The sequence below is a fragment of the Deinococcus betulae genome (genome assembly GCF_020166395.1).
GTDB lineage: Bacteria > Deinococcota > Deinococci > Deinococcales > Deinococcaceae > Deinococcus > Deinococcus betulae.
The window spans coordinates 1-56,581 of sequence record NZ_JAIQXU010000022.1 but is presented as its reverse complement, the minus strand read 5'-3'; the positions used below and the strand labels follow the sequence as shown (position 1 = coordinate 56,581).

Annotated in this window: 49 protein-coding genes, 1 tRNA gene and 1 pseudogene (1 of these 51 cut by a window edge); 33 read left to right on the top strand and 18 right to left on the bottom strand. The window is 66.0% G+C overall.

The genetic code is table 11. The annotated features are described in order from the left end of the window. From K7W42_RS15990 to K7W42_RS15975, 4 genes are all read left to right on the top strand, one after another. Positions 1–205, top strand: the 3' portion of a protein-coding gene (locus tag K7W42_RS15990; RefSeq protein ID WP_224575848.1) for an aminopeptidase. Its footprint begins 887 nt before the window's first position; only the last 205 of its 1,092 coding nucleotides appear in the window; its start codon lies beyond the left edge, outside the window; its stop codon occupies positions 203–205. Positions 206–538: 333 nt separating this feature from the next. After that, positions 539–709, top strand: coding sequence for a hypothetical protein (locus tag K7W42_RS15985; protein WP_224575847.1), 171 nt, complete (start codon positions 539–541; stop codon positions 707–709). Between the two features lie 64 nt (positions 710–773). Next, entirely contained in the window at positions 774–1,322 is a 549-nt protein-coding gene (locus K7W42_RS15980) for an AAA family ATPase (RefSeq protein WP_224575846.1), read from the top strand. After that, complete coding sequence (locus tag K7W42_RS15975; protein WP_224575845.1) at positions 1,319–1,777, top strand: hypothetical protein; 459 nt, start codon at positions 1,319–1,321, stop codon at positions 1,775–1,777. The genes K7W42_RS15980 and K7W42_RS15975 overlap by 4 nt, the downstream gene beginning before the upstream one ends. A 38-nt stretch (positions 1,778–1,815) precedes the next feature. Here the strand turns inward: K7W42_RS15975 and K7W42_RS15970 are convergent, their stop codons facing one another. After that, positions 1,816–4,932, bottom strand: coding sequence for an NAD(P)-binding protein (locus K7W42_RS15970; protein ID WP_224575844.1), 3,117 nt, complete (start codon positions 4,930–4,932; stop codon positions 1,816–1,818). Between the two features lie 269 nt (positions 4,933–5,201). Here K7W42_RS15970 and K7W42_RS15965 point away from each other — a divergent pair, with 269 nt between their 5' ends. Beyond that, positions 5,202–6,848 carry a GGDEF domain-containing protein gene (locus K7W42_RS15965; RefSeq protein WP_224575843.1) on the top strand — a complete coding sequence of 549 codons (1,647 nt, stop codon included), beginning with the start codon at positions 5,202–5,204 and terminating at the stop codon, positions 6,846–6,848. Between the two features lie 584 nt (positions 6,849–7,432). On the opposite strand, the gene K7W42_RS15960 is transcribed toward K7W42_RS15965, so the two are convergent. Both K7W42_RS15960 and K7W42_RS15955 read right to left on the bottom strand, forming a co-directional pair. Beyond that, positions 7,433–9,103, bottom strand: a complete 1,671-nt coding sequence (locus tag K7W42_RS15960; protein WP_224575842.1) for a cation:proton antiporter domain-containing protein — start codon at positions 9,101–9,103, stop codon at positions 7,433–7,435. A gap of 9 nt (positions 9,104–9,112) precedes the next feature. Next, on the bottom strand, positions 9,113–9,445 hold the full coding sequence (locus tag K7W42_RS15955; protein ID WP_224575840.1) for a hypothetical protein: 333 nt from the start codon (positions 9,443–9,445) through the stop codon (positions 9,113–9,115). A 195-nt stretch (positions 9,446–9,640) separates the two neighbouring features. On the opposite strand from K7W42_RS15955, the gene rsgA reads away from it, so the two are divergent. After that, positions 9,641–10,630: a ribosome small subunit-dependent GTPase A gene (gene rsgA, locus K7W42_RS15950; RefSeq protein WP_224575839.1), complete on the top strand. Its 990-nt coding sequence runs from the start codon at positions 9,641–9,643 to the stop codon at positions 10,628–10,630. A 435-nt stretch (positions 10,631–11,065) separates the two neighbouring features. Next, positions 11,066–11,533, top strand: a complete 468-nt coding sequence (locus K7W42_RS15945; protein ID WP_224575837.1) for an Rrf2 family transcriptional regulator — start codon at positions 11,066–11,068, stop codon at positions 11,531–11,533. A 445-nt stretch (positions 11,534–11,978) separates the two neighbouring features. Here K7W42_RS15945 and K7W42_RS15940 read toward each other — a convergent pair whose 3' ends face one another. Next, positions 11,979–13,955 carry a carbohydrate binding domain-containing protein gene (locus tag K7W42_RS15940; RefSeq protein ID WP_224575835.1) on the bottom strand — a complete coding sequence of 659 codons (1,977 nt, stop codon included), beginning with the start codon at positions 13,953–13,955 and terminating at the stop codon, positions 11,979–11,981. A 351-nt stretch (positions 13,956–14,306) separates the two neighbouring features. On the opposite strand from K7W42_RS15940, the gene K7W42_RS23310 reads away from it, so the two are divergent. The 5 genes from K7W42_RS23310 (at position 14,307) to K7W42_RS15915 (ending at position 18,117) form a co-directional block, all read left to right on the top strand. Further along, complete coding sequence (locus K7W42_RS23310) at positions 14,307–14,495, top strand: DUF2256 domain-containing protein (RefSeq protein WP_224575833.1); 189 nt, start codon at positions 14,307–14,309, stop codon at positions 14,493–14,495. Then, a complete protein-coding gene (uvsE, locus tag K7W42_RS15930; RefSeq protein ID WP_224575831.1) occupies positions 14,492–15,403 on the top strand; it encodes a UV DNA damage repair endonuclease UvsE in 912 nt (303 codons plus the stop codon). The genes K7W42_RS23310 and uvsE overlap by 4 nt, the downstream gene beginning before the upstream one ends. 36 nt (positions 15,404–15,439) lie before the next feature. Then, complete coding sequence (locus K7W42_RS15925; protein WP_224575829.1) at positions 15,440–15,928, top strand: gluconokinase; 489 nt, start codon at positions 15,440–15,442, stop codon at positions 15,926–15,928. 362 nt (positions 15,929–16,290) lie between these two features. Next, positions 16,291–17,211 (top strand): hypothetical protein, encoded by a 921-nt coding sequence (locus K7W42_RS15920; RefSeq protein WP_224575827.1) that lies wholly within the window; start codon positions 16,291–16,293, stop codon positions 17,209–17,211. Positions 17,212–17,574: 363 nt separating this feature from the next. Next, the gene (locus tag K7W42_RS15915) at positions 17,575–18,117 is read left to right on the top strand and encodes a 3'-5' exonuclease (protein WP_224575826.1); all 543 of its coding nucleotides are present in this window, start codon (positions 17,575–17,577) and stop codon (positions 18,115–18,117) included. A gap of 122 nt (positions 18,118–18,239) precedes the next feature. Here the strand turns inward: K7W42_RS15915 and K7W42_RS15910 are convergent, their stop codons facing one another. Then, positions 18,240–20,258: a phosphodiester glycosidase family protein gene (locus tag K7W42_RS15910; protein WP_224575824.1), complete on the bottom strand. Its 2,019-nt coding sequence runs from the start codon at positions 20,256–20,258 to the stop codon at positions 18,240–18,242. 63 nt (positions 20,259–20,321) lie between these two features. On the opposite strand from K7W42_RS15910, the gene mglB reads away from it, so the two are divergent. Together mglB and mglA are read left to right on the top strand one after the other, a co-directional pair. Continuing rightward, a complete protein-coding gene (gene mglB / locus K7W42_RS15905; RefSeq protein ID WP_157459493.1) occupies positions 20,322–20,807 on the top strand; it encodes a GTPase-activating protein MglB in 486 nt (161 codons plus the stop codon). Positions 20,808–20,837: 30 nt separating this feature from the next. Next, the gene (gene mglA, locus K7W42_RS15900; protein WP_157459494.1) at positions 20,838–21,428 is read left to right on the top strand and encodes a GTPase MglA; all 591 of its coding nucleotides are present in this window, start codon (positions 20,838–20,840) and stop codon (positions 21,426–21,428) included. 228 nt (positions 21,429–21,656) lie between these two features. On the opposite strand, the gene glgP is transcribed toward mglA, so the two are convergent. Next, the gene (gene glgP, locus K7W42_RS15895; RefSeq protein ID WP_224575823.1) at positions 21,657–24,173 is read right to left on the bottom strand and encodes an alpha-glucan family phosphorylase; all 2,517 of its coding nucleotides are present in this window, start codon (positions 24,171–24,173) and stop codon (positions 21,657–21,659) included. Between the two features lie 92 nt (positions 24,174–24,265). Between glgP and K7W42_RS15890 the strand changes: the two genes are divergently transcribed. The 4 genes from K7W42_RS15890 (at position 24,266) to K7W42_RS15875 (ending at position 27,391) form a co-directional block, all read left to right on the top strand. Continuing rightward, entirely contained in the window at positions 24,266–25,444 is a 1,179-nt protein-coding gene (locus tag K7W42_RS15890) for an alanyl-tRNA editing protein (protein WP_224575822.1), read from the top strand. Between the two features lie 40 nt (positions 25,445–25,484). Next, entirely contained in the window at positions 25,485–26,192 is a 708-nt protein-coding gene (gene deoD, locus K7W42_RS15885; RefSeq protein WP_224575821.1) for a purine-nucleoside phosphorylase, read from the top strand. A gap of 57 nt (positions 26,193–26,249) precedes the next feature. Further along, a complete protein-coding gene (locus K7W42_RS15880) occupies positions 26,250–26,678 on the top strand; it encodes a hypothetical protein (RefSeq protein ID WP_224575820.1) in 429 nt (142 codons plus the stop codon). 374 nt (positions 26,679–27,052) lie between these two features. After that, positions 27,053–27,391, top strand: a complete 339-nt coding sequence (locus K7W42_RS15875; protein WP_224575819.1) for a hypothetical protein — start codon at positions 27,053–27,055, stop codon at positions 27,389–27,391. Here the strand turns inward: K7W42_RS15875 and K7W42_RS15870 are convergent. Further along, entirely contained in the window at positions 27,388–28,662 is a 1,275-nt protein-coding gene (locus K7W42_RS15870) for an RsmB/NOP family class I SAM-dependent RNA methyltransferase (protein WP_224575818.1), read from the bottom strand. The two genes, K7W42_RS15875 and K7W42_RS15870, sit on opposite strands and share 4 nt — an antisense overlap. A gap of 413 nt (positions 28,663–29,075) precedes the next feature. Between K7W42_RS15870 and K7W42_RS15865 the strand changes: the two genes are divergently transcribed. The 3 genes from K7W42_RS15865 to K7W42_RS15855 all read left to right on the top strand — a co-directional run bounded on the left by K7W42_RS15865 (position 29,076) and on the right by K7W42_RS15855 (position 33,386). Continuing rightward, positions 29,076–30,257 (top strand): sugar ABC transporter substrate-binding protein, encoded by a 1,182-nt coding sequence (locus K7W42_RS15865; protein ID WP_157459500.1) that lies wholly within the window; start codon positions 29,076–29,078, stop codon positions 30,255–30,257. A 340-nt stretch (positions 30,258–30,597) separates the two neighbouring features. Further along, positions 30,598–32,007: an ABC transporter permease subunit gene (locus K7W42_RS15860; protein ID WP_157459502.1), complete on the top strand. Its 1,410-nt coding sequence runs from the start codon at positions 30,598–30,600 to the stop codon at positions 32,005–32,007. Beyond that, the gene (locus K7W42_RS15855) at positions 32,004–33,386 is read left to right on the top strand and encodes a sugar ABC transporter permease (RefSeq protein ID WP_224575817.1); all 1,383 of its coding nucleotides are present in this window, start codon (positions 32,004–32,006) and stop codon (positions 33,384–33,386) included. Before K7W42_RS15860 ends, K7W42_RS15855 begins: the two co-directional genes overlap by 4 nt. A gap of 247 nt (positions 33,387–33,633) precedes the next feature. On the opposite strand, the gene pckA is transcribed toward K7W42_RS15855, so the two are convergent. Together pckA and K7W42_RS15845 are read right to left on the bottom strand one after the other, a co-directional pair. Further along, complete coding sequence (gene pckA / locus K7W42_RS15850; protein ID WP_224575816.1) at positions 33,634–35,220, bottom strand: phosphoenolpyruvate carboxykinase (ATP); 1,587 nt, start codon at positions 35,218–35,220, stop codon at positions 33,634–33,636. 338 nt (positions 35,221–35,558) lie between these two features. After that, positions 35,559–36,722: an alginate biosynthesis protein AlgP gene (locus K7W42_RS15845; protein ID WP_224575815.1), complete on the bottom strand. Its 1,164-nt coding sequence runs from the start codon at positions 36,720–36,722 to the stop codon at positions 35,559–35,561. Between the two features lie 313 nt (positions 36,723–37,035). On the opposite strand from K7W42_RS15845, the gene K7W42_RS15840 reads away from it, so the two are divergent. Continuing rightward, positions 37,036–38,709: a DNA repair protein RecN gene (locus tag K7W42_RS15840; protein WP_224575813.1), complete on the top strand. Its 1,674-nt coding sequence runs from the start codon at positions 37,036–37,038 to the stop codon at positions 38,707–38,709. A 402-nt stretch (positions 38,710–39,111) separates the two neighbouring features. Here the strand turns inward: K7W42_RS15840 and K7W42_RS15835 are convergent, their stop codons facing one another. Continuing rightward, on the bottom strand, positions 39,112–40,101 hold the full coding sequence (locus K7W42_RS15835) for a phosphotransferase family protein (protein ID WP_224575812.1): 990 nt from the start codon (positions 40,099–40,101) through the stop codon (positions 39,112–39,114). Between the two features lie 3 nt (positions 40,102–40,104). Continuing rightward, entirely contained in the window at positions 40,105–40,320 is a 216-nt protein-coding gene (locus K7W42_RS15830) for a hypothetical protein (RefSeq protein ID WP_224575811.1), read from the bottom strand. A 105-nt stretch (positions 40,321–40,425) separates the two neighbouring features. On the opposite strand from K7W42_RS15830, the gene glmM reads away from it, so the two are divergent. The 3 genes from glmM (at position 40,426) to K7W42_RS23030 (ending at position 42,638) form a co-directional block, all read left to right on the top strand. Next, positions 40,426–41,757: a phosphoglucosamine mutase gene (gene glmM, locus K7W42_RS15825; RefSeq protein ID WP_224575810.1), complete on the top strand. Its 1,332-nt coding sequence runs from the start codon at positions 40,426–40,428 to the stop codon at positions 41,755–41,757. A 165-nt stretch (positions 41,758–41,922) separates the two neighbouring features. Continuing rightward, on the top strand, positions 41,923–42,423 hold the full coding sequence (locus K7W42_RS15820; RefSeq protein WP_224575809.1) for a hypothetical protein: 501 nt from the start codon (positions 41,923–41,925) through the stop codon (positions 42,421–42,423). 80 nt (positions 42,424–42,503) lie between these two features. Further along, positions 42,504–42,638: a hypothetical protein gene (locus tag K7W42_RS23030; RefSeq protein ID WP_255639431.1), complete on the top strand. Its 135-nt coding sequence runs from the start codon at positions 42,504–42,506 to the stop codon at positions 42,636–42,638. Here K7W42_RS23030 and rpsT read toward each other — a convergent pair. Further along, positions 42,635–42,913: a 30S ribosomal protein S20 gene (gene rpsT, locus K7W42_RS15815; RefSeq protein ID WP_224575808.1), complete on the bottom strand. Its 279-nt coding sequence runs from the start codon at positions 42,911–42,913 to the stop codon at positions 42,635–42,637. The two genes, K7W42_RS23030 and rpsT, sit on opposite strands and share 4 nt — an antisense overlap. A gap of 179 nt (positions 42,914–43,092) precedes the next feature. On the opposite strand from rpsT, the gene K7W42_RS15810 reads away from it, so the two are divergent. From K7W42_RS15810 to K7W42_RS15795, 4 genes are all read left to right on the top strand, one after another. Beyond that, positions 43,093–43,653, top strand: a complete 561-nt coding sequence (locus tag K7W42_RS15810) for a RecX family transcriptional regulator (RefSeq protein ID WP_224575807.1) — start codon at positions 43,093–43,095, stop codon at positions 43,651–43,653. Between the two features lie 86 nt (positions 43,654–43,739). Beyond that, positions 43,740–43,816, top strand: a tRNA-Pro gene (locus K7W42_RS15805). A gap of 66 nt (positions 43,817–43,882) precedes the next feature. Beyond that, complete coding sequence (locus K7W42_RS15800) at positions 43,883–44,620, top strand: metallophosphoesterase (RefSeq protein ID WP_224575806.1); 738 nt, start codon at positions 43,883–43,885, stop codon at positions 44,618–44,620. 649 nt (positions 44,621–45,269) lie between these two features. Beyond that, positions 45,270–47,696: an EAL domain-containing protein gene (locus K7W42_RS15795; RefSeq protein ID WP_224575805.1), complete on the top strand. Its 2,427-nt coding sequence runs from the start codon at positions 45,270–45,272 to the stop codon at positions 47,694–47,696. Positions 47,697–48,282: 586 nt separating this feature from the next. Here the strand turns inward: K7W42_RS15795 and K7W42_RS15790 are convergent. Continuing rightward, positions 48,283–48,858, bottom strand: a complete 576-nt coding sequence (locus tag K7W42_RS15790) for a response regulator transcription factor (RefSeq protein WP_224575804.1) — start codon at positions 48,856–48,858, stop codon at positions 48,283–48,285. A gap of 139 nt (positions 48,859–48,997) precedes the next feature. Continuing rightward, positions 48,998–49,930 carry a S1C family serine protease gene (locus tag K7W42_RS15785; RefSeq protein ID WP_224575803.1) on the bottom strand — a complete coding sequence of 311 codons (933 nt, stop codon included), beginning with the start codon at positions 49,928–49,930 and terminating at the stop codon, positions 48,998–49,000. A gap of 100 nt (positions 49,931–50,030) precedes the next feature. Between K7W42_RS15785 and K7W42_RS15780 the strand changes: the two genes are divergently transcribed. Then, on the top strand, positions 50,031–50,414 hold the full coding sequence (locus tag K7W42_RS15780; protein WP_224575802.1) for an ACT domain-containing protein: 384 nt from the start codon (positions 50,031–50,033) through the stop codon (positions 50,412–50,414). Here the strand turns inward: K7W42_RS15780 and K7W42_RS15775 are convergent. From K7W42_RS15775 to K7W42_RS15765, 3 genes are all read right to left on the bottom strand, one after another. Next, positions 50,401–50,973, bottom strand: a complete 573-nt coding sequence (locus K7W42_RS15775) for a GNAT family N-acetyltransferase (RefSeq protein WP_224575801.1) — start codon at positions 50,971–50,973, stop codon at positions 50,401–50,403. The two genes, K7W42_RS15780 and K7W42_RS15775, sit on opposite strands and share 14 nt — an antisense overlap. A gap of 175 nt (positions 50,974–51,148) precedes the next feature. After that, a complete protein-coding gene (locus tag K7W42_RS15770) occupies positions 51,149–52,033 on the bottom strand; it encodes a TAXI family TRAP transporter solute-binding subunit (protein ID WP_224575800.1) in 885 nt (294 codons plus the stop codon). Positions 52,034–52,202: 169 nt separating this feature from the next. Continuing rightward, a complete protein-coding gene (locus K7W42_RS15765) occupies positions 52,203–52,973 on the bottom strand; it encodes an SIMPL domain-containing protein (protein WP_224575799.1) in 771 nt (256 codons plus the stop codon). A 179-nt stretch (positions 52,974–53,152) separates the two neighbouring features. Between K7W42_RS15765 and K7W42_RS15760 the strand changes: the two genes are divergently transcribed. The 3 genes and pseudogenes from K7W42_RS15760 to K7W42_RS15750 all read left to right on the top strand — a co-directional run bounded on the left by K7W42_RS15760 (position 53,153) and on the right by K7W42_RS15750 (position 56,271). Next, on the top strand, positions 53,153–54,751 hold the full coding sequence (locus tag K7W42_RS15760; RefSeq protein ID WP_224575798.1) for a peptide chain release factor 3: 1,599 nt from the start codon (positions 53,153–53,155) through the stop codon (positions 54,749–54,751). Positions 54,752–54,819: 68 nt separating this feature from the next. Beyond that, complete coding sequence (locus K7W42_RS15755) at positions 54,820–55,374, top strand: C39 family peptidase (RefSeq protein WP_224575797.1); 555 nt, start codon at positions 54,820–54,822, stop codon at positions 55,372–55,374. 96 nt (positions 55,375–55,470) lie between these two features. After that, positions 55,471–56,271: pseudogene (locus tag K7W42_RS15750) on the top strand (IS5 family transposase). A 66-nt stretch (positions 56,272–56,337) separates the two neighbouring features. On the opposite strand, the gene K7W42_RS15745 reads toward K7W42_RS15750, so the two are convergent. After that, on the bottom strand, positions 56,338–56,581 hold a 244-nt coding region (locus tag K7W42_RS15745; RefSeq protein ID WP_224575796.1), incomplete at its 5' end, for a hypothetical protein.

Genomic DNA, 56,581 nt, shown 5'->3' with positions numbered 1-56,581 from the left:
CGGTATTCAGGTGCCCACCGGCAACATCCTGTTTGACGAGAAAATCGGTGGCACCGTTCACCTGGCCATTGGCAAGAGCTACCCCGAAACCGGCGGCGTCAACGCCAGCGCCGTTCACTGGGACCTGATTACCGACCTCCGCACAGGCGGGCGCCTGAGCCTGGACGGCGAGGTCGTGCAGGAGAATGGACAGTTTTTGATCTGACAGCGGCAGCCTCTGTTGTTGACTCACATTGTTCGCCCCAGAGCGGTTGAGGTGGCCCTTCACTCCACTACTCTGGAGTCCATGTGAAGCAACAGCAGGCGAGCTGGCGCTGCCCGTGACAATGTGGACGCTCTCCAGCTTGAGCCAGCCACGCGGCGGTCTGCCACCACCCTGCTGCACACGCTGGTACCACTGGCGCTGGGTCAGCAGCAGGTTCAACTGGACTGAACCAGAGCCGCTTGCTGCTGACCTTCAGGGCTGGGCGACTGAGGGTCGATCTTCGCTGTCTGAGGTTGTGGCTGGGCTGAGCAGCCTGGTCAGCACGCCGCTGCCATGACCCTGGGGCCGCTCGTCTCACTGACGCTGTGTGTCCTGAGCGTGGGGCTGATGACCAGCGCGACAGGATTCCGGCAACCCGCCGGGCAGGTGCTGGCCGTCTTCGCAGGTCTCCAGACTGTACTGATCATGTGGCCTGTGCCGTCCCCAACCCAGCTGTACGGCTAGCCTCAAGAGAGCGATGGCACGCAAGCAGCGCGCGACCTGGCCTCTGCCCGCTAGCATTCCTGACATGACCCCTTCTCCTGGCCCCATCTGGGTGCTCAGCGGCAGCCCTGGTGCGGGCAAGACCAGCGTGTCGCGGGCGCTGCTGGCCCGCTTTCCGCTCGGCCTGCACCTGCCTATTGATGACCTGCGCGAACTGGTGGTGTCGGGCCTGGCCCACCCCAGCCTAGACCACCCCCCCGAGGCGGTACGGCAGTTTGCCCTGGCCCGCACGGCCGCCGCCCATCACGCCCGCCTGTACGCCGAGGCCGGGTTCACGGTGGCGGTCGACGACGTGCTGTGGCCCGCCGACCTGGCCCCCATGAGCGCCCACTGGGCTGGGCTGGATGTACGCCCGGTGCGGCTGTTGACCACCCTGGAGGTCGCCCACCACCGCAACCGAACGCGCACGAACAAGACCTACGACACCAGTCGCCTCGCACCTCTCATTGACGGCCTGTACCCGCAAATGCCGCCCGAACTGTATGCCGAAGCAGGCTGGGCCGTGGTGGACAGCAGCCACCTGACGCTGGACGACACCGTGGACGCCCTGCTGGCCCTGGAGTGGCCGCAGTGACACCCGGCAGTCCTGCTGTGCTCAGCGGCACCTGGTTTGTCGTGCAGACCAGCCTGCCGCTGTGGCACACGCGGCAAAACCCGAGCGTCACCTACGCGCCGCTGCCAGACGGGCGCGTGGTGGACACGGTGCGCTTTACGCGGCGGGGGCAGCCGAGCCTGATTGTCGGCCTGGACCAGCCGCTGCCGGGGGGCGGCTGGGAATGGCGCGGGGTCAGCCTTCTCACCCGGTTCACGCCCAGCCGGTGGCAGGTGGCCCACGCGGCAGATGGCTGGGCCATCACCGTGTTTGCGCGCACCCCCTTCACGCCGGCCGGGCTGGATGTGTACGCCCGCACGCCGAGCCTGACGGCGGCGCAACAGACCGAGGTGGAGGCCGTCCTGGCCACCTTGCCCATAGCCCAGCCGTACCTCCGCCACCTGTTCTCCCCTGTTCACGACGAACAAAAAAGCTGAGCAGGGAGGAGTCCCCTGCCCAGCATCCTTCCCCTGCTCTATGCGTCGCGCTCGCCCGGAATGGGCGCCCTCACGCCCGTAACCGCCTGAGCGGCCTGCATCCCGGCCATCACCGCCGCCTCCACACAGCCCGCGTTCAGCCCTGTTTTCAGCCAGTCGCCGGTCAGGATGAGGTTGTGGTAGCCCGATTCATCGGCCCTGAGGCGGTGCTGCGTGCTGCCCACCACGCTCATGACATAGCGCTCAGAGGGATCCACGTTCGCACGCCAATACTGGGCGTCAAATCGCGCCTCGCCCTGCGCCGCGTCGGGGGCACTCAGGAGGGCCCAGTTGAACTCGCCCGCCGGGCCAACTGCGGGGAGCAGGGCCGTCAGCTGCTGGGTCACCTGATGCAGTGCCCCAGCTTTGGCCTGGTCCGCGCAGCGGCCTGGGAAAGCGGTCTCGCTGCTGGGCGGCAGACCCTCATCAGGAAAGACCGAGCAGAAATACGACACGTTGCGCGGCGCGCCTGGGGTGTCTGGCCAGTCTTCACGCCGCAGCAGTTGGTCCATCGGCGCCCAGGTGTCGTACGGCTCGGTAAAGCCGCTGAGCACCGGCTCCTGCCCATCAGGCTGCGCGGTCCAGCCCAGCTGTGCCAGGTCGTCTCTGAACCACAGCTGATAGGCCTGGGTCGGAATGCTTTTGACAAAGGTGGTCGTGTTCCTGAGCGCCTCGCTGCCCGCCACCAGGTCAGGGGCCACCAGCGGCACCGAGGCCACCGACAGGCCCAGAATAACCCGGTCAAAGTCCACGCCACGCCTTAGGGTCAGCTCGGGCAGCGGCTGGCCCGTCGCCTGGGCGTAGACCTCTGGCCAGTCGCTCCAGTGGCTTTCCAGGTTCGCGCCGCTCTGGCGCAGCAGCTCGGCTTCCTCAGGCAGCAGCTGGTCAAGGTTCGGCGTGCTGGGCCAGCAGGCCAGCCCCTTGACGTACACAAAGGGGTCGTAGTGGTCGGCCCCGCTGGTCGGCGTGGCCTGCTGGGTCAGGCGGATGGTGCCCACCTCGCCCCCGTCGGGCGTCAGTTCTTCGACCTTATGGAAGAACCGGAACTTCACCCCACGGGCTTTCAGGACCTGATAGGCCGGCGAGAAGATGGTGTCGCCCATCCCGGCCTGCATCTTGTACATGATGCTGCCCTTGTAGGCCAGCCCAATTTTCATCATGGCGCGCAGCAGCGTGCCGGCTTCGGCGTTGGGGCGGTCATAGTCGCCGCCGTCGTAGGCAAAAATCAGATCGTAAAAGCCACGAATAACCGCGCTGTTCACGCTGTAGCGCTCGTTGGCCCCGTGCTTGAGCAGCCAGTCGCGCAGGTCAATGTCGTTGATCACGTCAAAGCCGCCGGTCAGCACCCCGTCGCGCAGGAGGCCCAGCAGGGTGGTCACGCCCAGATCCAGGCAGATATACAGGCGGCGCAGCTTGTCGTCGCGGTCCAGCAGGTCGCAGAGCATGTGGTTCAGCCACTCGCGCAGGCCTTCCAGGGTGCGGGCCAGCAGCCCGCCGCCGTTCTCATCCTCGCGCAGGTGTGCGGGCAGCGCCGCGAGCCACTGACAGGCCCCTTCCAGCGTGTGCAGGGCGCTGGTCGCCAGATATTCCACGTCCGCGCAGATGGTGCTCGCCAGGTGACGCAGCCAGCCGGGATGCTCACCAGTCTCGGTTTTGGGCACCGGCACCGGGGCAGGCAGGTGGGTGTGGCAGACCTCAGCCAGCCAGCCTTTGACGTGGCCCAGCAGGGTCTCGGCGGCTTCCCAGAGGGTCGGGTGGGCATCCCCGTCGCCGGGCGTGCTGGCCTTGTGCGGGAACATCAGCGGCCAGGGGCGCCAGGTCTCACCGATATGTTCACTCAGGACGATGTAGTCATGAGGCTTGAAGGCGTCCTGCCAGGTCGCCAGCGGCGCGGCGGGGGGCCGGTTCAGCTCGCCGTAGACCCCCTGAATCATGCGAAAGGCGTTCTCGTAGAAGCCAAACCAGAGGTGCAGGCCGTGTTCCTCGATGCGCTGCCCAGCGGCGGCATTGCGTCCGCTGGCCCCCTTGCCTCCCAGGCGCCAGCCCATCTGGTACAGGGTGATGTCGTATTTCTCCTGCCAGCCGGGCTCCTGGGTCAGGTGGTACGCCGCGCTGATGGCGCCCACGCCGCCGCCCAGAATCACGATCTTCTCTGGGGGCGTGCGGGCCGGCGGGGCCACCTCCTGCGCCTCTGTCACCGTGAAGTCAAATTGCAGCTCGAAGGGCAGGTGGGCGTCCTGCGCGCCGGGCGCCCAGCCCAGCGTCTGCGCCAGCGGAAAACTGGCGACCTCGTGCAGGGTGCAGGTGGCGCGGCCCCCCACCAGGCGCCCCCCATGCACCTTCTCCACCACGGCAGGCGCCGCCACCACGGCCTGATACACGGCCCTGTCGCCGGCGCCATCTGGAAACTGCTTGAGAAACAGCTGGTCGGTGCGGGGGTTGGTCAGCAGCGAGAGCAAGTCCTCCCAGCCGGCCAGGTCCGGCACCAGAAAGTCAGGCAGGTGACGCAGTTCGGCGTAGGCGCCCGTGACCAGTTCGGCCAACGACTCAACCGGATGCCCGCGCCCGTGGAGCAGCCCTGAATCTGGGGTCACATCCAGCAGTGGGTGCCAGGCAATCTGCGTGTCCGGGGCAAATGGCTCGAAGCCCTTGACGCTCAGGTGAAAGTCGCCGGCCTGCCCTGCGGCGGGCATCTCGTACTGGCAGTCGTATTTGGGGTAGCCGTACAGTTCGCGGCCGTTGATCAGGGCCATCGTGTCGTCCACCCAGATGTGCGCCGGGTAGAAATACAGGTGCTGCAAGCGGCCCCGTGCGTCCAGTTGCCCTACCGGAATCCAGGTGATGATGTCGGTCTCGGTAATCCAGCCCTTGGCCTCGTCGCTGGGGTGCGTGGAATTGGCGTGGCCCACCCGCGTAAAGGTCAGCATGACGTAGGGCGACAGCACCCGGAAGGTGGCGCAGCCCTGTGCAGCGCGGTTCAGGCCCGCGTCCACGGTGGCCTGAAGCCGCGTCAGGTCGCCCTTGACAAAAAAGCCGCGCATGTCGGCCTGTTTGAGGGCCAGCGGCGCGTGCATATTGACGGAACCAGGCAGGTAAATGTATTCGGGTCTGGACATCGTTCACCTTGAGTCAGAGAGGCGGAAAGGTGATGGAGGCCTCAGGGACCCCCAGTGGGTGGGTCTTGGCGGCATGTCCTGCCACGTGGCCTCTGCCTGGCGACTGAGCCACGCGGCAGGACGCAGGCGAGGAACACAGAGCAGGCAGCAGACCACCGGCACAGCGCCCCAGCAGCACGCAGGGCAGCCTGTCCGTCAGACTGTCCTCAATGTGACCTGAGAGGCAGTTCTCTTTATACTGTGTTTATTCTTGAACAAGGGAGTGCGCGATGAATCACCCTATCCTGAACCGTCTGGTCTGGCCGCTGGCCGCCCTGCTGCTGGCTCTATGGGGCCTGCTGACCGGGGCAGGCGTTCACGCGCAGACCCCCGAGACCCGCCTGACGGTGCGCTCTGGGCTCTACCACGCGGCTGACCAGGCCTTCCCGGCTTCCGGCCCCGAGGTCTCCGGCTGGGCCGCCACCCTGACGGCCACCCCGCGCGTCAGGTTCACTGGCGACGAGTCGTGGCTGGTCATGGAGCTGACCAACCGCAGCGCCAACGCCGACTGGGTGTTTAGTCCTCACGGCAGCCTGATCGAGCGGGTGGACGCCCGGCTGTACCGCGAGGGCCAGCCTCCACAGACCTTTCAGACCGGCTATCAGGCCGAACACGCCTACATGCTGCACTACGGCGTGGACATTACAGTGCCGCCCGGTGAACGCGCGTGGCTGGTGGCACGGCTCAGCAGCCCTTTCTATGCCTCGCAGCCCGAGTTCTCGGTGCCCAGCCGGGCCGACTACCGCCGCACGGTGTCGTTTGAAAACTTCCTGATTCTGATGGCGTTGGGCGCGCTGGTCACGCTGTCGTTTTACAACCTGTTTATCTACGCGGGCACGCACAACCGCTCGTTTCTGTTCTACGCGGCCTACATGCTGACCTACTGCGCCGGCTGGGCCTTTACCTTTCACCTGCCCGCTGACGTATTTGGGCTGCGCAACCTGCGGCTGCATTACCTGTGGTTTTTCCTGCTGCCGGTCCTGAACACGCTGTTTTACCTGCATTTTTTGCAGCTGGAGAGCAGGGTGCCGCTGCTGGCCCGCCTGAGCCGGTGGGTGGTCTGGCTGGCGCTGGCGCTGCTGCCCACCTCATTTTTCCTGCTGGCCTACGCGCACGTGCTGGCCACCGCCGTGATCTCTTTGTGGCTGGTGCTGGCGCTGGTGTCGGGGGTGGTCAGCTGGCGCCAGGGCTTTGCCCCCGCCCGCTTCTTCGTGCTGGGCCTGCTGGCCCTGCTGATCCCGGCGGCCGTGATCCTGCCGGGCAACGTGGGCCTGTCCCCCGACGTGCCTTTTAACTCGGAACTGTTCACGCTGCTGGGCGGCACGCTGGACGGCCTGCTGCTGGCCTTTGCCCTGGCCGACATGATCCGGCTGCTCAGCCGCCAGAACCAGGCGTCCATTGTTCAGTTGCAGCGTGCCCTGCACCTGGCCCGCACCGACAACCTGACAGGCCTGCACAACCGCTACGCCTTCGAGCAGGTCTTTAATGCCGAGGACAGCGCGCGCCTGCTCATCGTGATGGACCTGGACGGTCTGAAAGGCGTCAACGATCAGCAGGGGCACACCAGTGGCGACGAACTGCTGCGCACCTTCTCGCAGCACCTCCGGGACCTGGAGCGTGAGGGCGTAACCGCCTACCGCCTGGGCGGCGACGAATTTGCCCTCCTGGCCCCGCTGGAAGCCGAGGCCGAATTGACCGGTCGCCTGCAGGACATCGAGCGTGCCATGCAGACCAACCACCCGTCGTCGGGGGTCAGCTTCGGGGTGGCGCACACCAGCGCCGCACCAAAAGTCAGCACCTTTGACGAGGCCGACCAGCGGATGTATCACCACAAGCAGGCAAAAAAAAGAAATGTGCGCGCCTCCTTGCTGACGTGAGGCCTCCGAAAGACATGAAGCTCTGTCCAGAGGAATGTGCAGAACAAGGTGCTCTTCTGGACGTGACGTGAGATGGACGCCGACCCCACCATGTGCATCAAAGCGCCGTGGGATGAGGTCGGTCTGGATGAGAGCGGGCAGCAGGATCGGAGGTTCCGAGCGTAGCTGGGCCAACTGGTGCTGTGCTGGTGTAGGAGCGCCAGAGACGAAGTTCGCCTGAGCGGCACGCGCCTTGTGATATGCCAGCGGTGGTGCGCAGCCCTTTGAGGAAGCCTGCTCACCCCGTCCTGCCATGCAGAACCGCCGTGCATACCAGCGAGTTGCTCCGCCCCGCGCCTATCGGAATCCCCTGATACGAATTCCGCTTAATTGCAGCACAGCCGGACAGGCACCGTCTGCGCTTCCATATCGCGAAATCCGTATATGTTCCTTCTCGCTCCGCTCGGATTTCATCAAGCATTCTGCTCGATTCAATCGGAGTCCGTATGAAGACCGCTCCGAGAAATGTGGCTCAGGAAAGACTGCTCAAGAAAAGAGGCACAGCCACGTCACCTGGGCTGTGCCTCTTTTCGTCTGGCCTGCAGCTAGCTTCGGGCCGCCATCATCTCCACGGCCTGCACGCCGATGGCTTGCCCCAGTTCCTGCTCGGCAAACAGCACCTCGGTGGCGCCCAGTTCCTGAAGGGCCAGCTGGGTGTGCTCGTCGTGGGCGCGGGCAATCAGCGGAACGCCGGGGTTCACACGCCGGACGTGCTCGGTCATCAGCTGGGCCTGAATGGCGTCTGGCACGGCAATCACCACCAGCGCGGCCTCGGGCAGCCCGGCCTGGCGCAGCACCTGGGTGCGGGCGGCGTCGCCCAGGATGACCTGATGGCCCTGGGTACGCAGGTCGTCGGCCAGAGCGTCATCCTGCTCGACCACCACAAAGGGCTGTCCCTGCGCGGTCAGGGCCTCGCCCACCAGCCGGCCCACGCGGCCGTAGCCCACCAGTACGGCGTGATCGCGCAGCACCGTCGGGGTCTGCTCTGGGACGGTGGCGCTGGCCACGGCCTTCCCGCGCCCGCCCAGGGCACGCTGCAGCGGCTCGATCAGCCGGAACAGGAAGGGGTTCAGAGAAATCGAGATGATGGCCCCTGCCAGAATCAGGTTCTGGCCCTGGGCGCTCAGGAGGTTCAGGTCGCGGCCCAGGGTAGCCAGAATGAACGAGAACTCGCCGATCTGCGCCAGTGACACGCCCACCGCCAGCGCCGTGCCCACCGGGTAGCCGCGCCACAGCACCAGCACAAAGGTCAGCAGGGCCTTGCCCAGCATGATCAGCAGAGCTGTGGCCAGCACAAGCAGCGGCGCACTGAGCAGAATGGACGGGTCAAACAGCATGCCCACCGACACGAAGAACAGCACCGCAAAGGCGTCCTGAAATGGCAGCGCGTCCTCGGCCGCCTGCTGGCTAAACTTGCTCTCGCTTACCACCACGCCGGCAAAGAAGGCCCCCAGCGCAAACGACACGTCAAACAGGATGCCAGCCCCGTAGGCGATGCCCAGCGCCGTACCCAGCACCGCTAACGTAAACAGTTCGCGCGACCCCAGCCGGGCCACGCGGGCCAGCATCCACGGAATCACCCGGCGGCCCCCCACCATCATCAGCGCCACGAACACCACGACCTTGCCCACGGTCAGGGCCAGGGTGGTCAGCAGCGTGCCCACGTTCAGGCCGCCCTCGGTCTGACCCGTCAGCAGCGGCGCAAAGGCAGGCAGCAGCACCAGCGCCAGCACCATCACCAGGTCCTCGACAATCAGCCACCCCACCGCAATCTTGCCCTTCTCGGTGTTCAGGGTGCCGCGTTCCTCCAGGGCGCGCAGCAGCACCACCGTGCTGGCCACCGCCAGCGCCAGGCCGAAAATCAGGCCCTCCCCCACCGACCAGCCCCACAGCTGCGTCATGCCAATGCCTAGCAGCGTCACCGCCAGCATGCGCAGCAGCGCGCCCGGCACAGCAATGCGGCGCACCGCCAGCAGGTCCCCAAACGAGAAGTGCAGGCCCACCCCGAACATCAGCAGAATCACGCCAATCTCGGACAGCTGCGCGGCAATGCGCGAGTCGGCCACAAAGCCGGGGGTAAAGGGGCCAACGGCAACCCCCGCCAGCAGATAGCCCACCAGGGGGGGCAAACGCAGGCGGGTGGCCAGCAGACCGCCAAAAAACGCGAGGGTGAGGCCCACGGCCAGGGCGGCAATCAGTTCGGTGTGGTGAGGCATGTCGGCTCCTTAGGGGGTGGGGTCGGCAGCGGGGGGCGAGGTCTCGTGGGGAAACTCCTGCGCAAGGAAGGCCTGAAAGGCGGCCTGGAACTCCTCGCCCTGGGTGGGCAGGCCGGCGGCCTGAACGGCGTCGCGGATGGCCGCTGAAAGCAGTTGCCCGGCGGCGCGGGTGCGGGTGGCGTCCATCAGCTCGGCCAGCTGAGTCAGCCAGAAAAAGTCGGCGGCTTGTAGGCGCAGCGTCACCTTGCCGTCAGGCAGGTCACCCTGGTGCCCACGCGCCGCCTGTTCTTCCAGCGCGTGACGAATCAGCGAATGAACTCGGGAGGGGGGTTTCAATGGCATAGGAACCACTGGCAGACTACCACAAAAAGATGGCGAATTGCCAGCAATGTCAAAAAGGCGCTCAGGCCAGCTGAAAAAGGTGTTGAGTGATAAACCCTGCGAGGGCCTGAACAGTGCCCAGAGGGCGCATGGACCACGCTCGTCAGCCCTCGCCTGCGGTGATCCAGGGCGCCCGCGTGGCAGAGTAGGGGCCATATGTTGCCTGAGCTAAGGGCCCTGGGCTGGGGGGCCGATTTCGAGAGTGACTACCAGGCGTTTTGCCGGACGCTCACGCCCGAGGCGCAGCCTCAGGTGCAGCCAGTGCGCGTTGTGGGCACGGGCCGCCAGATCGTCCATGTGCGCGGCGCCCACGGCGACACCGAGGCCCGGCTGGCGGGCACGCTGCGCCAGGAACAGGTCGCCCCCGCCATTGGCGACTGGGCCGTTCTGGAGGGCGCAGACGGAGGGCCTGGCCGCCTGCTCCAGGTGCTGCCCCGCCGCACCACCTTCTCACGCGCCGTGGGCGCCGACGAGGGCCGCCGGCCTCAGGCCGTGCGCCAGCAGGTCATCGCCGCCAACGTCGATGTCGTCCTGATTGTCACGGCCCCGGACGCCGACTTCGACCTGGACCGACTGGAACGCTACGTTCAGGCTGTGCAGGCCAGTGGGGCACAGCCCGTGCTGGTGCTCAACAAGGCCGATCTGCGCCCAGATGTGGGCTGGTATCTGGACGAATTGCAAAGCCTTGGCGCTGAGCTGGAAGTACACGCCGTTTCGGCGGCGGATGGGCAGGGCTTAGACGCGCTTCAGGCCCTGCTGACCGAAGGCGTCACGCTGGCGCTGATCGGCTCGTCGGGCGTGGGCAAGTCCACCCTCACCAACGCCCTGCTGCGCCGCGAGGCCGCACAGACCGGGGCCGTGCGGGCCAGTGACAGCCAGGGCCGCCACACCACGACCACCCGCACGCTGTATCTGGTGCCGGGCGGTGGGCTGCTGATTGACAATCCGGGCCTGCGCGACATCGCGGTGTGGGACGCGGCGGCCGCCGATTTTGACGACTTAGAGGACCTGGCCGCCCAGTGCCGGTTCCGCAAGTGCACCCATACCACTGAACCGGGCTGCGCTGTGCAGGCCGCCGTGCAGGCGGGAGAGGTCTCGGCGGCCCGCCTGGCGGCCTTTCAGGCCCAGCAGCGCCAACGCCGCTGACACGGGTCCTCTGACGGCCGACTGGCAAGGGAGAAGAGGGGGCTGTGCAGGTCGGGCCATCCGCTGTGATGACCAGTCATACGGATTCCGTCTGTTTCATTTACAAATCGGAACAGAACTGATTTGCAAACTCCACGCCCGGAACCCGTTTTGCTCATTCTCGCTCCGCTCGGATTGAATCGTTTTTGCAAACGATTCAATCGGAGTCCATATCAGAGGTGGTGGGCTCTGCGTCAGACAGGAGCCCGCATGAGAAGGGCAACGGTGCCAGGCGACGTGACTCTTTTTAGCCCGTCACCATCGCTCGGCAATGGCCGCGCGTCCAGGGCAACACTCCTCTCCTATCAGCAACTGACCACACCTCTCTATCAATCTCGGCGCACACCTCAGAGGCACAGGCGTAAACCGGCCGCATCCCAGGGTACACTGCGGCCCATGCGGCTTTCGGCCACCGATGTCTACGCTTTTCAGGCCCTGGGCTTTCTGGGCGCCCAGCCGCTGGACCGCTGGGTGTCCAGCGAGGAAATCAGTGAGGCGACCGGCGTTCACCGCCCGTACCTGGTCAGAATTCTGGCGGCCCTGAGCGCCAAGGGCGTCGTGAAAAGCAAAAAGGGAATTGGCGGCGGCTACGCGCTGGCCCGCAAACCTCATCTCATCAGTCTGTGCGAGGTGGTGCGCGCCATTGACGGCCCGGTGGCGCCGCTGTCGTGCATCAGCCTCAACTGGCACGAGCCGTGCGTGGAAGAGGCGCGCTGCCACGCCCGCAACACGGTCTACACCCGCATGCGTGACGCCATGCTGGGCGTACTGCAAGAATTCAGCGTGAACGACTTGGTGGCCGATACCCGGCAGGGCGTGAGCTACGGCCACTGCCTGACCCACCTGCTCAAGCCCAACGCTTAACGAGAAAGTCAGTAGCAAGGCGTGGGCACGGTTTGCTGGGCAATTCTAGGGCCTGCGGGAGCGTCACAGGCGCCAGAGCGTACGGCCTTCTCCGTCGCTCATCTAAGTTCGGCACTCACCTGTCACGCCGTCAACGGCGCGAAAACTCCCGAGGCGTCCCTAGGCCGCAAGGCACAGGGCACAGCCCGGCACCTTTGACTGACGTGCAGGCAGGCCAGCGTCTTCCCGCCTCCAAACGCTGGACGCCAGGCAGACGGCAGTGGGGCGGCACCCCGCTCATCACGAGGAAGCCGCCCCACTGCCGAAGCACTCTCCTACCGGATTGCTCTAATGACACGGCTTACCAGAGCCACTCCGGGCCCCCTTCTACCCCTGCTGCTGTGCCGCTTGACAAGCCCACTTGAATGATTCGGCAACAGACCGCTGAATCCTCCCCCGTGCCGCCTTACTTGTTCGGCACCAGCTTGAAGTCCTTGAACGACAGGCTGTAGGCGTCGCCCGGTGTGCCCACCGCCCCCAGCACCTGAAGCTGCGCCGCCACGTTGGTCGTGGGAGCAGTAAAGGTGTAGGTGAAGCCCTTGGCTGTGGGGGTCAAGGCGGCTTTGGTGTCTAGGTAGCGCGCGTAGCTGCCACCGTTCTCGCCCACCACAATCGCCACCTCGCGGGCGCTGCTGGCGCGGCCAGTAAAGGTCAAGGTGTAACTCTGGCCCCCCACCAGTGGCACGTCGGTCTGGTTGAGCTGCACATGCCAGTTATTGGCCGGGTCTACATGGGCCACGTTCAGGGTCACCTCACCGCCGCTGACGGCGGTGGTCAGGCCGTTCGCGCCGCTGTCCCAGGTGGACCAGTAGGCGGTGCCGGGCACGCCCGCAATGCCGGGGTGAGCCGCGCTGTTCTGAGTAAAGGCGGCGTTGTACAGCAGGTTGCCGTCCGGGGCTGGGGGCCGCGCGCCCGCCGCGTTGCCCACACGCTTGACCACCACATTGTCCAGCCACACGGGGCCAGCGCCCGCCGCTCCCAGGTTGAATTCCAGGCGCGCGGCCGCGTCGGTGACGGCCTTCATGTCAAAGGTGAGCGTCTTGCGTTCCTTCGTGGTTCCGATGTTAACCGTCTGCTCACCGGAATAAGCCGCGTAGCCCCGGTCAGGGCCGCCGCCCACCTTGACCATCATGGGCCGGGCCTGCGCCGCCCAGACATCAAAGCTGACCTCGTACTTGCCGCCGCTTTCCACGTTCAGGCCGTCCTGACGCACCTGCACCGCGTAATTCACGTTACCGGGGGCCGTGATATCGGCCTTCAGGGCATTGCCTTGTCCGGCGTCGTTGCTCAGGCTGACCTTGCCGTCGCTGGTGAACAGCGTCCAGAAGGCCGAATTGGTCACGCCGTCCAGATGGGTGGCGCCCGGCGTCACACGCGGGTCGGTGTCGGCCCAGTCAAAGGACGAGTTATAGACCAGGTTGCCGTCCTGCAGGGTGGGGCGGCCGGGCACCGGGGTCCAGGGATAGGTCATCTTGGGGCGCTCGCCGGCGGGTTTCTTTTCGGCTTCCAGGCCGTACACGCGCACGTAATCCACGCGCATCTCGGCGGTGCTGGGCGTCGTCGCGTCGGGGTTGCCGTCAAAGTTACCGCCCACCGCCAGGTTCAGCAGCAAGTAAAACGGCTGGTCAAAGGGCGCAGGCCAGGCGTACAGATCGCTGTCACTGCTGGGCGGCACACCCTTGGCACTCCACCATTCGGTCTTCTCAGAGGTCAGCTGGCCGTCAATGAACCACTGAATCTTGCCCGGCGTCCACTCGACGGTGTACACGTGCCACTCGTCCATCGTGCCCGCGTTGGGGTAGTTGACGGTCTGCCCCTTGTAGACGTTGTTGGGCCACACGCCGCCGTAATGGATGGTCTGCCCCACCTCGGTCGGCTTGCTGCCCCAGCCTTCGGCGATATCCAGTTCGCCGTTGGCCGCCCAGACGCCGTAGGGATTAGGTTCCTCGGGCAGCATCCAGATGGCGGGCCACAGCCCCTTGCCTTTCGGAAACTTGGCGCGAATCTCAAAGCGGCCGTAGGTGCGGCTGAACTTGCCCGCCGTGCGGATGCGGGCCGAGGTCCAGGGAAAAGTCGCGCCCTGGGCATCCTTGTAGCTTTCCTTGCGGGCGGTAATGACCAGTTCGCCGTTCTCCAGGCGCAGGTTTTCAGGGCGGTCGGTGTAATATTCCAGCTCGTTGTTGCCCCAGCCCGAAATGTACTCAGTGCCATTCATGAAACCGTTGCCAAGCTGATGGCTCCAGCGGGCCGTGCTGAGGCCAGAACCAGTGAATTCTTCCTGCCACACCGGCTGGGGCTCGGTGACAGCGGTGCGGGCACAGCTGGCCAGCATCAGCGTGACCAGAGACAGGGCGGCGTAGGTGCGGGCGCGGCGCTGGAACATGAAAGCCTCCGGGCAGCCTGAGGAACGGCAGGGCAAATCCGACTGTGCCGCCTGGGCGCACACATGGGCGTCAGACGGAAGGTGGCCTCCTGCGGTCAGGTGGGGCAAAAAAAAGAGCTGCTTACCCTGAGCGTAAAGGCTCTTGAAAACGCTGTCAAGCCAGGTGAGCGAGCCTTTTCTAGAAACCGGTCGTCCTCCCTTTGGTATGGGCCATTCTGATTTCCAGCCGTATGAATGCGTTTTCAGAAAGGGGTGTCCATTAGCGCCGCTCGTCCTCCTCGCCCAACCCGCAAGAAAGCGCCAAGCGGCGCCCCTGTCGCACCGCCTCGGCTCCGGCGCATGATGCAGCGGATGTCTGCTCAAGCTTCATTCGGCAAAGGCCGGCCACCCAGTCAGCGCCCCACCAAACTCTGCGCGGCGTGCGGCCTGCCGTTTACCTGGCGCAAAAAGTGGGAACGCGACTGGGAGCAGGTGCGCTACTGCTCGGACCGCTGCCGCAAAGCAGGCCGAGCCGCGCCCGCCGCAGGGCAGACGCCGTGAGCGCGCCCAGCCCGGCCTACGGCCTGGTGTGCATGACGGTGGGGCCAGAAATCCACTTCCGCACCATCACCCTGACGCGCTACCGCGCCCTGACCCCAGAGGCGCGGGAGGCGGCGCTACTTGACCTGTACGCCGAGAACATCTCGCGGGTGCAGGGGGCCGCCGACTTCTGCGCGGCGCGTGGCATTCGCCTCTACCGCCTGAGTTCCAGCCTCTTTCCCATGCTGGACCTGGCCGGTGACGACACGGGCGGGGCTGTGTTAGACGCCCTAGCGCCGCAGCTCCTGGCTGCTGGGCAGGCCTTCGTGAACGCCGGGATTCGCGTGCTTATGCACCCCGAGCAGTTCATCGTGCTCAACAGTGACCGCCCTGAAGTGCGTGCAGCCAGCGCCGCCGCACTAGGTAGCCACGCCCGCGTGCTCGACGGCCTGGGCTTGCCGCGCAGTCACTGGGCGCTGCTGCTGCTGCACGGCGGCAAGGGCGGGCGGGCCGCCGAACTGACCGCCATCATTCCCGACCTGCCCGACGGCGCGCGGCTGCGCCTGGGTCTAGAAAACGACGAGCGCGCCTATGGTCCCGCCGAACTCTTGCCGGTGTGCGAGGCCACGGGAACGCCTCTGGTCTTTGACGCCCACCACCATGTGGTCCACGACAAGCTGCCCGACCAGGAGCATCCCAGCGTGCGCGAGTGGGTGCTGGCGGCCCGGCGCACCTGGCAGCCTCCAGAGTGGCAGGTGGTTCACCTGAGTAATGGCCTGGAGGGCCCCGGCGACCGCCGCCACAGCTACCTGATTACGCAGCTGCCCAGTGCCTACGCCGACGTGCCCTGGATCGAGGTTGAAGCCAAGGGCAAGGAAGAGGCCGTGGGCGCCCTGATGGCGCAGGCCGCAACGCTCAATGTCACCTAAAGCCCGGTGAGGCCGGGCGCACTGCACACTGGACCCATGCGCGTGGTGGTCATGGGGGTGATTGGCAGCGGCAAGACCGAGCTGGGCCGGACGCTGGCAGCGCAGCTGCACTGGCCCTTTCTGGACGCCGACGACTACCACTCGGCGCAGGCGCGCGCCCAGATGGCCACCGGCACCCCCATGTCCGACGATGACCGCCGCCCCTGGCTGCTGGCGCTGCGCCGCGCGTTGGGCGAACGCCCGGAAGTCATCCTGGCCTGCTCGGCCCTCAAGCGGCGCTACCGTGACATCCTGCGCCTGCCCGGCACCCGCTTTGTGTATCTGGACGTGCCGGCTGCGCTGGTCAGAGAGCGTCTGAACCACCGCCCGGATCACTTTGCTGGCCCCAGCCTGCTGCCGTCACAACTGGAGGCGCTGGAAACGCCCGATCCCAGCGAACTGGATGTCTTGACCCTGCACGTCAGCCTGCAGGACAGTCCAGGCGACCTGGCCGCCCACGTGATGACGGCTTTCAATCTGCACTGAGCACCGGGACTTGGCACAAAGAAAGGTGCAGAAGCCCGCTGAACGGACACCCGGCCAGGTCTGACGGTGGACCTCTGCCCTATTAGTGGGGAAAGGGCAGTGACCACTTCACACCGAACAGCTGTCTGGACGCGGCGACTCGCCTGGCGGAATGGACCGGAAAGTCCACTTGCTTCAGAGCCTGTGGGCCTGTGGCTTTCAAAGACTCTGGGTCCTGCCGTCTCTGTTCAGACTGGTAACTCAAACAGAAGCTTAAAAACCTCTGTCTCTCCTGCACACCACCTGCAAGCTCAAGGCCAGCCCAAGGTGACGCCTGGTCAATCTGGCATGCAAGCTAGAGCCCTGACCCGTACTCTTGAATCATGAATCCTCTGCGCCACACGGCCTTGACTGCTGCCTTCCTGCTGGCCACGCCAGCCAGCGCTGCCGGTCTGCTGGGCACCAGCGGCGCCGTCTCGACCAGCGCCTTTTGCCAGCAGTATCGCTGCGAACTGGATGAGCAGTGGGGCCGCACCTGGACCTACCGCCTGCGGGTAGCCGGCTCGCAGCTGCTGGAGGTTGAGCGGGAATCCAGCGAACCCGGCAGCCGTATCACGGCCGTGAGCCTCCACAGCGCCAATGAGGACGTGAACGCCGACCTGGACCGCAGCACCTTTGCCGCCGTGCAGCAGATGGCGATGGGCTTTGTGTCCAACACGGGCCGCCTGGACCCCTGTTACGCCCTGGACGGCAGCAACTACCGCGTGCTGGCCACCAGCCCCGACGAACGTACCGCGCGCATCTACTGCGACTGGGACCCGGCCTACACGCGATTTGTTATTGAGGCCGACCGCAACTACCTGACCCGCACTGCGCCCAGCGCCGTCACCCTGACCGGCGGTCCCACCAAACTGAACGTCTGGTCCTTCCGCTCATGCAAGTCGGCGGTCGGAGTCAACACCTACCTCCAGTCAGGCCAGGCCGCCCGCTGCGATCTGGTGATTGAGACCAAGGGCGCACAGAGCGCCGTGGTGCGCGCCGAATTTCAGTACGAGATCGAGTATGTTCAAAACGGTCAATATGTGAAAAAACTGCTGCCAGAGAAGGAACTGTGGCTGCCAGGCCGCACCCCTGGCGCCCTGGACCCCCGCGTGACCCAGCAGGGCCGCACGGTGACCGCCAACATCAGCCTGGCGGTCAAGAGCGTCCCAGGGCGGCAGGTGACCAGCCTGAACACCATTGCCAAGCTGACGTTTGCCAATGGCGCAGTCAAAACCGCCTACGAGCCGCTGCTGGTGCGCTAGAGCGCGAGTGGATCACAGAACGGCGCTGGCTTAGGCGCCGTGAGAGCCAACCCCTGAGGGCATTGAAAAGTGTCCTCACTCCCTCAGGCAGCGTCAAGCCACTTTTCGCGCACTGATCGACAGCGGGCAAAATCTCTTTACATCCAGACGCCTTTCCCCTGCTGATCTCTGCAGACGTCGGCCGCAAAGGACGTGAGACCAATGCAGCTCAACAACATTCTCAAGAGATGCCGACCCGGCGTTGAGTCATGGATTCCGCCTGTCCAACCTCAAGAAGGCAGAGCCCCCTCTCACAGAGGTTCCAAACGGCCCGTTAGCCACTCGGGAGCGCCGCTGCTTCGCCCATGCGCTACCCTGCGGGGCGTGAACGTCGTCGTGTTCGACCTGGAAACCACCGGCCTGTCGCCCGAACGGGACGGCATTGTGGAAATTGGCGCCGTGCGCATTGTGGACGGCCAGGTGGACGAATCGCAAAAGTACGAGACCCTGGTGCGGCCCACAAGCGAAGGGGGCCAGGCCCTGCTGATTCCCTGGCGCGCCGAGCAGGTCCACGGCATCAGCAACGAGATGGTGCGCCGCGCCCCGGCCATTGCCGAAGTCCTGCCTGAGTTTCTGGAGTTCGTGAACGGCTGGCCGGTGGTGGCGCACAACATTGGCTTTGATGGTTCATTTATGCGGGTCAATGCCCGGCGGCAGGGGCTGACCTGGCAGCCTGCGGCTGAACACTGCACCGTGCAGCTCTCGCGCCGCGCCTTCCCGAAGGAGCGCGCCCACAACCTGAATGCAGTGGCCGACCGGCTGGGCCTGAATTTTGCCCCAGGTGGGCGCCACCGCAGTTACGGTGATGTGCAGGTGACCGCCCAGGCCTACCTGCGCTTGATGGAACGGCTAAGCACGCCTGCGTAAGACCGACTCTGCCGGAACCGCTGGTCAAAACGGTTCAGGGATACAAAGAAGGAACCGAATGCGGGTTCCGGCTGTGAAGCCCTCCAGCTAGGTGGACTTAACAGGCCGTCGCTCAACTGGGCCTACTTACGGGCATTAGGGGCGCGCGGCACAAACACGACCGCGTTGGGCACCGTGCGGCTCCAGACCGTGTTGAGGTAGCCGCCCAGGCTGGCATACCCGCCGGTCAGGTAAGCCGTGGCGCTGCTGCCGCTGTCGAGCCGCACCGCGTCGCGCACGCCCGCTGCGGCCAGCGCGGCGGCGAAGGCTTCGGGGGTGCCGTGTTCAAAGTAGGCGATGGTGGGCTGAGCCCCCAGAGTCCCCAGCGCCACCTGCCGGGTGGGGCGCCAGATGTTGGCCGCTGTGTTAAAACCCTCGCGCTGCGCATTAATGACCACGCGCCCGCCCTGCACCAGCAGTGGCCCGGCGCTCAGGGCGTCCAGGGCGGTCTCCCAGGGGGCGTCGTCGGCGCGCCAGTTCAGGCCGACCGTCAGAGGAGCCCCGGCGGTGCGCGGCAGCTGCGGAAAGCGGGCCGGGTCAAAGGTAAAGGCCAGCGTGCCTTCCGGCGGCACGACCACGCCAGTCAGGGCTCGGCCCACACTGCCGGCGCCTGGAGCGACAAACACTGTGGTCAGCAGGTCGGCCCCCACCCGCGTCGTTCCGTCGCCTACAAAGGCGGTCAGCAGCGTCCCGTCCGGCCGACTACGAATGCTGTTCACCGTCACACTGAACTCGGGGCCACTGAGGACGTAGCGGGGCTTGGGATAGCCAAAGAGCGCCTCGCCCTGCGCCGTAAACCCCAGGGTGGCGCGTTTTTCCAGGCTGCCGGCAGTCATCAGGCCGCCCACCGCCACCAGATCCACCGGCAGGTTGCTGGCCGGGTCAAAGTACCCGCCGTTCACACCCGCCACGCCGCCCACCGAACGCACCAGGTCGGCCACGCCGCTGGCCTTGCCAGCCGGGGCGCTCACCACGCGCGGCTGATAGCGCGCCGGGTCAAAACTCAGGAGGTGCAGCTTGCCCACCGCCCGGTAGGTCACGCCCTCGGGCAGCGTGTCGGGATTCACGGGGGGCGGCACGCGGCTGTCGGTGTAGGTGGTGGTGTCAATCACGACGCGGGGGGGGTTGTCCAGCGTGAAAATCTCGCTGCGGCCGCCGCCGGTGCCCAGCCGAACCGTGGTGCCCTGGGGGCTGCTCAGGACACTGAGCGTATCTCCCGATTCCAGGGTCTGGGTGCTGGGGGCGGCGGTCACACCCGGCAGACCCACCACCAGGCCGTGTGCCTCGCGGGTCACAGTGTGCGCAACCGGGCCGCTCAGTTCCACCACGACCCGCTGCACCTCCACGGTGCGGTGCAGGGTGCGGCTGACGCGCAGGGTGGTGAGGGTGGCGCTGGGCAGGGTCGGCGCCGGTGGGGTCGGCCCTGGCGTTGGCCCCGGCACAGGGGCAGGCGAAGGCGTGGGCGCCGGGGCGACAGCAACAGGCGAGGGCGGCAGGGTCTCCAGGGGCACACTGACCGGCGCGGCAAAATCCAGCAGCGAGGGCGTATCGGCCAGCACCGGCACGCCCAGCGCGGTCAGCGCCGCCAGCGGCACATACAGGCTGCCACCAGCCAATTCGGGCAAGGGCAAGCGCGTGGGCAGCGGCAGGCCAATGGCGCGCCAGCCGGCGGCCGGGCTGTAGCGCAGTTCCCGCGTGCCCAGTTGCAGGCGCACGTCCTGCGGGTCGTTGCGCACCGCCACCCCCAGGCGCGGCAGGGTCCACACGGGCAGCGCCTCGCCGCCTACAAAGACGCGGGTGTCCACGGCGCTGCTCTGCACCAGCCCACCAATCGCCACCGGGCGCGCCCCGGCCAGCCCCGTCAGCAGCGCCCCAAGCAGAGCCAGAGAAAGCCTTCTAGTCCCCACCCTGCGCCTGTGCCATGTCACGCGGGCGAGTGTAATGCGGCGCTCGGCGCGGCGGGTGAGCGCTTCGTCAGCTTCGGGCTCCTGAGCAGCAGGGCTTTTTCCCGCTTCACCACGCCCACTGGCCACCAGAGTGCGGCAGCGCTCAGCCTCATCCGCCGGGCGGCCGCGCCGCCACAACAGAGGTGACAGCCGCATTCGGTACACGCCTCACCTTCAGTCAGGCTCTTGTATGAAAAGCGCACTTACACTGGCGGGCATATGATTGAACCCTCACTGGCACTGTACGGCGACGCCTTCGAGCGTGTAGACGGGCATATTCAAGAGCTTCTGGAAACCACGGGCGTGCGCTACGGCTTGCTCGTGGACCGCAAGGGCTTCGTGCTGTCTCACAAAGAAGCGCTGTGGGCGCCCCGCCCCCCGGCGCTGGACAGCGTGGCGACCCTGGTGGCCAGCAACGCCGCCGCCACCGCCGCCCTGGCCAACATGCTGGGCGAGCGCACCTTCAGCGAGCAGATTCACCAGGGCGAGAACGGCACCCTGTACGTGGAATCGGTGGGCACCGACTCTCTGCTGACCCTGATTTTTGACGCCAGTGTGCCGCTGGGCAAGGTCAAGGTATACGCCAAGAAGACCATCACGCAGATTGCGGCCATCCTCGAAGAACTCAAGGACATTCCCCCGGTGCAACTGGGCGACGACTTCAGCCAGGGCGCGGCTTCGCTCCTTGACGACCTGCTCGGTTAACCCCTTCTTCCCCGCCCCAGGAGGACTTCCATGAGTACCATCAACTTCGCTGCGCGTGAAATCAACTGCAAGATTGTGTATTACGGCCCCGGTATGAGTGGCAAGACCACCAACCTCAAACACGTCTTTTCCAAGGTCCCCGGCCACCTGCGCGGCGAGATGGTGTCTCTGGCCACCGAGGACGAGCGCACCCTGTTCTTCGACTTTCTGCCGCTGGACCTCGGCAGCGTACAGGGCTTCAAGACCCGCTTTCACCTGTACACCGTGCCCGGCCAGGTGTTTTACAACGCCAGCCGCAAGCTGATTTTGCGCGGCGTGGACGGCATCGTGTTCGTGGCTGACAGTGCGCCCAACCGCCTGCGCGCCAACGCCGAAAGCATGCGCAACCTGCGCGAAAACCTGCAGGAACACGGCATTGACGTGCGCGACGTGCCCATCGTGCTGCAAATCAACAAGCGCGACCTGCCCGACGCCCTGCCCACCGCCATGATCCGCGCGGTCATTGACCCCAAGCAGGAACTGCAACTGTTTGAGGCCATGTCCGACAAAGGTGTGGGCGTCTTTGAAACCCTGAAGACGGTCAGCCGCCTGGTGCTGGAACGCCTGTCTCAGAACAAGTAAAGGTACAGAGAGCAGCGCCGCCCAGGGGAATCACTGGGCGGCGCTGACCTGTGTGAACTCAGCAAAGAGCCGTAGCAAGAGGCCAGGCAGAGCTGACTGACGCCGAGGGCCGCTGACAAGCCCGGCCCTGAGGCCTCACCTGATGACCCTCCTCTGTCTTCCTTTCGTCATAGCCCCATGACGAGGGCCGCCCAGCACAGTGCCGGGCGGCCCTCAAGCGGCTTTAGCTCAGGCCCACTTCATCAGGCCCGCTTCGAGGTCGTTGCTCAGGCCCTCGATAACCGGCAGCATCCGCACGCCCACGGAATACAGGCCACTTTCATTCAGCGGCACATCGGCGCTGAAGCGGCCGTCGCCCTGGCTCTTCAGGGGAAAGCGGGTCAGGTGGCCGCCCCGGTTCAGCACTGCCTCTACGCGCAGCTCGTTGAGGTTGATGCCGGCCGGATTGACCTGCGCGCTGACAGGCACCGTCTGCCCCGGCTGGGTGGTGGCGGGCAGCTGGGCCTGGGCCGTCAGGGTCGTGTAGTTCCACTGCTGGCGCACCCAGCCTTTCCAGCCCGCAATCTCGCGGGCGCGGGCGCTGCTGTTCTCGGCCAGTTCGGCGCCGCGTTCGCCAATCGGCAGGTAGTAGCCCTGCACGTAGTCAATGACCTGACGCTGCATGGAAAAGCGCGGGCTGACCGTCTGAATGGCGCGGCGCACCGTATCGGCCCAGGAATTCTCACCGGTCGGGGTGCCGTAATAGCGCGGCGCGATTTCGGTTTCCAGCGTCTGGTAGAGGCTGTAGGCGTCGGCGTCGTCCTGCACGTTCAGGTCGGCGTATTCGCGCTCCTCGCCAATCGGCCAGCCGTTGGTGCCGTCGTAGCCTTCGCGCCACCAGCCGTCCAGCACGCTGAAGTTGGGGCTGCCGTTAAAACTGGCCTTCATGCCGCTGGTGCCCGAAGCTTCCAGTGGACGCCGGGGGTTGTTCAGCCAGATATCCACGCCCTGCACGAGGTGACGGGCCACGTTCATGTCGTAATTTTCCAGAATGACAATCTTGCCCCGGAATTCGGGCTCCTGGCTCATGCGGTAAATTTCCTGAATGAACGCCTTGCCGGGGTTGTCGGCGGGGTGGGCCTTGCCCGCAAACACAAACTGCACCGGGCGCTCGGGGTGGTTGACGATGCGGCTCAGGCGCTCGCGGTCGCGGAACAGCAGCGTGGCGCGCTTGTAGGTGGCAAAGCGGCGCGCAAACCCGATGGTGACGGTGTTCTCATCCAGCAGGGTGCCGGTGGCGGCCACATCGGCGGCCGAGGCCCCGTTGCGCAGTTTCTGCTCACGCACGCGGGCGCGCACGAAGGCAATCATCTCGCGCTTCATGTCGCGCTGCACGTCGCGCAGCTGCTCGTCACTCAGGCCTTCCACGGCGGCCCACATCGCCTCGTCTTCCAGGCGCTCGGTCCAGTCGGCAGGCAACACCGTGGACAGCAGGTCGCGCATGGCCTGACTGGTGAAGGTGAGATTGTGCGCCCCGTTGGTGACGTGGCCGATGGGCACTTCCTCGGGTTCGGCGCCCTCGTACAGGAACTTCCACATGTCGCGGCTGACTTCCCCGTGCAGTTCGGAGACGCCGTTGGCCGCGCGGCTCATGTTGAGGGCGAACACGGTCATGGAAAAGGTGGGGACGAGGTGGCCGTCCCACAGCTGCTCGTGCCTGGCGAGCGCGTACAGTTCGTCGCGGGTGGTGTTCAAGAGGCCCGGCCACTTGCCCAGGTAACGGTCCATCAGGTCGTAGCCAAAGGCGTCGTTGCCGGCCGGAACGGGCGTATGGGTGGTAAACAGCGTGCTGGCCGCCACGGTCTCCACCGCCGTGCGGAACTCAAGGCCCTGCGCCACGTATTCGCGCATCCGCTCCAGACCCAGCAGCGCGGCGTGGCCCTCGTTCATGTGGTAGACCTCGCCGGGGATATTCAGCGCCCGCAGCGCGCGAATGCCGGCCACGCCCAGCAGCACGTACTGCTGCACGCGCAACTCCTGGTTGCCGCCGTACAGGCGGGCCGTGAGCTTGCGGTCGTCCTCGCTGTTTTCAGGGACATTGGTGTCCAGCAGCAGCACCCGAATGCGGCCCACGTTCAAGTTCCACACCCGCACCTGCACCTCGCGGTCGCCAATGCGGACCTGCACGCGCGCTTCCTCGCCGCCGGCGGTGCGGGCGGGCGTGATGGGCAGGGTGGTCAGGTCCAGTTCGTCGTAGGCCTCGTTCTGCCAGCCGTCCTTGTCAAACAGTTGCCGGAAATAGCCCTGGTGAAACAGCATGCCCACCGCCGTAAACGGCAGCCCCAGGTCCGAGGCACTCTTGCAGTGGTCGCCGGCCAGCACCCCCAGGCCGCCCGAATAGATGGGCAGCGACTCATGGAAGCCGTATTCCATACTGAAATACGCCACCGGCTTCAGGTCCGGCGCCTTCCGGCTGGCCCAGGTGTCCGCCTTGCCCATGTAGGCGTCAAAGTCTTTCATGACCTGCGCGTAGCGGGCCAGATAAGCTGGGTCGGCGGCCACTGCCTGAAGGCGGGCCTGCGGCACCTCAAGCAGCGTCCGCACCGGATTACGCTGGAAGCGCTCCCAAAGAGAGGGGTCCAGGGTCTCGTACAGTGCCTGGACGTGTGGGGTCCACGACCAGTAGAGGTTATATGCCAGCTCCGAGAGCCGGGCGATGCTGCCGGGCAGCTGAGGCAGCACCGTGACCTTCCCAATAACGTTCATACAGAGCTGAGCTTACACGAAGGCTTCCTCTCTCTTTGGGAGCTGGGCTGAAGACGGCGCGCCGGAAGCGGGTGGGCGCTACCCTAGCCCGCATGACCCATCCCCTGTACCACCACAGCACCCAGCTGACGTTTGCCGCGCAGGTTCAGGCCGTGCAGGGCCAGGAAGTCACCCTGGACGCCACCGCCCTGTACCCGGAAGCTGGTGGCCAGGCCGCCGACACCGGCACGCTGCGCTGGGCGGGCGCAGAGGCGGCGGTGACAGGCAGCCGCAAGGACAAGGCCACGGGGCAGGTGTGGCACCGCCTGACAGGCGACCTGCCCCCGGTGGGCGCCGACATAACAGGCGAGGTGGACGCCGCGCGCCGCTGGCGCCACATGCAGCGCCACAGCGGCGAGCATCTGCTGGCGCAGGCGTTCTTTCGGGTCAACCCCGCCTTTACGGTGGCCGCCGTGAACATGGCTAGCCCCGAATGCACCCTGGACCTGCTGGGCGACCCGGCGGAGCTGCACGTGCGCGCCGCAGAAACGCTGCTGCGCGAGACCCTCGGCCGCACCGACCTGACCCTGGAGACGCCCGTGGTCCCCGAGGCCGACCTGGGCCGCTATCCGCTGCGCCGGGAGACACAGGTGCGCGGCGAGGTGCGGCTGGTGATTTTCCGGGACGAGGCTGGGCACCCCTTTGATGTCAGCGCCTGCGGAGGCACCCATGTGCCGCGCGCGAGCCTGGCCGCGCCGGTGGTGGTGCTGCGCACCGAGCGGATTAAAGGCGGCGTGACCCGCGTCACTTTTATGGCGGGCGAAGAGGCGAGCGCGTACCTGAGCGGGGTCTACACCAGCACACGGGCGCTGGCCCAGGGATTTAGCGTGCCAGTCGAGCGCCTGCCGGAACGGGTCGAGGCCCTGAGCGCCAGCCACGTGGCCCTTCAGGCACAACTGGATGCCCTGCACGCCACCCACGCCCGGACCCTGCGCGACGCGGCGCCCGTCCAGGTGCGTGGTGACCTGACTGTAAAAACGGTGCACCTCCCAGACACCGCCGGCCTGCAAGCCGCCCTGAGCGACCTGCCCCCGGCCACCGTGGTACTGGCCGTGACCGCTGTGGGCCGCTGCGGGGTGGGCAGCAGCGCGCCTGACGTGAACGCCGCCGCAGTCCTGAAAGCCGCGCTGGCCCAGACCGGCGGCAAGGGTGGGGGCCGCCCTGACCTGGCCCAGGGGGGCACGCTGGACCCAGAGGCCTTCTTCACGGCGGCACTGGCCCACCTTTCCTGACCGGGACGCCCGTCCCCGGCCCCCTGCTAGCCTGTAGCGCATGAGTATTCACCTGAACGCTGAACCCGGCCAGATCGCCGAAACCGTGCTGCTGCCGGGCGACCCCCTGCGCGCCAAGCACATTGCCGAAACCTTTTTCACAGACCCCATGCTGCACAACACCGTGCGCGGCATGCACGGCTACACCGGCACCTACAAGGGCAAGCGCGTCAGCGTGCAGGGCACCGGCATGGGCATCGCGTCCAGCATGATCTATGTCCACGAACTGATTGCCAGCTACGGCTGCAAGAACCTGGTCCGGGTCGGCACAGCCGGCAGTTATCAGGCGGACGTGCATGTGCGCGACATCGTCCTGGCACAGGCCGCCTGCACCGACAGCAACATCAACAACATCCGGTTTGGGCAGAAGAACTTTGCGCCCATCGCCGACTTTGAACTGCTGATGCGCGCTTACCAGATTGCCAAAGAGCGCGGCCACGCCACGCACGTGGGCAACATCATGAGCAGCGACACCTTCTACCACGACGATTTTGACCAGTACAAACTCTGGGCGCAGTACGGCGTGCTGGCCGTGGAGATGGAAGCGGCGGGCCTGTATACCCTGGCCGCCAAGCACGGCGTCAGGGCGCTGACGGTCCTGACCATCAGTGACCACCTCGTCACCCACGAGGAAACCACCGCCGAGGAGCGCCAGCTGACCTTTAACGCCATGATTGAAATCGCCCTGGACGCGGCGCTGGGCGAATAAACCAGATTCTGCTGAGGTACCGGGTCGCTGCGCGCGGCCCGATTTTATTGTGGACATATGAAAAGAGGAGAGCGGCGGTGGTTCTGGCCGGTGCAGGGTGAGCTGGCGCTCGGTGTGCCGGAACGCTGGCGCTGGCTGGCGCGGCTGAGGTTCGCGCTGGCGGTCTTTCGGCACCCCCAGCCGCAACCTCCTGACCCACGCCGGATGCGGCAGCTGGGAAGCCTCCCGCCCGAACTGCGCGGGGTTGTGTGGCCGCCCGGCGTCACCCCGCTGGGCCTCTTCCATTCACGGCGCGGGGAAACCCAGGTGCGGCTGACCCTGCCCGTGGCCGATGTCCAGGCACGCGCCCAGGTGTTCAGGGAGGTCGAGGCGGCCCTGAGCAAGTCATACGGATTCCGTCTGTTCCGCCGACACATCGGGAAAGAGCCGATGTGCCGGCTCCACGCCCGGAACCCGTTTTGCTCCTCCTCGCTTCGCTCGGATTGAACCGCTTTTGCAAGCGATTCAATCCGAGCTCGTATCAGGCCTTGACCCTGCCCACCTCTCTTTCACTGGTTTTGCTCAGTTTCCCCAGCTGTACTGGCTGAATTCAGGGGAGCTGCTGGGCGTCACGCCGCCCTGGCCCAGCGGTCCTCTGGCGCTGCCGGGAATGGAGGCGGCCACCTATGGCCCAGACGCCGGACCAGGACTGCGGCTCACGTGTCCGCTGGGCCTGCACTGGTCCGGGAAGGGTGGGGGCCTGTCGTACGAATTCCGTCTGTTTCATTTACAAACCAGAACAGAACTGGTTTGTAAACTCCACGCCCGGAACCCGTTTCTCTCCTTCTCGCTCTGCTCGGATTGCATCGTTTTTGCAAACGATGCAATCCGAGTCCGTATCAGTGCTGCTGGCGCCTGGCAGCGATATTGGGGCGGCCTTTGCCCACTGGCTGCCCGAGGCGGCGGCGCAGGCCTGGGCGGCGGGCATCCTGCTCAGAGGTGAGCGATTGGCGGCCGCGCGGCTGGACTTCCCCGGACGCACCGTCCTCTTGCAAGCGGCGCTGATGGCCTGGCCGTGGGGGACAGGTGGGCGGTCACGCTGGAACGCGGCGCTCTGGACCATCTGGCGTGGCAAACCCTGGGCCCAGTGGCCTCCCAGCCCGAACGGACCGGCGCCGAAACTCCCGCTGACGTGTCAGGGCCAGAGGCATGATGTTTAGTCGCCGCCCTTTCGCCGCAGCCGCGCGATAAAAAAGCCGTCTATCCCGCCTTCGGGCACCGTCAGCACGCCGGGGCCGGCCGGCACACTGGGGACTTCCAGGTTCGGCACGGCCTGCGCCTCAAAGTCGGGGTGGGTGTTCAGGAACGCCGCCACCACCTCTGGCCCCTCCTGGGGCGTCACGCTGCACACTGAATACACCAGTGTGCCCCCTGGCTGCACCAGAGCGGCGGCGCTGGGCAGCATCTGGGCCTGCAAATGCGCCATCTCCTTCACGGCTTCCGGGGTCAGGCGCAGCTTGATTTCCGGATGACTGCGCAGAGTGCCGCTGCCCGTGCAGGGGGCGTCCAGCAGCACGAACGGCGCCGGGGCCAGAGGCAGAGGCTGCGTCAGGTCGTGCGAGATGAAATCGGCCTTCAGGCCCAGGCGGCGCAGGTTCTTGCGCGCCGCCTCGTGCTTACGCGGCTCGATGTCCACACTGGTCACCTGCGCACCCTCGGTGGCCAGCATGGCGGCTTTCACGCCCGCGCCGCCCGCCAGGTCCAGCACCCGCGCGCCCCGCACGTCGCCCAGGGCGTCCACGCAGGCGCGGCTGGCCGGGTTAATCGGCTGGGCCTGCCCCTGGGCAAAGGCAGCGGTCTGGCGCAAGGGCCGGTCCAGGTTCACGCGGTCAACCCCCTGCGGGCCGCTTTCCACCACGCTGCCTTCCTCTTCCAGCGTCCTGACCCCGGCGTCCGACAGGCTCAGCCACAGGGGCTGAGGCTGAAGCAGGTCGGCCATCACGCGCCCGGCCGCCTCGCCGTAAGCGTCCCGGTACACCGCCGCCAGCCAGGCCGGTAACTCCTGATTTTCAGCGTCGGCCGCGCGTTCCACGCGGCGCAGCACCGCATTGACCAGACCCGGCGGCGCCAAGCGCGCGGTGCGGGCCAGATTCACATATTCGCTGACTACCGCGTGCGGCGGCGTCTCCAGATACAGTTTCTCGAAGGCACCGGCCAGCAACAGGGCGCGCGCCTTTGGGTGGGTCTCGCCGCGCAGCAGCGGCAAGAGAGCATTGCTCAGGCTGGGCAGGTGCCGCAGCGTGCCGTACACGATATGGGTGGCCAGGCCAGCGTCCCGGCCGGGCAGCCGGGCCTGAGACAGCGCCGCGTCCAGTGCAGGCGCGGCAAAGGTGTCGCCGGCCAGCACCCGCAGCAGCACACGCACCGACAGTTCACGCGCAGGATTGAAAGGTCCCGGTCGGTCACGGGACAGGCGAGAGGCGTCAGTCATCCGGGCAGTGTACGCGCCCCCGCATGGGCCAGACGCCCCCTGGCCTGGCTGGCCACACCCCTTGAAAGAAGGCTTGCAAAACAGTTTCAAGCCAGAGCAACTGCATCTCAAACTGTTTTCTCCCGTCGGGTTCGGCCATCAGTGGACCTGTGGGTTTTGCAGGAAGAGGCCACGCCACTTCTCTGTCCCCGTCAAAGGTGACTCAGGACTGACTGGGACGTGAAAAAGCTGTGGTCTCAGCACATTGTCAAGCGGGAATCAGAGGTCTATACTATTTTCTGAGCAACCGGAATACACTTCTCCGCCGAGGCGCTCACCTCGGCACGCCAGGCGGCCCCCAACAGTGGAAGGCCCCTGGGAATTGCAATGTCCAATTGGAAGCGATTCACAATCGCTGCCCACAAAGGAGCCCTATGAAAAAAGCACTGACGGTTCTGTCTCTTGCTCTGCTGGGTCAAGCCAGCGCCGCGACCATCACGGTCTGGTCGCACTTCGGGGACGCCGAGCTGGGCTGGCTGCGCACACAGGCCGCGCAGTTCAAGGCCAAGACCGGCCACACGGTCAATCTGGTGACGGTGCCGTTTGATCAAATTCCTGACAAGCTCATTCAGAGCGCCCCCAAGGGCCAGGGCCCTGACCTCGTGACCACCCTGCCCCAGGACCGCCTGGGCCAGCTGGCCGCCGCCGGCGTCATCGAGCCGATGGACAAGTACGTGACCTCGCGCACCGACTACGACAAGACCGGTCTGAACGCCATGACTTACCAGGGCAAACTGTTCGGTATCCCCATGTTCGCCGAAGCCGTGGCCGTGGTGTACAACAAGAAACTGGTGGCCACGGCGCCGACCAACTGGACGCAGTTTCTGGCTGCCGCCCAGAAGAACACGGGCAGCGGCAAGTTCGGTTACCTGGCCGACCTGAGCAACGCCTACATGCAGTACGGCATCATCAGCGCGTACGGCGGCTATGTGTTCAAGAACAACAGCGGCACCCTGAACGTCAAGGACGTGGGCCTGGCCAACACGGGCGCCGACAAGGCCAGCGCGTTCCTGAACGACCTGCGCTACAAGTACAACCTCGTTCCTGAAGGTGTGGACGGCGGCGCCGCCAAGAGCGCCTTCGTGGACGGCCGCCTGGCGATGTTCCTGACCGGCCCCTGGGACATGGGAGACATCAAGAAGGCGGGCATTGACTACGGCATCGCCACCTTCCCCACCCCTCCCGGCGCCAGCGGCAAGTGGAGCCCCTTCGTGGGCGTGCAGGGCACCATGATGAACGCCTACAGCAAGCAGAAGGCCGTGGCGGCTCAATTTGCCAAGCAGATCTCTGCCAGCGACGCGCAGGTGGCCTTTAACAAGGCGGGCGGCCGCATCCCGGTCAGCCTCTCGGCCCGCACCAAGCTGAAGACCGACCCCGTGGTCGTGGGCTTCGGCAAGAGCATCAGCGCCGGCACCCCCATGCCCAACGTGCCCCAGATGGGCGCCGTCTGGAGCCCCTGGAGCAGCGCCATTGCCCAGAGCGTGCAAAAGGCCAACCAGAACTACTCGCAGATTCTGGACAAGGCCGTGCAGGAAATTAACAGCAACATCAAGTAATGCCTCTCTGGGGGAACATGCCCGGCGTGTTCCCCCGGTTGTCCGGCCCGGCGGTCCCTGCCGCCGCCGGACATTTTTGTGCGGCCCAGGCCCAGGGCCTTGTGCTGGCCATTCAGAACGTGACGGCACACATTCCGCGTTTCCAGGAAAGTGCCGGAACCGCTCCAGTGCTGCCGCCACGTCTTTTTCCCTCTGTTCACCGGAAGATGAACGGTGACTTCCTTAACCTGACGTGTCTGGGCATCCTGTGGAGTACCGTACAGACACCCATTCTTGACACGGCGGTTCACTTCCTTTTCGTTCCACGCCGGCACTTACGCCAGGGAGGTCTCGACGCCACATGACCAACACATTGCCTGCTCCTACCCTCAAGCGCCCCGCCGTGCCTCCCCAGGGCACGCGGGGCTTTTTGCTGGCCCTGCTGATTCTGGGGGCCCTGCTGGGGCTCAGCGCCCTGATTGGTTGGGGCTTATCGCTGCTGACTGCTCAGGTGGTGCCCGGAGCGCCGGCGTATCTGATCCTGGTGTGGGCGGGGCTGGCGCTGCTGGTCCTGGCGCCGCTGACCTACCGCGCCTTTCCCTGGATCACCGACTGGTTTTATCTGCTGCCCGCGCTGGTGTTTGTCCTGGCGTTTACCGTGCTGCCGGTGATTCTAACGGTTAATTACGCCTTCACCAATTACAGTGGCCAGAACAGCGGCAGCCCCGACAGCGCCAGCCGCACAGCCGCCACCCTCAGCGCAGACCGCCGGGTGGTGACCCTCTCTGAACTGGGCGAGCAGACAGTGGCCGAGTACCTAGGCTGTGCCCAGCCCAGCTGCCAGGGCGCTTCCCTCGTGCTGTACGACGAAGAGGCCTCCAGCCCTCTGCGGCAAAAGGTCGAATCGGTGTCAGGCCCCCAGGTCACCCTGAGCGCGCCTGTTCCGGCCACGCTGGAGACGGTCGCGGCGGCCACGCGCATCAATACGTTCGGCTACGTGGGGCTGGCCAACTTTCAGGAGATTTTCAGTAAGGCCAGCCGCGCCCTGTGGCCGGTGTTTTTGTGGACAGTGGTGTTTGCCTTCAGCACCGTCATCATTAACGCGCTGGCCGGCCTGATTCTGGGCATCCTGCTGTACAACAAGAACCTCAAGGGCCGCAACATCTACCGCACCCTGCTGTTTCTGCCATGGGCCATTCCGGCCGTCATCAGCGTGCAGATGTGGGTGGCGCTGCTGAACCAGCCCTACGGCGTGGTGAACAAGGCGCTGGGTCTGCTGGGGATCGTGGCGATTCCGTGGCTGAACGACCCCCTGTGGGCCAAAATCAGCATTCTGCTGGTCAACCTGTGGCTGGGCTTTCCCTACATGATGACCGCCACCATCAGCGCCCTGAGCACCATCAGTGACGACCTGTACGAGGCCGCCAGCATTGACGGCGCCAGCCGCTGGCAGCAGATTACGGGCATTACCCTGCCGCTGCTGCGCACCTCGTTTACGCCCATTTTGCTGTCGGGCTTTGCGTTCAACTTCAACAACTTCGGGATCATCTACCTGCTCACGGCTGGCGGGCCAGATCAGGCGGGTCGCGAAAGTACGGCGCGCAGCACGGACATCCTGCTGTCGTGGGGCTACAACACGGCGTTTGTCTCCAGCGGCGGCCAGAATTTCGCGCTGGCCAGTGCCATTGCCCTAATCATCTTTTTCCTGACCCTGGCCATTAGCCTGGTGAATTTCAGGGCCGCTGGGGTGTTCAAGGAGGCCCGCAAGTGACCGCCACCAAATCTGCCCCCAGCACCTCTCTGCCCCCCGGGGGCTACGTTCACCGCGAACCGTCTCTGCTACGCCGCCTGCTGCCCTGGCTGGTGCTGGCGGTGGTGCTCGCCGGTCTGGGCTACCTGGGCTTCCGCCTGGCGCAAACGCTGGAGGGCAAGGCGCCCGCCTTCACCATCTACTTTGTCAAGAATGGCTGGGTCAGTTTCCTGCTGTTTCTGCTGGCCGCCACCGGCGTGCTGGCCCTGACCAGCTTGCTGGGCCAGCGCCTCGGTATGGCCCGGACCGGGCAGCGCGTTGACTACTGGGCCGTGTTTGGCACGCAGCTGACCCACCTGTTTCTGATTCTGGTAGTGCTCGTCGCCATCTACCCCTTGCTGTACGTTCTGATTGCCGCCTTTGACCCGCGCAACAGCCTCTTTGCCTTTCCAGACACTGGTAACCCCAACGTCCTGTACCGCTCGGGCCTGCTGCCCAACTTGCAGGTGCTGAGTTACGAGAACTTTGCCAAGCTGTTTGAGGGCTTCACGGTGCCTGGCTGGCAGCTGGTGCTGGCCGTCGCGGGTGGGGCCGCCGCCGCCGCCCTGCTCATCCTGAAGCTCGTCGGTCGCCTCAGCGCCAACCCCGAAGGCCCAGCACGTCTGGCCCGCTGGGCTGGCTGGGTGCTGGTCGGCGCCCTGCTGCTGATCGTGGTGTTCATGACCCCGGCGCAGTTCACGGGCCAGACCAACGAGAGCAAATTTGTCCTGTCGGTGCGCAACACGCTGCTGGTCTCGGGGATCACGGGCATTCTGGCCATCTTGCTGTCCACCACGGCGGGCTACGCGATGGCGCGGCTGCGCTTTCCTGGCCGCTTCCAGACCCTGCTGTTTTTCATCTTTATTCAGATGTTCCCGGTTTTTCTGGCGCTTGTGGCGGTCTACAAACTGCTGACCGACCTGGGGCTGGCCAACACCTTCACTGGCCTGATTCTGGCCTATTCGGGCGGCGCCATCGCCTTTAACACCTGGATTTTCAAGGGCTATGTGGAAAGCCTGCCCGAGTCGCTGGAGGAAGCGGCCATGGTGGACGGCGCCACCCGCTGGCAAACGTTCCTGCGCGTGGTGCTCCCCCTGTCCGGCGGCATCATGGTCTTTATCTTCCTGAACCAGTTCATCGGCACCTACGCCGAATTCATTCTGGCCAACGTCCTGCTGACCGGCGTGGAGCAGTGGACGGTCGGCGTGATGCTGCGCTCGTTCTCGACCGGGCAATTCAGCACCAAATGGGGCGTGTTCGCCGCCGCCGCCACGCTGGGCGCCCTGCCGATTATTGCGCTGTTCTACGCCTTCCAGAACTTCTTCGTGGGCGGCGCCGTGGCCGGAGGCGTGAAAGAGTAAGCCTCAGCCGACGGATCGTTCTCCTTCAAGACAGACCTCAGGATGATGCCCTGAGGTCTGTTTTTTGTTTTGAAAGGACACGGCAGGAAGGGAAGCGCGCCTGACGACCAGAGGGGTCAACCAGCACGGCGCCCTGCTCGCGGCTCGGCATCAGCTCCTCTTCACAGGGGCACCGTTCTCTTAGCGGCCCCTGTATACGAAAGGCGCCAGGGGAGCAATCCCCTGACGCCTCCCTCCGCCTTTTTGCTCAGTTCTGGTCGTGATTGGGCATGCTGGCAGTCACGGCCGGGGCCACGCCCTCTTCAAAGCGCTTGAAGTTCTCGCGGAACATGCGGGCCAGTTTGCGGGCGGCCTCGTCGTAGGCGGCGGGGTCGGCCCAGGCGTCGCGGGGGTTGAGGACCTGGGCCGGGACACCCGGCACCTCGGTCGGAATCTCCAGGTTGAAAAACGGCTCTTGCTCAAAGCTCACGTCGTCCAGCTCCCCGGACAGCGCCGCGTTAATCATGGCGCGGGTGTGGGCGATGCTCATGCGCTTGCCGGTGCCGTACTGACCGCCGCTCCAGCCGGTGTTGACCAGCCACACGCGGGCGCCGCTCTCCTGCACCTTCTGGGCCAGCAGGCGCGCGTATTCGCCGGGGTGCCGGGGCATGAATGGCGCGCCAAAGCAGGTGCTGAAGGTTGGACTGGGCTCGGTCACGCCGTCTTCGGTGCCCGGAATCTTGGCAGTAAAGCCGCTGATGAACTGGTACATGGTCTGCTCGCGGCTCAGGCGGCTGATGGGCGGCAGCACCCCGTAGGCGTCGGCAGTCAGGAAGACGATGTTGCGCGGATGCCCGGCCAGGCTCCCAGGTTGAATGTTGGCAATCTGATCAATGGGGTAGGCGCTGCGGGTGTTTTCGGTCAGGCTGCCGTCGTCCAGGTCAGGGACACCCTGGCTGTCCAGCACTACATTTTCCAGCACGGTCCCGTAAGTGCGGGTGGTCTGGTAGATGGCCGGCTCAGCCTCAGGATTCAGGTTGATGACCTTGGCATAGCAGCCGCCTTCAAAGTTGAAGACGCCCGTGTCGGTCCAGCCGTGCTCGTCGTCGCCGATCAGCTTGCGGCTGGGGTCAGCGCTCAGGGTGGTCTTGCCGGTACCGCTCAGACCGAAAAACAGCGCCACGTCGCCGTCCTCGCCCACGTTGGCCGAGCAGTGCATGGGCATGACGCCCTGGGCCGGCAGCAGGAAGTTCAGGACGCCAAAGATGCCCTTCTTGTTCTCGCCGGCGTACTGGGTGCCGCCCACCAGAATCATCTTCTTGGTGAAGTTGACCAGGATAAAGGTGTCGCTGCGTACGCCGTCCGTTTCGGGGTCTGCCTTGAAGGACGGGATGTTCAGGACGGTCCAGTCTTCCTGAAAGGTGGCCAGTTCGTCGGCCGTGGGGCGCACGAACATGTTGCGAATAAACAGCGAGTGATAGGCCATTTCCGTGACCATCCGCGCCCCAATGCGGTAACGGGGATCGGTGCCGGCGTACACCTGCTGCACAAACAGCTCGCGGCCCTGGGCATAGCGGGTCATCTTGTCCAGCAGGTGGTCAAAGACCTCTGGAGAGACGGGCGTGTTAAAACCGCCCCACCACACGCTGTTCTTCGTCTGGTCGTCTTCAACGATAAAGCGGTCTTTGGGGCTGCGGCCCGTCTTGTTGGTGCGGACTGTCAGGGGGCCTGTGGCGGCCTGCACCCCTTCATTCAGGCGGGTCGCGTGGGCATACAGCTCGTCCACGCCAGGGTTGAGGTGAACGGTGGCCTTGATACCGAGGTCAGCGAGGGGATTCGGGGCAGTCAGGCTCATGGAAACCTCCGGGGCGCGGCCTCTGTGGACCGGGAAAGACAGGAGTTCGTGTGCGAAGCGTTCCCGGAATTGTCGCTCAGGAAACGGTTCCACACCAACTTTAGTGGTGTCACATCTCAGGGAACAAAGGCAGTGGACTGACCCAGAATGGCCGAAACCTGACAAGAGCCAGCTAGACAACGTTCTGGCCTCTCCTCTGCCAACCTGAGGCCACACAGAAGACACATCTGCTAAACAGTCTGTCCATTCAAGATGGACACCAGAGCCACATCCTTTGCGACTGAAAACGCAAAAGCGCCGCCGCCCAGACTGGGCAGACGGCGCGTGAGAACGCTCGCTTAGTTGGTGGGGTTGGCGGGCTTGGTGCCTTTGGCCTCGGCTTTGGGCGCGTCGTCCTTCTTAACTTGAGTCGCCTCTGAACTGGCTTTCTCAGTTTCCGCCGCTGTCCTGGCGGCTGCCGGGGCGTCAGGCGCCACGGCCCCGCCCCAGGTGGCGCCGGTCGTGGCGGCCTGGGTGCTGCGCGCCGCGCCGGGGGCTGGGGTCACCTTCTCTTCCTCAATCCGCTCCAGCCAGGCGGTGCCAATGAGGTTCCGGGCGTCACGGCCGGCCTTGCGCAGGGCTTCGGCGGCGTCGGGATTGACACCCTCGACGGCGTTCAAGATGCCCTGCCGGGCAGCAGGCACCCGTGCTAGCACCACGATGCCGGTCCCCAGCAGGGCCAGGGCCACCAGGCCGCCGCCCACACCCGAGCCGTGCCGGTCATCGCGGCGGGCATGCCTGGCCTGTTTGTCCAGCAGCTTGAGCTCCTGGGTCAGTTTCTTTTCCAGTGGCGCGACGCGCTTGGCCACGGCCTTTTCCAGCTGGTGACTCTTCAGCACTTTGCGGCCACTTTGTAACTCGCGCAGCGCGTCGCGGCGGGCCTGGCGCAGGGTGCGCTCGGCGCGGCGTTTGCGGGCCTCGGCGCCGTCGGCGGCTTCGTGCAAGGCGTGCCCCACACGGTCCTGGACGGTCGCCAGCAGCTCGCGCCCGGCGCTCTGGGCGTCCTGAATGGTGTGTCCGGCGCCGGCCTGCGCCGCCTGCCACACCTGCTGCGCCCGGTGACCGCTAAGCGTGGCGGCCTGGCGCGTGACCTCTCCTGCCTCGCCGGCCAGGTGCAGGGCGCGTTCCTGGGCACTGCCTGCCAGCACACCAGCACCTTCAACTGCGCTGCCCAGCAGGGCGCTGGCGCGGGGCAGGCCTTCCTCCCGCAGGGTCTGGGCCGTGTGACTGACCACGTCCGAGACCTGATGCGCGCCTTGCAGAGCGGCGTCGCGGGCGTGGGCGGCGGCTGTCAGCAGGGCCGGGGCCACGGTCCCGCTCAGGGTGTCCTGAGTCCCGGTCCAGGCATTGCGGCTGCCGTCCACCAGGGCGCGGCGCGTGTCTTTGTTCAGGGCCAGGGCCGCTAGGCCCCCCAGCAGCAGCAGGCTGCGCTTGCTCACGCCGCCAGTCGATTCATGGGTCATAGGGTCACTCCTTTTTCACCTCGTCCTCCCAGCCACTCCGGGGATGGACAGGTGAACAGTGCCGCCATTGTCTGCCGCACGCGGCAGCGAAATATGGGGGGACTGTAACGGCGGTTTCATGTTCGGAGTGCGTGCCGTGGGGCGTCGCCTGGGCCTTATGGCTCAGGTCGGGCGTAGCCGAATAAGGCGCACTCAGGCCGCCTCTTCTATCACTTCCTCCATAGAGGGGCTGCTCAGGTGGCTGCACCCCCTCTCCTGTTTTTCCCCACTCCATTCCAATCGGGGTCCAGGCGCGCGGGGTAGACTCGGGGGCGTGACCCGTAAGGCCCGCGCGCGCGCCACCGCCCCTGCCGAGGCTCCGCCGTCCCCAGCGGCCGCCCTCATTCCGCCTGCCTCCCTTCCGCTGTCGCGGTTGGAGGTGCGGCATCTGGCCACCATTGAGGCGCTGGAACTGGACTTCGGCGCTGGCCTGAGCGTCTTTACTGGTGAAACCGGCGCCGGCAAGAGCATCATCGTGGACGCCCTGGGGCTGCTGCTGGGCGCGCGCACCAACACCGACCTGATTCGCAGCGGGGAAAGCGACCTGCTGGTGACCGGCTTCTGGGCCGACGACGTGGCCAGCCGCCGCGTGACCACCCAGGGCCGCAGCACGGCCCGGCTGGACGGCGAGGTCGTCAGCCTGCGCGAACTGCAGGACTGGGCGCAGCGCCGCCTGACCATCCACTGGCAGCACAGCGCGGTCAGCCTCTTGACCCCAGCCAATCAGCGGGCGCTGCTGGACCGGCAGCTCCCGGCCCAGGCCGCTGCTTATGCCAGCGCCTACCGCGCCTGGACCGACGCCCGCGCCCGCCTGGAGGCCCTGCGCGCCAGCGAGCGCGACCGCGCCCGGCAGCTGGACCTCCTGCAGTTTCAGACACGCGAGATCGCCGAGGTGGCCCCGCAGCCCGGCGAGGAAGACCCCCTCCAGGCTGACCTGACACGGCTGTCCAACCTCGACACTATTGCCCAGAGCGCCGCCGCCGCCCTGAACTTGCTGAGCGACGGCGACGAGAACGCCCTCGGCTTTCTCAACGAGGCCGCCCGCGCCCTGAACACCAGCGCCCGCTACGACGAGACCAGTGCCCAGCTCCAGCGCGAACTCAAAGACGCCCTGAGCAGTATTCAGGCTGTGGTCGGCGAGTTGCGCGGCGTGGCCGAGGATCAGGCCCCTGACCCCGAGGAACTGGCGCGCGTGGAAGGCCGCCTGGGCGCCCTGAGCAAGCTGCGCGCCAAGTACGGCCCGACCCTGGACGACGTGCTCACCTTTCATGCCCAGGTCGAGACCGAGCTGGCCACTCTGACCAAGGACGAGCAGGACGCCGGCACCCTGGACGCCGATGTGGAGCGCCTGCATGCCGACCTGCTGGCGGCGGGCCACACCCTGGATGAGGCCCGCGCCGAACAGGGGCCGCCGCTGGCCGAGGCGCTGCTGGCCGTCATTCGGCAGCTGGGCATGCCGCACGCGCGCTTGACCTTTCACCTGACGCCCCACACCGAGCCGGCGTCTTCGGGCCTGAGCGACGTGACGCTGCATTTCACCGCTAACCCTGGCGAGGAGTTGGCTCCCCTGGCCGACGTGGCCTCGGGCGGCGAACTCTCGCGCGTGATGCTGGCCATCAGCACCGTACTGGGAGCCGACACACCCGCCGTGGTCTTTGACGAGGTGGACGCCGGGATTGGTGGCAGCGCCGCACACGCGGTGGCCGCCCAGCTGCGGCAGCTGGCGCGCACCCGGCAGGTGCTGGTGGTCACCCACCTGGCCCAGATTGCCGCCCAGGCCGATCACCATTACAAGGTCGAAAAATATGTTGAGGGAGGCCGCACCGTCAGCCGCGTGCGCCTTCTCGACGCCTCCGAACGCCTGGAAGAGATCGCCCGGATGCTCAGCGGTAACACCAGCGAGGCCGCGCTGCACCATGCGCGTGAACTGCTGGGTGAGCTGGCCTAAGCCGTCTCTGATGGGTCCCCTGAGAGCGGCGAAGCGCCTGTCACTGGCTTCAGAATCGGTGCATCACTCCCACCACTCAGTCGCCCTCGCGCGGGCCAACGATTGATACAACTGTCATCTGGGCTGTGAACTGCATGTTCAGGACCTGTATCCTCTGTTCTCTTCTACCGATAAACCCGCTCGCTCGACTTGAGTGGTTTCTCCTGAAGATTCCACCGAAGGCTGTCGTAAGTGGCGTTCATTCGCTCAGTCGCACAGCTTTCCTATGATCACCCACTCGACCAGCAATTTCTCACTGCCTTTGTGTCGTGGCGAGCTGAGATGCTGCTCTGAAATCGCCCGACCTGAACCGGGTCACGATAAGCGCTTAGCAGAGTCTGCCCCCACAGCTCTGCTCGCTCCTTACGCCTCCCCTTCCCACCACGCCTGAGCGGCAGCTTCAAGCGCCTGCTGCACACCTCTGCTCTGGCGGCGCCGTGCCTGCCGCGCCGTAGACAGCACGTTGATGGCCAGGCCCGCCCGTTCCTGCGCGGCCAGTTCGGTGCGGCTCAGCGGCAGCCCGGCTTCAGCCAGCGCCGCTTGGTAAGCGTCCCGCAGTTCCGGCCCCAGGCGGGCGCGTTCGGCCGGGTCCAGCCGCAGAGCCAGCAGATGCGCGAGGTCCTCGCCGGGCAGGCTGGGATGTACCTGGCCGTAGTCAATCAGGATAGCGGGGGCGCCACCACGCGGCCACAGCACCTGCCCGGCGTGAATGTCCCCGTGAACCAGCGTCCAGACGGGGGCGCGCTCCAGCAGCGCAGGCAGGTCACGTGCGGCCGCCAGCACAGCGCCCCGCACCGCTTCAGGCAGGCCGTCTGTCTGAGGCTGCCTCCGGACCACGGACGCGGGCTGCCAGACCCAGGGGCCACGCAGATGAGCCTGCCCCGGCCCCGCCCAGAACGCATGCAGCTGCGCCAGCAGGCGAACCACATCATGCAGGCCCTGTTCCCGCTGGGCATCGGTCTGAAACCAGCCCCAGCCGGTGGTCTCGTCGGTCAGGTCGCGGGTCAGGAGGTGGGCCAGAGGCTGCGCCTGGCTGGCCGCGTCGTGCAGGTGCGGCGCGTGGGCCACCGGCGCCAGAGGGGCCAGATCCCGCAGGTAAGCAGCCTCGCGGCGCAAACGCTCGGCCGCGCGGGCATCGCGCCAGCCCGCCGGAATGTATTTCAGAAACAGGGGGCCGCGCCCGCTGCGGTACCGGGCAAAGGCGGCCCCCTCCCCCGTCCAGCTTTCGACGGGCCGCGCCCCAGGAAAGGCAGCGCGCAGCTCTGGCGGCCACGCCCGCACACCGCACGCTGGGGCCTGACTGCGCCGGGTGGCCGCCTGGTCAGCGACAAAGGCGAAGGCGCGCCGCAGCAAGCTTTAGGCCAGCAGCGAGACGAGCCCCGTCAGCGACCCACCAGCCGCCAGGGCCGCCACCACGAAGATCCCCAGGCAGCCCGAACGGCGCACCTGACGGTGGTGCCCGCCGGCACCGTAGTGATGCCGCTTATGACTGCTGTGGCTGCTGTGGCGCATAAAGCCGCCCCTGTGACCGCTGCGGCTGAACGAGAACGATCCGACTGAGAATCCGCTCATGCCCCACGGTACGCGGTGGGGAGCGCCGGGGTTGCCATGTTTTGACCGGGTTCAAGTGGGCGTGCCGTGAGCATGACACTCGCCGGCGTATCATGCGGCCAAGATATGAGCGAACGTAAATACTTCGGCACCGATGGGGTGCGTGCTGTGGCGGGTGCCCATCCACTGACTGCCGCCTGGGTCATGGAGCTGGGCGCCGCCGCCGGTGAAATCTTGAAAGCTGGACGCGATCAGGCCGCGGTGGTCATCGGCAAGGACACCCGCCAGAGCGGCGACATGCTGGAAGCGGCCCTGGCCGCCGGCCTGACCAGCCGGGGCGTGAATGTCATTCATGTGGGCGTGCTGCCTACCCCCGGCGTCAGCTACCTGACCCGTCACCTGAAGGCCGATGCGGGCGTGGTGATCAGCGCGTCGCACAACCCCTATCAGGACAACGGCATCAAGTTTTTCGGCGCCGACGGCCAGAAACTGAGTGACGCCACCGAACTGGACATAGAGGCCGCGCTGGACCGCCTGCACGAGTTGCCCCCCGTGACGGGCGTGAACCTGGGCGGGGTCACCAACTACTCTGAAGCCGAGCGGCTGTACACAGGTTACTTGCGGGGGCACGCCCCAAACCTCAGCGGCCTGCGGATTGCGATGGACTGCGCCAACGGGGCCGCCTACCGGGTGGGGCCCAAGGTGTTTCAGGCGGCGGGGGCGGACGTCTTCGCGGTCTACACCACGCCGGACGGCCGCAACATCAACCGCGACTGCGGCAGCACCCATCTGGATCACCTTCAGCGCATTGTGCGTGAAGGGCAGTATGACTTAGGCGTGGCCTTTGACGGCGACGCTGACCGCGCTCTCTTCGTGGACAGCCGGGGCAATGTGATTCACGGCGACCACATGCTCCTGCTCAATGCCCGCGCCCGCGGCGAGGGGCGGGTGGTCACGACCATCATGGCCAACATGGCCCTGGAAGTGAAACTGGCCGAGGCCGGAATTCCCCTGGAACGCACAGCGGTGGGCGACCGCTATGTTCACGAGCGGCTGCACGGAGATGGGCTGCGGCTGGGCGGCGAGCAGAGCGGGCACATCCTGTTTCTGGATGTCTCGCCGACCGGCGACGGCGTCCTCACCGCCCTGCTGACCCTGGGGAGCATGAAGGCGCTAAGCACCACGCTGGACGCCCTGCACGACGACCTCGTGATGTACCCGCAGACCCTGGTCAATGTCCGGGTGGCCGACAAAAAGGCCATTGCGGCCGACCCGGAGGTGCAGGCGGCGGTGGCCCAGGCCGAGGCGCAGCTGCACGGCAAGGGCCGCGTGAACCTGCGGCCCAGCGGCACCGAGAACCTGATTCGCGTGATGGTCGAGGGCCAGGACGCCGCCGAGATTCATGAAATTGCCCGCGTCCTGGCCGGCGTGGTTGAGGCGCGAGGCGCGCAGGCGTAAAGGCTGCCGCCTCCCCCTGGCTCCCACACCCCTCATGCGGCGGCGCGGTACAACAGCGGCCACTGGCCCGCCCGGCGCGCGACCATCAGACTGAGGTCACCCGCACGCGGCCAACTGGAGCCCATGTCCCTGCGTTCTCGCACTTTGCCTGGAGGTTCTCTGTCCATGAAACACGCCGCCTCTGCTCTGCTTGCTCCGGCCCTGCTGCTGTCCTGGGCTGCCGCTCAGACCCCCAGTCCCCTGAAGCTGACCTCCAGCACCTCGGTGGTCACCCAGACCACCCAGAACGGCAAAACCACCGAAGTCCTGACGGATGCCAGCAAGGTTGCCGTCGTGCCTGGCGTCCTGCTCGATATGGCTCACACCATGCAAAACGTCTCTGCGACCGACCTGCGTGGCCTGAAGCTCGATATGAAGGTGGACCCGGCAACCACCTTCCGTAGCGCGGCCTGCACAGTGGCCGGCGTGGTCACGCTGTACAGCATTGACGGCAAAACCTTTGGCGCCGCGCCGCTGAAAAAGACGGTAACGGTCACCGAAAACGGTCAGCAGGTCCAGCGCCAGGTTGAGGTCAAACCCAGCGAATACACCAACGTGCGCTGGCAGGTGCCGGTGCTCAAGGCGTCCAGCCAGGGCCGCTGCGCCATCCGCGCCGTGGTGAAGTAAGCCCAGAAGTTCACAGAGCCGCCGCAGAGGAATGAAACGTCCTCTGCGGCGGCTTTGTCTGTTTTCCCTTGGGAAGATGAATGGCCCATCCTCTCAAGAAGGTCACTCGTAACGGCCCGCGCGGCCTGGTCATTCAGCCGGTGGGCTTCATCCTGGCCCTACCCAACAAAACGCGCACCGACGTTTTATCGGTGCGCGCGGTGATGTTGGCTTAGCCCTGCTGAGCGGCTTTGGCCTTGTTGATGGCCTTGGCCAGACGGCTCTTCTTGCGGGCCGCGGTGTTCTTGTGCAGGGTGCTGCCCTTGGCGGCCTTGTCAATCAAGCTCTCGGCGCGGCTCTGCAGCATGGCCAGGTCTTCGGCGCCGGTCTGGGCAGCCACCACGGCCTTCTTGGTGAAGGTCTTGATGGTGCTCTTGCGGCTGCGGTTGATCAGGCGGCGCTTAAGGCTCTGACGGTGACGTTTCTGGGCGGATTTATGACGAAGGGCCATGTGTCTTTCTCCTTGTTCTCCCGCCGCCGGTCTGGCGGTGCGGGGCGGTTCCCTCCTAGGGAACACGAGCGTCCGGCGGGTGGGCCGGCGCGCGGCGCCTGGGGCGCCCGGCTGCCGTGAAGGCAACCTCGTGACTATACCCGCCTCCGGGCGCGGCGGCAAGCGGCATACTGCGGGGCATGTACGGCCGACGCTCCAGAGCTGCCCCGGACGGGAACCAGACGCCAAAGCCGCGCCCCGCCCGCACCCCCGCCGAGGAACGCGACGCGCTTCTGGCCTACGCTTTTCGCGCTCTGGGCCAGCGCGCCCTGAGTGCTCAGGAACTGCGCGGCCGGCTGGAAAAACGCAGTGAGGACGCCGCCCTGATTGACGAGGTCCTGGCCCGCGTGCAGGAACTGGGCTATCAGAACGACAGCCAGGTGGCGCGGGTGGAAAATGCGCGCCGGGGCGTGGGGGTCATGCGGGTGCGCCAGACCCTTAAACGGCGGGGCGTGGCCGACGAACTGATTCAGGACACCCTGGAGGCCCGTGATCCTGGCAGCGACGCCGAGGCTGTGGCTGAGCTGCTGGCCCGGCGCTGGCCCTCGTTTGCCCGCAAGCGTGACCCTCAGGCCAGCGCCTTTGCCTTTCTGGCCCGCCGGGGCTATCCAGGCAGCGTGATCTGGCCCGCCATTCGCGCTTTTGTGGCGGAGCAGGACACTGGCGACCTCCTCCCAGACGCGCCGGAAGACTGGGAATAACGCCCAGGCACGCGCTTGACACCCCCCAGGCCCGCGCGTAGACTACCCCCTGCCCAGCCACCCGCCGGGCTTTGGTCGGCTTCTTTCGGGGCGTAGCGCAGCCTGGTAGCGCACTTCGTTCGGGACGAAGGGGTCGGAGGTTCGAATCCTCTCGCCCCGACCAAGCGAGCCGACCACAGATTCGCCCTCCCGCAGTTGGGAGGGTGTTTTTCTCTTCCCCGGAGCCCTCATGCGCGTATACGCCATCGCCGACCTGCACCTGGCCCTGACCACCCCCAAGCCCATGACCGTGTTTGGGCCGCAGTGGGCGGGGCACCCCCAGGCCATTTTTGACCACTGGCAGGCGTCAGTGCGCCCGGACGACCTGGTGCTGCTGCCCGGCGACCTGTCGTGGGCCATGCGGCTGCCCGAGGCGCTGCAGGACCTGGCCCCCGTCGCGGCGCTGCCCGGCACCAAGGTGCTGCTGCGCGGCAACCACGATTACTGGTGGCCCACGGCGGGCAAGCTGCGCGCCGCGCTGCCGCCGGGCATGCTGGCGGTGGTCAATGACGCCGTGCGGGTGGGCAATGTGGTGGTCTGCGGCACGCGCGGCTGGGTCACGCCAGGCCACGAGCCGCTGGGCGCCGACGATGAGCGGCTGCTGGCCCGCGAGGCCGAGCGCCTGACCCTGAGCGTGCGGGCGGCCCAGGCCCTGCGCCAGCCCGGCGACCACCTGCTGATGATGCTGCATTACCCGCCGGCCTCGCCGCCTTATCTGCCCAACCCGCTGACCCGCGTGATTGAGGCCGCGCGCCCCGACCAGATTGTCTACGGCCACCTGCATGGCGTGGCGCCCGAACGGGCCATGCGCCACGTGAACGGGATTCCGGCGCAACTGGTGGCTGCCGACGGCCTGCGCTTCCGGCCCCAGCTACTGCTGGACACGGCGCAGGTGGGAGCGACCACCGGCATGCGGCCGGGCCATTAAGCCGGAGAGCCGCCTGGAGCGCTCAGGCATTGAAAGGGCGCCGCTTGAGGAGTGAGACGGCCTTCGACCCTTCGTTTTGTCCAAAACTCAATCCGAAGCAAGTGACCCAGCCGCGACGCAAGCAGGAGTGGACAGCGGCTGGCAATGCAGTTCTGTCCTGAGGGGCTCACAACACAGCTGGAAGGCGTCTCAATAATCTCAACGCTGCCATCGGCGCCCATCTCTGCCCACGCCACCTGACCGGGTGAAGTTCTGGCTCAGCGTCGGACTCTTTTCGCAGGCCATTCATCGAGTTCAGAGCCGCCAGATTGCCCCTTCTCCACGGCTCGCTTAATGCAGAGTCTTGCCAGGGCAGTGACGGCCCACCGTGCCGCCGCGTCAGAACTCTGTGTGAAATCAGACCAGGCGTCACCGCTGGTTCTGGCAGGCCAGTGTGCCTTTGATTCCAAAGAGCACGCGAATACATTGACCAGAAAACGTCGTCTATAGCACGCATTTTGCCGCCTCCAGACGCATTCCGCCCCACCTCTAACGGCAGCCGGTCAAGGGCAGATGAAGATGACCGGGGGTGGAGCGGTATTCAGAAGCCTGTCAGCCGGGCGCCGCTATCTTCTGGCTTATTCCCGCCCCACTGTCCCAGGAGGTTTCCATGTCGTTTTACCCCGCCACCGCTGCCCTGCCCCCCGCCAACGCGGCGTGGCGCAGCGTGGACCAGTTGAACGACGAGGCCGACGCCGTGCTGATGCTGTCCATGCAGCGCGCGCAGGAGCTGGCGGCGCGCGCTCTGGACCTCGCGCAGCAGACCGGCTACGAGGCGGGCATGGCCCGCGCCCGCATGCTGATTGGCTACGGGCACTTTTATCTGGCCAATTACCCCGAAGCCTGCGCGGCCTTTGAAGAAAGCGCGGCGCTGGCGGCGGCGCTGGGCCTGACTGCCCTGGAAGCGCGCAATCTGAACGGCCTGGCCATCACGGCAGTCAAGACTGGCCAACTGGGGCAGGCGCTGGAATACCACCTGCGCTGCCTGCGCATGGTGCAGTCGATTGGCGACGCCCAGGGCCAGGCACGCGCCCTGAACAACATTGGCAACCTCTACCTGGACCTCAAAGATTACGAGACAGCGCTGCCCTATCACCTTGAGGCGCTGGAGCTGGCCACCGCCATCGGGCACTCCATTCTGATTTCCAGCGCGTCAATCAACGCGGCGCTGGATTATCAGGAACTGGGGCGATTCGACGAGGCGCTGACGCTCAACCAGCAGACCCTGGCGCGCGCCCGCGCCGCCGGCTATCGCCAGCACGAGGACCTGCTGCTGGCCAACATGTCAGTCAATCTGCTGGCACTGGGCCGGCTGGACGAGGCCCTGGCCCTGACCGTGCAGGGGGTCAGCGGCTCTGAAGAACTGGGCGACCGGGAAAACCTGTGTGACGTGCTGATTACGCAGGGGCGGGTGCTGGCTGGCAAGGGCGAGTGGCCCAGCGCCCGCGACGTCCTGCAGCGGGCAACGGCGCTGGCCGATGAGCTGAATCTGACCCTGCGTCAGGCCGAGGCCCACCTGCACCTGTCGGCGGTGCTGGAGCAGCTGGGGGCCTACCCCGAAGCGCTGCACCACGCCCGCCAGGCCGCCGCCGCCGAGCAGGCCGTGACCGCCGATGTGCTGCGGCAGAAGTCGCAGGTGCTGGCCACCCAACTCAAGGTCGAGCGCCTGGAACACCGCGCCGAGGAAGAGCGGCTGCGCAATCAGGAACTGTCGCACGCCAACGCGGCGCTTCAGGTGGCCCAGGAGCGCCTGGCCTATCAGGCCCAGCACGACGCCCTGACAGGACTGATGAACCGCGCGGCCTTTGAGGCGGCGCTTCAGGGCGCCATCCAAGCGCGCGAGACGATGGGCGTGCTGTTTATCGACCTTGACCACTTCAAACAGGTCAACGACACCCTGGGGCACGATGTGGGCGACCAGCTACTGATTCAGGTGGCCGAGCGGCTCCAGCGCTCTGTGCGTGACGGCGACTTGGTGGCCCGCCAGGGCGGCGATGAATTTACCGTGCTGCTGCGCCGCGTGCGCTCCCATGAGGAAGCCGAAGCCGCCGCTGGCCGCATCCTGGCGGCCCTGAGCGCCCCCACCGAACTGGCCGGGCGCACCCTGACCGTCACGGCCTCGATTGGGGTGGCCGTGTCCCCCGACGACGGCACCGATGTGACCTCGCTGCAGAAGAATGCTGACCTGGCCATGTACCTGGCCAAGCGCGAGCGCCACACCGTTCGCCGGTTTCAGGCCGCCCTGAGCACCGCGGCGCTGGAACGGCTGGAACTGGAGCAGGCGCTGCGGGCGGGCATTGACCGGGACGAATTGCGGCTTCATTACCAACCCATCGTGGACGCCCAGACCCTGACGCCAGTGGCTCTGGAAGCCCTGGTGCGCTGGCAGCACCCGGCGCTGGGCCTGCTGCCCCCTGGCCGCTTTATTCCAGTGGCCGAGAGCAGCGACCTGATTGTGGCGCTGGGTGACTGGGTGCTGCGCGAGGCGTGCCGTCAGCTGACCCTCTGGCGCGCGCAGTGGCCTGCCCTGCGCATGACGGTAAATGTGGCACCGCGCCAGTTCGCGCAGCCGGGGTTTGCCGAGCAGGTGCTGACCCTACTGGCCGACGCTGGCCTGCCGGCCGACGCCCTGATTCTGGAGGTCACCGAGGGCGCCGTGATGGACGAGGGGGGCGTGCCACATGAAGCGGCGATGGGCCACACCGGCCTGACCCTGGCGCTGGACGACTTTGGCACCGGATATTCCAGCATCAGCCGCTTGCACCAGTTGCCGGCGCAGTGGCTCAAGATTGACCGCTCGCTGATTCAGGCTGAGGGCTCGGCGGGCAGCAGCGTGCGCCCGGCGCGGCCGATTGTGCGCGCCCTGATCACCTTCGCCCACGAAGCGGGCCTGCGCGTGGTGGCCGAGGGGGTGGAGCACCCCGAACAGCTCGAAGACCTCCAGACCTGGGGCTGCGACCTGATTCAGGGCTACCTGATTGCCCGCCCCACCGCACCTGAATTGTTGAGTCTCCCTGCTTTGTACAACCGCAATTAGAGGCTTAAGGCCGGCCAGCAGCATGGAGAAGCGAGGCGAATTTAGAGCGAGAGGTACTCGGCAGCGCTGAGCGAGTAGAGGAGGTTCTGTGGTCAGACAACCTCCCCTCTGGCATGCCCACAACCCGTAGGACTTCGCCGTATTGCCCTCATAGGCAAGAAGGGCTGGTTGGTCCATGCCTACCAGACGTTTAGGTCCTGCCTGATTTGCTTCCCAACTCTCCAAATCAGTGACTTGCTTCCGCAAACGATGCCACCCGAGTCTGCAGCAAAGCAGACTCCAGAACTGTTGACGAAAAGCCATGAGCAGCCCTGAACCGAGGGGACCTGTACAGCGAAGTGCCCGCAATGAGGCAGCGCCTGTTTTGACCTGGTGGTGAGGCATCACTCCAGGTCAACAGGATGCCGCTGTCGAAAAATCCGCCACCTCAAGAGGACGCCCCTCGCTGAGTCCGGCCACCTGGAATCGTGGGTGCAGACGATTTCCCCGGAGTCCAGAGCAGACGGTTGTTGCTGTCGCATAAAGAGGTGCCCTCCCCTCTTGAACCCGCCACCGACTTTTGCTGGATTACCCCTTGAGGTCAGCTCTACACACTCACCAAACCCAGCGCAATGCCGCGTGCCACCGCACCGGCCCGGCTCTGGACGCCCAGTTTGGAATACAGCGCCTGCACATGAAACTTGACGGTGCTTTCGCTGACGCCCAGGTCGCGCGCGGCGCGTTTGTTGCTCAGGCCCTCGGCCAGCAGCGCCAGCACGTCATGTTCGCGTGGGGTGAGGGTGACCTCGCCGGCGGGCACCGGGTCGGCTTCGGGCTCAGCGGTCAGCGCCGCTGGCAGCAGCGTCACCAGGCCTGCTGCCGCGCCCAGCACGCCTGCCACCAGTTCCGCTGGGGTGGCGTCGGGGGTCAGCGCGGCCCAACCCCCCGTCAGAACGCCAGGCAGGACCGCCGCCCACTCGCGCGACCCCAGGGCCACCAGTGCCTGCCCCGCCAGTGCCGGCAGGTCCGGCAGCCAAGCGTCGTCCACAATCAGGACGTCCGCGTCCTCTTCGTCTGCGGCCAGGGGTAGGCCTGCTGCGGCCAGCACGGCCTCGACCCCAGCCGCCCACACCGCCGAGGTCAGGGCGACGCGCACGGTGGGCAGGCTGTCCGGCCGGAACATGCCCGATGTTAAGGCCACCACGTCTCACCCGGCGAGGATTGGGGAGGGCGCCCGGCCGCTCTGGCGCCCAGTAGTGGTCGCTCCCTGGTGTGTCTATCAGACAAGGGCAACCTCCTGGCCCTGGTGGCGCGGGGCGCACTCAGCGTTCGCCCACCGTGACGGGGACGTCCTGCTCCTGTCCAGCGCGCAGCACCCGGAGGATCAGGGTGTCGTTGGCGCGCTCGCGCACCGCCGAGAGCAGTTCACGGGGGTGACGCATGGGTTCACCGTTCAGGGCCAGCAGCACGTCGCCCACCCGCAGGCCCGCCGCTTCGCCTGGACTTCCCGCCGCCACCTGCACCACCGTTAGCCCCAGGCGGCCCCGTTCACCCCGCCGGCCCTCACGGTCCGGACCGTGGCCCCAGGGACCTCGCGGACCACCCCAGCCGCGCCGGCCCCGGTGGGGGTGGCCGTGCAGGTCCTCGGGCTGGTCCTCACCGGGAAAATGCACGGGCTGGGTGGACAGCCCCAGGTAACCGCGAGGCACCCGGCCCGTGGTGCCCAGCAGACCCGCCACCTTGAGGGCGCGCTCGGCGGGGACGGCCAGCAGTTCGCCGCGCGACACGCCCGCGTTCAGCAGGCCCACCAGGCCGCCGCGCGCGTCCACCAGGGCGCCGCCACTGACCCCCCGGAACGGAGCTGCCCCAGCTGGCAGCCAGCCGCGTTCCGGCCCCCGCTCCATGAAGCCCAGCGCCGCCTGCACGCCGTGCGGGGGACGGCCCACCGCCAGCAGCAGCTCGCCCACTCGCGTCTCGTGGGTGGCGGTCAGGGCGGGGGCGTCTAGTCCAGCCACCCGCAGGAGGGCCAGGTCACTGCCGGGGTCCCGGCCCACCACGGCGGCGCTGAAGGTCTGGCCCTGCGCGTCCACCACGCTCACCTCATCGGTGTGCAGCAGGTGGGCGGCGGTCAGCACCTCGCCGGGGGCGATGACGGTACCGCTGACGGGCCGCGCCGCGCGCACACTCACGACACTTGGGGCAGCCGCTTCAACGGCTCCGGCGAGGCCATTCGAAAGTTCAGAAAAGGTTGTCATGGCCCCATGGTGCGCCCCAGGCCGGTCAAACACGCCCTCCGCCTGGCCAGTCTCCCGCCCTGGCCAAATGGTGGGGGCCAGCGCCCGGTAGGCTGCGGGCATGCACCTGACCCTGACGGTCCTGAGTGGCGATTACGCCGTGTCACAGCTGCCTGGCGCGAGCCCTTTGCCCCTCTGGGCCACCCAGGGCGAGGTCTGGTGTGTGGTGGGCGCCCCCGATGAACTGTCGGTGGTGTGCGCCGCTGACGCCGTGCCGGCAGGCGTGACCACCCAGCCTGGCTGGCGCGCCCTGAAACTGGCTGGGCCCTTTGACTTCAGCCTCACCGGCATTCTGGCCAGCGTCCTGAATCCGCTGCGTGACGCTGACGTGGGCATTTTTGCGCTGTCCACATTCAATACCGACTATGTGCTGGTGGCGGGCGCCGACCTGGGCCGGGCAGTGGACGCCCTGCGCGCAGCCGGACACGTGGTCAACTCGGCCTGACCAGGCGGTAGTGCCGCACCGGCACGACCTCCCCCTGGTAGGGTTCCGGCGGGCCCCAGCCCACAGCCTGAAAGCCCAGTCGAGCCAGCAGGGCGTGAGAGCGGGCGTTTGGTTCATGCACCTGCGCCGTGACTTCCTGCAGTTCCTGCGACCAGGCCCAGGCCAGCAGCGCCCGGCATCCCTGAGCGGCAATGCCCTGCCCCCACAGCGCCCGCTCGCCCACCGCGATGCCCAGTTCGCCGCTCTGCGCGGTCAGGTCGGCCAGGTCGGCGTACCCCACCAGTCGCCCGTCCAGCGTCAGGCCAAAGCGGCGAAAGGTCGGGTCGCGGGCGGCTATCAGGCTTTGCCAGTGGCGCCTCACCACACGCGCGGCCAGGCCCGGCGTCCAGTCGGCGGCGCGGCAGAACTCGGGGTCAGCGGACCAGCGCACCGCCGCTTCCTCGTCGCCACGGTGGAGAGGGCGCAGGGCGACGGTCATGCTGCCCACTGCCCACTGCACCTGACCTTCAGGAGACCCGCGCAGGCTGACCCTGGGCCGCCGCCCAGCCAGAGGTGTCATGACCTCAGGGTACAGGCTCTGTCAGACTTAAAGAACTTTGACAGCCGTGGTCAGGGGCACAGCCTCGTCCCGGTGACCCCGGCCTGAGAGCAGCGGGGCACCGGCGCTGCCAAGACGATGCGGCCCCCTAAAACATGCGCAAACGCCGCAGCAACCAGCGGCCGACCACCTCGGCTTACTTGAACCGGGGCCAGGTCTGTTCTTTAAAGGTCACGTCAGTCCACTTGGGGTGAAAGCCCTGGGTTTCTTGCAGCTGAGTCAGCTTGGACAGGGCGCACTTCTGGTAGGCCAGCAGAGCGGCGCGGCGTTCGGGGGTCTTGAAATCGCGCGTGACCAGCAGGCGCTGCACGGCGTAGGTGCCTACATTCCCGCCCAGACCGGCGTAACGCAGCGTGGCCGGCCGGTAAAACCCATTCACACGCGCCGGCGCAATGTCCAGGGGCAGCAGGCGGTAAGCGGCAGGGCTCAGGGCTTTGACCCAGTCCACAGGCTGCCCAGCCACCGCCAGCACGGCGTCCACCTGGCCCGCGCTCAGGGCGGCCAGCGCCTCTTCACGGCCCCGGTATTCCTGAATGGTCAGAGGCAGGCCTGCCTTGGCACTGAGCACGCGCGCGGTCACCACGCTGCCGCCCCAGGCACCCAGCTTGCGGCCCCTGAGGTCACTGAACTTCTGAACACCGCTGACCGTCGTCTTGCCCAGCAAGTTGGTCTTCTCCACGGCGGGCCGCGCCAGCAGATGAATCTCGTCGAAATTCAGGGGCAGCAGCGTCTTCAGGGCGCGCACCCGCTCGTCGTGGTCAATCTGGTCGCGGGCCTTGAGCACGTCCAGCTGCACGAACGCCAGCGACACCTGGTTGTTCAGCAGCAGGTCCAGATTCTCCACGCTGCCCGAGGTCTGCCGTTGGCGCAGGAACGAAGCGCCAATAGACACCTGCCCCAGATCGCGGAACATGTCAGCAGCCGTGCTGCCCTTGGGACTGGTGGCCACATCCAGGTAAGCGGGGGACGCGGCGCTGGCCGGCGCACTGAGCAGCAGCAGAACAAGGAGTGGTCGGGTCATGGTCAGGGCCTCCTGGGCGATGAGAACGAGAAGACTTCCTCTGCTCTCATCACAGCAGGCCCTGTTCAGCCCTCTGTCAGCTCTCCGGCCCGGCGGCCCTCCCACTGTCAGCCGAGGTTCAGGGGGCAGCGCCCAGGGTCCGCCCGACCTCTGCACCAAATGGAGGGGGTTACCTCACCACAAAATCAATCTCAACCACGGCTGTCACGTCCTTTTCCAGGCTGCGGGTGTCGTAGCTGCCACTGTCCTCCACGCTGGTTTCAAAGCGCGGCGTGATCTGAAAAACGCCCATACGGGCATTTTTGACAGCGCCGACCTCGTTGCCCGCGCTCTCGGCAATGGCCTGGGCGCGGCGCTGGGCGTCCTGGCTGGCGTCTTTCAGGAGGGCCAGGCGCACGTCGGCCAGCTTGGTGTACAGGTAGCTGATGGCGCCACTTTCCACCGTGACGCCCCCGGTGCTGGCGTCCACGAAGCTGGCGGTGGCGGCCCCCACCGCGGTCTGAATCTTGGCGATATCGCCCGACTGGGCGCGGTACGCCTGGCTGACCACGTAGCGCGTGCGCTCGACTTCCTCGTTCTCGCCGCCGATGGTTTCAATAACGGTGTAGGTTTCGGGGGCGGCGCTGACCGGCTCGCGGCGCAGCTCCTCGGCGCCGAAGTTCTGTCCGCGCACAAAGCGGTCCAGGGCCGGCTGCGCGGCGCGGAACTGCGCGTAGGCCGCCTGGAGGCTGTCCTCACTCTCGCTGCGCACCGTAAACGTCCACACCGCCAGGTCCGAAGTAATGGACCGCCGGGCGCTGCCGGTGACGTTAATCACGTCGCTGGCATTTTTCAGGTCGGTCAGGCCGCGCACCACAAAGATGCCAGTTGCCAGAAAGGCCGCGGAGGCGATGGCGGTGGCCAGAACGGCGGCCCAGCCGGCGCGTGAGGCAGAGGTCATGCCCTCAGCCTACGCCCTTTTGGCCCTGGGTCACGGCCCCAGATGACGGCTGGCCCCCGCGCCCGCTATCATGGCCGCATGACGGTTCTCCTCACGCCCCCGTAGCGAGAGTCGAGACCACGTTTGTTTCACCACCTTCAGTGTTCGGGCCGCTCTCACCGCTGCCCGCAGGAGTTCCCATGACCAGCCCCGAGACCAACCCCGCCGCGCTGCCGCAGGAAATCGCCCGGCGCCGCACCTTCGCCATCATCTCTCACCCGGACGCCGGGAAGACGACTATCACCGAAAAACTGCTCCTCTATGGCGGCGCCATTCAGGAAGCCGGCAGCGTGACGGCCAAAGAGGGCCGCTCTCACACCAAGTCCGACTGGATGAGCATTGAGCAGCAGCGCGGCATCTCTATTTCCAGCAGTGCGCTGACCTTCGAGTACCAGGGCCGGCACGTCAACCTGCTGGACACCCCTGGTCACCAGGACTTCAGCGAGGACACCTACCGCACCCTGACGGCCGCCGACAGCGCCCTGATGGTGCTGGACGCCGCGCGTGGGGTCCAGGCCCAGACTGAGAAGCTCTTTGCGGTGTGCCGCAACCGCGGCATTCCCATCCTGACCTTCGTGAACAAGATGGACCGCCCCGCCCAGGACCCCTTTGAGCTGATTGCTCAGGTGGAAGGCATCCTAAAGATCACGGTGGTGCCACTGACCTGGCCGATTGGCGACGGCCCGGACTTCAAGGGCGTGTATGACCTGCAAACCGGGCAAGTGCTGGCCTTCGAACGCACCTCGGGCGGCAAGCACCGGGCGCCTGTGCAGACGGCTGGCCTGGACGATCCGCAACTGGACGCCTTAGTGGGCGCTGACCTGGCCGCCAAACTGCGCGAAGACGTGGAGCTGATTCAGGGCGCCATGCCAGAGTTCGAGGCGGACGCCTTCCTGAACGGCGAGCTAACCCCCGTCTTCTTCGGCAGCGCCATGAACAACTTCGGCGTGGAACACTTCCTGCAGAACTTCGTGGAGCTGGCCCCACCGCCCGGCCCAGTCGAGACCAACTTGGGCGAGCGCGCCCCGGAAGCGGGCTTTGCGGGCTTCATCTTCAAGTTGCAGGCGAACATGAGCCGGGCCCACCGTGACCGCACCGCCTATATGCGCGTGATGAGCGGCCACTTTGAGCGCGGCATGGACGTGACCCACACCCGCACCGGCCGCAAATTGCGTCTCAGTCAGGCGCACACCCTGTTTGCCCAGGACCGCGAAAAGGTCGAAGAAGCTTACCCTGGCGACATCGTGGGTCTGGTGAATCCCGGCGTTTTCCAGATTGGCGATGTGGTCAGCGTGGACGCCAAAGTTGCGCTGCCGGGCTTTCCCCGCTTTACCCCGGAAACTTTTGCCACCGTTGCCCTGAGGGACGTGGGCAAGCGCAAGGCTTTTATGAAGGGCCTGACCCAGCTGGCCGAAGAGGGCGTCGTTCAGGTCTTTTACCCCACCGACGGCGCGCGCGACCCCTACCTAGGCGCCGTGGGACCGCTGCAATTTGAGGTCTTCCAGGCCCGCTTGCAGGAGGAATACGGCGTGGACGTGGAAATGAACATCACCAGCTACGGGCTGGTGCGCTGGCTGGCCGGCGATCCTGCGGGCGTGGCCCGCTTTGCCCGCCACGTGGAAGACGACCAGGGCCGCCCGGTGATGCTGTTCCGCAGCCGCTATGACCTGGAATACACCGCTGAGCAGCATCCAGAAATCGAGTTTCTGCCGCTGCCAAAAGATTTGACGCGGGTGTAGCAGGGGTGCGGGCCTCACCCCGCCTCCTGAAAGGTTCCCGTGACGCGCCGCGTGCCATCCTGCCCCGGATGCGCGCGGCTTTTTGTATTGCCCTGTTGGGCCTGTCCTCGTCGGCGCTGGCCGCCACCCCGCCCGGCTATGTCCTGAAAGGCATGCCGCTGGTGCGCCAGACCTACAACGCCTGTGGCCCGGCCAGCCTGACGCAGGTGCTGGGGTACTTTGGCCTGAAGGTCAACATGGCCGATGTCAGTCGCCAGACCCGGCCCACCGAACGCTCTTACATGAGCGCCCAGGCCATCGTGCGGTTTGCGCCGCAGGTCGGTATGGAAGCCCGGCTGTATTCGGGGGGCAACCTGAACACGGTCAAGGCCGCTATTCGCAGCGGTTTGCCCGTCATCGCGCTGCAATCGCACATCACGGCTGCCGGGCAGGTTATTCCGCACTGGCGGGTGCTGGTGGGCTATAACGACCAGTCCGGACAGGTGTACATCATGGACCCGCTGCTGGGCTACGTCGCCATGCGCTACAGCGATATGGCGCGCGTCTGGGCCGACCAACACGGCCAGTTTGCCCTGATGTACCCTCCCAAGCTGGCCACGACCGTCAAAAAAGTGATCGGGTAAGTTCGCGGAAAGCGGCCTCGGTAGATAGCGAGAGGCATGTCCTCTAGGGCGTGTCGGCCAAGGTGAGGTCTGGAGAGAGCGAAGTATCTTTTCGTGCTGTGGCGCGAAGAAATCACGGATGCACAGTGGAAACGTTTAGAGCCCCTGTTACCCCCTTAATTGGTCTGGGGCGTCCGTATCTGGACCATCGGCCTATCGTCAGTGGCATCGTCTGGATTCTGCGAACTGGCGCGCCTTGGCGGGATGTCCCTGAGCGATTCGGCAAGTGGACCACCATACTCCAGTCGGTTTCGTCGTTGGACAGCCAAAGGGATCTGGCAGGCCGTCTGGGCAGAACTGCAGCGCAAGGCTGACCTGCAAGGTCAGCTGGATTGGTTCATGCACTTTATAGATGGCACCGTGGTTCGAGCGCATCAGTGCGCTGCCGGTGCCCGGGATGGGCAAAAAGGCGAAGCCTTGGGTCGATCCCGTGGTAGTTTCAGTACAAAGGTTCATATCCGGGCAGAAGGACACGGCAAGCCAATGGCAGTCGTCCTGAGTGGGGGCGAGCGGCATGAATCGAAATACCTCTCGGCCTTACTAGAAACCGGAGCGGTACACCGCTCCGGAAAAGGTCGACCCAGACTTCGCCCTGTTCGGTTGGTCGGAGATAAGGGATACAGTTACACGACAGTCCACAAGTATTTACATGGTCGGGGGATTCGCGTCACCATTCCCAGACGCAAAGACCAAGGGGTCGATCTCTGCTTCGATGCAGCTGTTTATAGGAAACGAAACAAGGTGGAGCGTTTAATCAACCGATGCAAGGGCTTTCGACGCATTGCGACCCGGTATGACAAGCGAGCGCTGAGTTACCAAACGTGGTGGACCCTGGTCGCCATTTTGATCTGGTTATAAACCTTCGAGAACGCCCTGCGTTCACTTTCCAAAGATTAAGCCACATGACGTGCGCCACCATGAAATCTACCCAATATTAAATATGACAGTGCCCCACTTATTTGTACTGGATATGAAACTCACATTAGACCAGTTTTGCTTAAAGTCACTCGGCAGATGTTCGTCCCACCGAACCAGCAAATCTAAGCGCCACATCGTTTCGACCAACGTGCGAAACTCCAAAGATGTGACGTCCCCACCACCGTGTTTGAACATGACCATCTGAAAGGCCGCTTCGTTCCACTCGGGTCTGAATTTGCTGATCGGATTC

Coding starts and splice junctions, on each gene's coding strand:
- K7W42_RS15985 (WP_224575847.1), top strand. CDS start 539: ATGACCCTGGGGCCGCTCGTCTCACTGACGCTGTGTGTCCTGAGCGTG.
- K7W42_RS15980 (WP_224575846.1), top strand. CDS start 774: ATGACCCCTTCTCCTGGCCCCATCTGGGTGCTCAGCGGCAGCCCTGGT.
- K7W42_RS15970 (WP_224575844.1), bottom strand. CDS start 4,932: ATGTCCAGACCCGAATACATTTACCTGCCTGGTTCCGTCAATATGCAC.
- K7W42_RS15965 (WP_224575843.1), top strand. CDS start 5,202: ATGAATCACCCTATCCTGAACCGTCTGGTCTGGCCGCTGGCCGCCCTG.
- K7W42_RS15960 (WP_224575842.1), bottom strand. CDS start 9,103: ATGCCTCACCACACCGAACTGATTGCCGCCCTGGCCGTGGGCCTCACC.
- K7W42_RS15955 (WP_224575840.1), bottom strand. CDS start 9,445: ATGCCATTGAAACCCCCCTCCCGAGTTCATTCGCTGATTCGTCACGCG.
- rsgA (WP_224575839.1), top strand. CDS start 9,641: ATGTTGCCTGAGCTAAGGGCCCTGGGCTGGGGGGCCGATTTCGAGAGT.
- K7W42_RS15945 (WP_224575837.1), top strand. CDS start 11,066: ATGCGGCTTTCGGCCACCGATGTCTACGCTTTTCAGGCCCTGGGCTTT.
- K7W42_RS15940 (WP_224575835.1), bottom strand. CDS start 13,955: ATGTTCCAGCGCCGCGCCCGCACCTACGCCGCCCTGTCTCTGGTCACG.
- K7W42_RS23310 (WP_224575833.1), top strand. CDS start 14,307: ATGTCTGCTCAAGCTTCATTCGGCAAAGGCCGGCCACCCAGTCAGCGC.
- K7W42_RS15925 (WP_224575829.1), top strand. CDS start 15,440: ATGCGCGTGGTGGTCATGGGGGTGATTGGCAGCGGCAAGACCGAGCTG.
- K7W42_RS15920 (WP_224575827.1), top strand. CDS start 16,291: ATGAATCCTCTGCGCCACACGGCCTTGACTGCTGCCTTCCTGCTGGCC.
- K7W42_RS15910 (WP_224575824.1), bottom strand. CDS start 20,258: ATGCGGCTGTCACCTCTGTTGTGGCGGCGCGGCCGCCCGGCGGATGAG.
- mglB (WP_157459493.1), top strand. CDS start 20,322: ATGATTGAACCCTCACTGGCACTGTACGGCGACGCCTTCGAGCGTGTA.
- mglA (WP_157459494.1), top strand. CDS start 20,838: ATGAGTACCATCAACTTCGCTGCGCGTGAAATCAACTGCAAGATTGTG.
- glgP (WP_224575823.1), bottom strand. CDS start 24,173: ATGAACGTTATTGGGAAGGTCACGGTGCTGCCTCAGCTGCCCGGCAGC.
- K7W42_RS15890 (WP_224575822.1), top strand. CDS start 24,266: ATGACCCATCCCCTGTACCACCACAGCACCCAGCTGACGTTTGCCGCG.
- deoD (WP_224575821.1), top strand. CDS start 25,485: ATGAGTATTCACCTGAACGCTGAACCCGGCCAGATCGCCGAAACCGTG.
- K7W42_RS15880 (WP_224575820.1), top strand. CDS start 26,250: ATGAAAAGAGGAGAGCGGCGGTGGTTCTGGCCGGTGCAGGGTGAGCTG.
- K7W42_RS15875 (WP_224575819.1), top strand. CDS start 27,053: ATGCAATCCGAGTCCGTATCAGTGCTGCTGGCGCCTGGCAGCGATATT.
- K7W42_RS15870 (WP_224575818.1), bottom strand. CDS start 28,662: ATGACTGACGCCTCTCGCCTGTCCCGTGACCGACCGGGACCTTTCAAT.
- K7W42_RS15865 (WP_157459500.1), top strand. CDS start 29,076: ATGAAAAAAGCACTGACGGTTCTGTCTCTTGCTCTGCTGGGTCAAGCC.
- K7W42_RS15860 (WP_157459502.1), top strand. CDS start 30,598: ATGACCAACACATTGCCTGCTCCTACCCTCAAGCGCCCCGCCGTGCCT.
- pckA (WP_224575816.1), bottom strand. CDS start 35,220: ATGAGCCTGACTGCCCCGAATCCCCTCGCTGACCTCGGTATCAAGGCC.
- K7W42_RS15845 (WP_224575815.1), bottom strand. CDS start 36,722: ATGACCCATGAATCGACTGGCGGCGTGAGCAAGCGCAGCCTGCTGCTG.
- K7W42_RS15830 (WP_224575811.1), bottom strand. CDS start 40,320: ATGAGCGGATTCTCAGTCGGATCGTTCTCGTTCAGCCGCAGCGGTCAC.
- glmM (WP_224575810.1), top strand. CDS start 40,426: ATGAGCGAACGTAAATACTTCGGCACCGATGGGGTGCGTGCTGTGGCG.
- K7W42_RS15820 (WP_224575809.1), top strand. CDS start 41,923: ATGAAACACGCCGCCTCTGCTCTGCTTGCTCCGGCCCTGCTGCTGTCC.
- K7W42_RS23030 (WP_255639431.1), top strand. CDS start 42,504: ATGGCCCATCCTCTCAAGAAGGTCACTCGTAACGGCCCGCGCGGCCTG.
- rpsT (WP_224575808.1), bottom strand. CDS start 42,913: ATGGCCCTTCGTCATAAATCCGCCCAGAAACGTCACCGTCAGAGCCTT.
- K7W42_RS15810 (WP_224575807.1), top strand. CDS start 43,093: ATGTACGGCCGACGCTCCAGAGCTGCCCCGGACGGGAACCAGACGCCA.
- K7W42_RS15800 (WP_224575806.1), top strand. CDS start 43,883: ATGCGCGTATACGCCATCGCCGACCTGCACCTGGCCCTGACCACCCCC.
- K7W42_RS15795 (WP_224575805.1), top strand. CDS start 45,270: ATGTCGTTTTACCCCGCCACCGCTGCCCTGCCCCCCGCCAACGCGGCG.
- K7W42_RS15790 (WP_224575804.1), bottom strand. CDS start 48,858: ATGTTCCGGCCGGACAGCCTGCCCACCGTGCGCGTCGCCCTGACCTCG.
- K7W42_RS15785 (WP_224575803.1), bottom strand. CDS start 49,930: ATGACAACCTTTTCTGAACTTTCGAATGGCCTCGCCGGAGCCGTTGAA.
- K7W42_RS15780 (WP_224575802.1), top strand. CDS start 50,031: ATGCACCTGACCCTGACGGTCCTGAGTGGCGATTACGCCGTGTCACAG.
- K7W42_RS15775 (WP_224575801.1), bottom strand. CDS start 50,973: ATGACACCTCTGGCTGGGCGGCGGCCCAGGGTCAGCCTGCGCGGGTCT.
- K7W42_RS15770 (WP_224575800.1), bottom strand. CDS start 52,033: ATGACCCGACCACTCCTTGTTCTGCTGCTGCTCAGTGCGCCGGCCAGC.
- K7W42_RS15765 (WP_224575799.1), bottom strand. CDS start 52,973: ATGACCTCTGCCTCACGCGCCGGCTGGGCCGCCGTTCTGGCCACCGCC.
- K7W42_RS15760 (WP_224575798.1), top strand. CDS start 53,153: ATGACCAGCCCCGAGACCAACCCCGCCGCGCTGCCGCAGGAAATCGCC.
- K7W42_RS15755 (WP_224575797.1), top strand. CDS start 54,820: ATGCGCGCGGCTTTTTGTATTGCCCTGTTGGGCCTGTCCTCGTCGGCG.